The sequence below is a fragment of the Streptomyces triculaminicus genome, assembly GCF_017349075.1.
In the GTDB taxonomy this organism is placed as follows: Bacteria; Actinomycetota; Actinomycetes; order Streptomycetales; family Streptomycetaceae; genus Streptomyces; species Streptomyces triculaminicus.
Genome location: NZ_JAFMOF010000004.1, coordinates 915,740 through 973,410 on the forward strand (window position 1 = coordinate 915,740; position 57,671 = coordinate 973,410).

4 protein-coding genes and 9 pseudogenes (2 of these 13 running past the window's edge) are annotated in these 57,671 nt (G+C 71.4%); all 13 read right to left on the bottom strand.

All coding sequences use genetic code 11. From position 1 onward, the window contains the following. Positions 1 to 7,286: the 5' end (the start) of a type I polyketide synthase gene (locus tag J1792_RS35495; RefSeq protein ID WP_505391855.1), read on the bottom strand. It extends 14,605 nt beyond the left edge of the window; 7,286 of the gene's 21,891 nt are visible here — the first part of the coding sequence; it begins with the start codon at positions 7,284 to 7,286; its stop codon lies beyond the left edge, outside the window. A gap of 96 nt (positions 7,287 to 7,382) precedes the next feature. Beyond that, a pseudogene (locus tag J1792_RS36165) lies at positions 7,383 to 7,748 on the bottom strand (alcohol dehydrogenase catalytic domain-containing protein); the annotation flags it as partial. Next, a pseudogene (locus tag J1792_RS36170) lies at positions 7,746 to 8,207 on the bottom strand (SpnB-like Rossmann fold domain-containing protein); the annotation flags it as partial. The pseudogenes J1792_RS36170 and J1792_RS36165, both read right to left, overlap by 3 nt. A gap of 18 nt (positions 8,208 to 8,225) precedes the next feature. Then, positions 8,226 to 8,765 (bottom strand): annotated as a pseudogene (locus tag J1792_RS36175) (polyketide synthase dehydratase domain-containing protein); the annotation flags it as partial. Then, positions 8,757 to 9,098: pseudogene (locus J1792_RS36180) on the bottom strand (polyketide synthase dehydratase domain-containing protein); the annotation flags it as partial. The pseudogenes J1792_RS36175 and J1792_RS36180, both read right to left, overlap by 9 nt. A 102-nt stretch (positions 9,099 to 9,200) precedes the next feature. Continuing rightward, positions 9,201 to 9,992: pseudogene (locus J1792_RS36185) on the bottom strand (acyltransferase domain-containing protein); the annotation flags it as partial. Then, entirely contained in the window at positions 9,923 to 11,773 is a 1,851-nt protein-coding gene (locus J1792_RS35500) for a type I polyketide synthase (protein WP_207248500.1), read from the bottom strand. The pseudogene J1792_RS36185 and the gene J1792_RS35500, both read right to left, overlap by 70 nt. Before the next feature lie 74 nt (positions 11,774 to 11,847). Then, positions 11,848 to 46,530: pseudogene (locus J1792_RS34615) on the bottom strand (type I polyketide synthase); the annotation flags it as partial. Positions 46,531 to 46,719: 189 nt separating this feature from the next. After that, positions 46,720 to 48,570, bottom strand: a complete 1,851-nt coding sequence (locus J1792_RS27415; RefSeq protein ID WP_207248405.1) for a permease-like membrane multi-spanning protein — start codon at positions 48,568 to 48,570, stop codon at positions 46,720 to 46,722. Next, a complete protein-coding gene (locus tag J1792_RS27420) occupies positions 48,555 to 49,361 on the bottom strand; it encodes an ABC transporter ATP-binding protein (protein ID WP_242705308.1) in 807 nt (268 codons plus the stop codon). Before J1792_RS27420 ends, J1792_RS27415 begins: the two co-directional genes overlap by 16 nt. A 295-nt stretch (positions 49,362 to 49,656) precedes the next feature. After that, positions 49,657 to 51,318 (bottom strand): annotated as a pseudogene (locus J1792_RS36125) (SDR family NAD(P)-dependent oxidoreductase); the annotation flags it as partial. 132 nt (positions 51,319 to 51,450) lie between these two features. After that, a pseudogene (locus J1792_RS36130) lies at positions 51,451 to 51,783 on the bottom strand (alcohol dehydrogenase catalytic domain-containing protein); the annotation flags it as partial. 21 nt (positions 51,784 to 51,804) lie between these two features. Further along, a pseudogene (locus tag J1792_RS35190) lies at positions 51,805 to 57,671 on the bottom strand (type I polyketide synthase) (its annotated part continues 2,746 nt past the right edge of the window); the annotation flags it as partial.

Below are 57,671 nucleotides of genomic sequence, written 5' to 3' on the forward strand. Positions count from 1 at the left end.
ATCGGGTCACCGAGCCGGGTGCCCGTGCCGTGGCCCTCGACGGCGTCCACGTCGGCGGACGTCAGTCCGGCGCCGGTCAGGGCGGCACGGATGACGCGCTGCTGGGAGGGGCCGTTGGGGGCGGTCAGGCCGTTCGAGGCCCCGTCGGAGTTCATGGCCGAACCCCGTACGACCGCGAGCACGTCGTGCCCCTTGCGGCGGGCCTCGGAGAGCGGTTCCACGAGCACCACGGCGACGCCCTCGGACCAGCCCGTACCGTCGGCGGCCTCGGCGAACGGCTTGCAGCGGCCGTCCGCCGCCAGCCCGTCCTGCTTGCTGAACTCGGTGTACGCGATCGGCGTCGTCAGCACGGCCACACCGCCCGCGAGCGCGGACGTGCACTCGCCGTTGCGCAGTGCCTGGACGGCGAGGTGCAGGGCGGCCAGCGACGACGAGCACGCCGTGTCCACGGTCACCGCGGGGCCTTCGAGCCCGAAGGCGTAGGCGACGCGGCCCGAGATGACACTGTTGGCGCTGCCGGTCAGGAGGTGGCCGTCCACCTCGTCGGAGTGCTGGGACCCGGTTCCGTAACCGGAGTTGGAGGCGCCGATGAACACGCCCATCTGCTCGCCGCGCACCGACCGGGGGTCGATGCCGCCGCGCTCGAACGTCTCCCACGCGGTCTCCAGGAGCACCCGCTGCTGCGGGTCCATGGCGAGAGCCTCGCGCGGGGAGATGCCGAAGAGTTCCGCGTCGAAGTCGGTGGCGTCGTGCAGGAAGCCGCCGGTCCGTGCGTACGAGAGATCCTCGCCGGCGAGATCCCAGCCGCGGTCCTCGGGGAAGTCGGAAATTCCGTCGGTGCCGGACACGACGAGCTCCCACAGCTCCTCCGGGGAGGAGACGCCGCCGGGGAGCCGACAGCTCATGGCGACGATCGCGATCGGTTCGTCCACGGCTGCCGGGGCAAGGGGCGCCCGCGCGGCGGAGGTATGCTCCGCCTCCGCGGCCGGCGCCTCCAGCGCGGCCAGCAGTTCGGCCAGGTGGCCGGTCAGTGCCTCGATGCTCGGATGGTCGAAGACCAGCGTGGCGGGCAGGGGGAGGCCGGTGTCCGCGATCAGGCGGTTGCGCAGTTCGACTCCGGTGAGGGAATCGAAGCCAAGGTCCGCGAAGGACGTCGTGGTCTCGATGGCGCCGGGGTCCGGGTAACCGAGCACGCCGGCCACCTGGTCGCGTACGAGGTCGCGCAGGTGCCGGGACCGCTCGGCCGGCGAGATCAGGGAGATCCGTCGGCGCAGCCGGTCGGCGGGCGAGTCGCCCGTACCGTCACCCTGTACGTGGTCCTCGCCCCCGGCGACGGCCGCCGGGATCTCGGCGAACAGCCTGCTGGGGCGTGCAGCGGTGAACACTTCGGCGAATCGCGCCCAGTCCACGTCGGCCACGGTCACGCAGGGGGACGACGCGTCGCGCCCGGAGGTCCCGTGCCCGGAGATCTCACGTCCGACTGCCTGGCCCAGTGCCACGACGGCGAGCTCCGGCGGCAGGGCCCGCAGCCCCCGGCGGCGCAGGTAGTCGGCGGCCTCGCCTCGGGCGGCCATGCCCGCGTCGGCCCACGGCCCCCAGGCGATGGCGGTCGCGGCCAGGCCGCGTGCCCTGCGGCTCTCCGCGAGGGCGTCGAGGGAGGCGTTGGCGGCGGCGTAGGCGGCCTGGCCTCCGCTGCCCCACACTCCGGCGATGGAGGAGAACAGCACGAAGGCGTCGAGGGGCAGGTCGGCCGTCAGCTCGTCGAGGACGAGGGCGGCACGCACCTTGCCGTGGAAGACCGTCTCCAGGCCTTCCGGCCGCAGCGCGTCGATCTCGTTGTCGTCCACGACGCCCGCGGCGTGGACGACGCCGGTCAGCGGGTACGTGTCCGGGATCGCCGCCAGGACGGCGGCCATGGCCTCGCGGTCGGCCGCGTCGCACGCGACGGCCACGGCCTCCGCGCCCAGCTCGGCCAGTTCCGCGATCAGTTCGGAGGTGCCCGGGGCGTCCGGGCCGCGCCGGCCGGTCAGTACGAGGCGCTGGGCACCCCGCTGGGCCAGCCAGCGGGCGACCTGCCCGCCGAGCGCACCCGTGCCGCCGGTGATCAGAACGGTGCCGTGCGGCTGCCACTCCTCGCGCCCGGCTCCGGCCCGGGTCCGCGGCACCGGCCGCAGCCGGCGCCCGAAGACGCCCGAGCCGCGCAGCGCGAGCTGGTCCTCGCCCGAGCCGCCCGCGAGCACCGCCGCCAGCCGGGCGGCGGCCCGGTCGTCCAGCACCTCGGGCAGGTCGACGAGACCGCCCCAGCGGCGCGGGTGCTCCAGCGCCGCCACCCTGCCCAGGCCCCACACCTGCGCCTGCTCCGGCCCGGGGGCCGGATCCGCGTGCCCGACGGACACCGCGCCGCGGGTCAGGCACCAGAGCGGGGCGTCGATGCCCGCGTCGCCGAGGGCCTGGAGAAGCACGAGGGCCCGGCCGACGGGATCCGTACCGTCGACCGCGGGCACGGGAGCAGCGGTCGGAAGAGAGACGACACCGGTGAACGGGAGGTCCCTCTCAACCGCCTCGGCCAGCCGCTGCGCGAGAGCGGCGCGTTCGCCGTCCCCCGCGACGGTGACGGCCTCGGCGCCCGCGTCCCGCAGGACGCGTGCCACCGTTTCGTCGTCGGACGTCTCCGGGCCCGTCACGATCAGCCAACGTCCGCCGCCCACTGTGCCGGACACGTCGGTCAGGGGCCGCCACACGATCTCGTACGACCAGCTGTCGACGGTCGCCCGGTCCTGCCGCCCGCGCCGCCAGGCGGACAGGGCCGGCAGCACGGCGTCGAGCCCACTGCCCGCATCCACTCCCAGGGTGTCGGCCACCGAACCCAGGTCCTCGGACTCCACCGCCGCCCAGAAGGTGGCCTCGGCGGCGTCGGCGGAGGTCGGCTGTGCTTCGTGGGCGGCACCCTCCAGCCAGTAGCGCCGACGCTGGAAGGCGTACGTGGGGAGGGCGACCTTGCGTGCGCCGTACGGGGTGAAGAACGCGTCCCAGTCGACGGGGGTGCCGTGCACGTGGACACTCGCCAGCGCGGTGAAGAGCGTTTCGGTCTCGTCGCGGTCGCCGCGCAGGGCGGGAACGGCGACGAGGTCGGCGGTCTGCTGGGCCATGGCCGACAGCACTCCGTCCGGGCCGAGCTCGACGAGCGTGGTCACGCCCTGCGCACTCAGGTACCGGATGCCGTCGGCGAAACGGACGGCCTCGCGGACGTGACGTACCCAGTAGTCCGGGGTGCGGATCTCGTCGGGGTCGGCAAGCTGCCCGCTCACGTTGGAGACGATCGGGATCCGCGGCGCGTGGAAGGTCAACTTACCGGCCACCGCAGCGAATTCGCCGAGCATGGCGTCCATGCGCGGTGAGTGGAAGGCGTGCGACACCGTCAGCCGCTTGACCCGCCGACCCGCCTCGCGCCACCCGGTCTCCAGCTCCGCGACGACATCCGCGTCTCCGGAGATGACCACGGAGGTGGGCCCGTTGATCGCGGCGATGCCGACACGATTCTCGTACGAGGCCAGAGCCTCCGCGATCTCGGGCTCCTCGCCCTCGACGGCCAGCATCGCCCCACCGGCAGGCAACGCCTGCATCAGCCGACCACGCGCCGCCACCAACGCGCACGCGTCGTCCAGCGACAACACCCCGGCAACGTGCGCGGCAGCCAGCTCACCGATCGAATGACCCAGCAGGAAGTCAGGGGTGACTCCCCACGACTCCATGAGCCGGAACAGGGCCACTTCAAGGGCGAAGAGCCCCGCCTGCGCGTAAACCGTCTGATCGATCCACTCCCCGTCACCGAAGAGGACCTCCCGGACCGGCCGCTCCAACCAGGAGTCCAACCGCTCCGCCACCGCGTCCAACGCCCCCGCGAAGACGGGGAACGCCGCGTACAACTCGCGACCCATCCCGGACCGCTGCGCCCCCTGGCCGGAGAACAGGAATCCCGTCTTGCTGTGGGTCGCCAGGCCCGTCACAGCGCCCTGACCGCCCTCGGCCAGCGCGGCCAGTGCCGCCAGCAGCTCCGCGCGGTCGGCCGCGACGATCGCGGCACGGTGTTCCAGCACCGTCCGGGTGGTGGCCAGCGACTCGGCGCCGTCGAGGAGGTTCAGGTCCTCGTGGTCCGCCACGAACGACCGCAGGCGACCGGCCTGGGCACGCAACGCAGCCTCGGACTTCGCGGAGAGCAACCACGGCAGGCGCGCCGGAGCGGGCTGCACGGGCGGCGCTGCCGGTGCGGATTCCTGCTGCCCGGGCTGCTCGATGATGACGTGGGCGTTGGTGCCACTGACGCCGAACGACGACACACCTGCCCGGCGCGGCCGGCCCTCCGCCTCCCACGGACGGTTCTCGATGAGGAGTTCCACGGCACCCGACGCCCAGTCGATGTGCGGGGAGGGCTGGTCGGCGTGCAGGGTCTGCGGCAGGACGCCGTGGCGCATGGCCATGACCATCTTGATGATGCCCGCGACACCGGCGGCGGACTGTGCGTGCCCGATGTTGGACTTGATCGAGCCGAGCCACAGCGGCCGGTCCGCGTCGCGGTCCTGCCCGTATACGGCAAGGAGCGCCTGGGCCTCGATCGGATCGCCCAGCGCCGTACCGGTGCCGTGCGCCTCGACCACGTCCACCTCGGCGGGTAGCAGCCGGGCGTTGGCGAGGGCCTGGCGGATGACGCGCTGCTGGGACGGGCCGTTGGGGGCGGTCAGCCCGTTGGACGCGCCGTCCTGGTTGATCGCCGTACCCCGCACCACCGCGAGGACCTGGTGCCCGCGTCGCCGGGCGTCCGACAGCCGCTCCACCAACAGCATGCCCGCTCCTTCGGCCCAGCCGGTGCCGTCGGCGTCGGCCGAGAAGGACTTGCAGCGGCCGTTCGCCGCGACACCGTTCTGCCGGCTGAACTCGGTGAAGATACCCGGCGTCGCCATGACCGTGGCACCACCGGCGAGAGCCATGTCGCACTCACCGGAGCGCAGCGCCTGCACAGCGAGGTGCAGGGCGACCAGGGAGGACGAGCACGCGGTGTCGACCGTCATCGCCGGGCCCTCCAGCCCGAAGGTGTACGCGATCCGGCCCGACGCCACGCTGGTCAGCGTGCCGGTGAGCAGGTGTCCCTCGACCTCGCCCCGAGCGTCGGCGGAGGCCGGTCCCACGCCGTAGTTCGAGGCGGCGGCGCCGATGAAGACGCCGGCCTGCTCGCCACGCATCGACAGCGGGGCGATGCCCGCCTGCTCCAGCGCCTCCCACGAGGCCTCCAGCAGCAGCCGCTGCTGCGGGTCCATCGCCAATGCCTCGCGCGGCGAGATCCCGAACAGCTCCGCGTCGAACTCGCCCACGTCGTAGAGGAATCCGCCCTGTCGGGTGGACGACGTGCCGGCCTGGCCGGTCTCCGTGTCGAAGAGTGCGGTGAGGTCCCAGCCGCGGTCGGTGGGGAAGTCCCCGACCGCGTCCGCGCCGGACTCCACGAGCCGCCACAGGTCCTCGGGGGACGTGACGCCTCCCGGGAACCGACAGCTCATGCCGACGATCACCACCGGATCGTCGTCCAGCGGCACGGCGACCGCCGACCGCACCGCTGCGGCCGCGTCCGCTCCCACCAGTTCATCGCGCAGATACTCAGCGAGCGCGGCGGGGGTGGGGTGGTCGAAGACGAGGGTGGCGGGCAGCCGCAGGCCGGTGGCGGCATTGATGCGGTTGCGCAGCTCCACCGAGGTCAGCGAATCGAAGCCCAGCTCCTTGAACGCACGGCCCGGCTCGAGAGCGTCACCCGACGCATGGCCGAGCACGGCCGCGACCTCGCCGAGCACCAGGGCGATCAGCTGACGCTCCTGCTCTGCGGCCGAGAGGCCCGCCAGCCGCCCTGCGAGCGACGAACCGTCCGCCCCGGCCGCCGCCAGCACACGCCGCAGCGGTGTCCGGACCAGTCCCCGGAACAGTGCCGGCACCTCGGCGTACCCCTTCACCCCTGCCAGGTCAAGTCGCATCGGCACGAGGTGCGCGGAACCCACCCGGTGGGCGGCATCGAACAGCGCCATGCCCTGCTCGTCGGAAAGAGCCCCTCCGATGCGGGCGAGGTCGGTGGCGCTGAGGTGACCACTGATGTCGCTGGCACGGCCCCACAGGCCCCAGCCCAGCGACTGACCCGCCAGGCCGTGGGCCCGGCGGTGGTGGGCGAGGGCGTCGAGGACGGCGTTGGCGGCGGCGTAGTTGGCCTGACCGGCCGAACCGTAGCTCGCCGCGACCGATGAGTACAGCGTGAACATCGCCAGGTCGAGGTGAGCGGTGAGCTCGTGGAGCCCGAGGGCCGCGTCGGCCTTCGGCGCGAACACGGCGCCGACCCGGTCGGGCGTCATCGACGCGAAGACGCCGTCGTCGACTACACCGGCGGTGTGCACGACACCGGTCAACGGATACTCGGCCGGAATGCCGTCGAGCACAGCCGCCAGGGCGTCACGGTCCGAGACGTCACACGCCACCGCGACCGCCTCAGCCCCCAACTCCCGCAGCTCGGCGAGGAGGCCGGAAGCCCCCGGGGCATCCGCGCCCCGGCGGCTGGTCAGCACCAGATGGCGCACCCCGTACTCGGACACCAAATGCCGGGCCAGCAGACCACCCAGCGCACCCGTACCGCCCGTGATCAGAACCGTGCCATCACGGTCGAGAGGACGGGGGAAGGTGAGGACGTTCTTGCCGACGTGTCCGCCCCGGCTCATCAACCGGAACGCGGACACCGCCTCCCGCACATCCCACGCCCGAACCGGCAGCAGCGACAACTCACCCCGCTCGAACAAACCAACAATGATGGTGAGGATCTCACCCAACCGGTCCAGACCCGCATCGAAGAGATCAAACGCCCTATACGTGACCCCGTTCACAAAAGAGCCGGCATCACGAAGATCGGCCTTGCCCATCTCCACGAACCGACCACCCTCACCCAACAACCGGGCACTCGCGTCGATGTACTCCCCCGCCAAAGCATTGAGAACGACATCAACACCACCCGGAGCCGCCTCACGGAAGGCGTCCTCGAACGACAGATCACGCGAGGAAGCGATCCGCTCACGCGGGACCCCAAGACCCTCCACGACCGGCCACTTCGACACACTCGCCGTCGCAAACACCTCAGCACCAAGATGACGCGCGACCTGCACGGCAGCCATACCCACACCACCAGCAGCCGCGTGCACCAGCACCGACTCACCCGAGCGCAGACCACCCAGATCCACCAGCCCGTAGTACGCCGTCAAAAACGCCATCGGCACCGACGCAGCCTGCGCAAACGACCACCCCACCGGCACCCGCGCCACCAAACGCCGGTCGACCACCACCACCGGGCCAAAACCACCGTCAAAGAGACCGAAGACCCGGTCCCCGACCGCCAATCCCTCGACACCGGGACCGACCTCGAGGACCACACCCGCACCCTCAGAACCCATCAACGCAGTGGCATCCGGATACGAGCCAAGCGCAATCAGCACGTCACGGAAGTTCACTCCCGTCACACGCACACCGACCCGCACCTCACCAGGCGCCAGCGCAGAAAGCGTCACCGCAACCGGCGCAACATCCTCCAAAGCACCCCGGCCAGAACCCTCCAAACGCCACTGCTGCTCGCTGTCCGGAAGAGCCAGCACCGAAAGCGAGGACGCCCTCGCCAAACGCGGCGCCCACAACACACCATCACGCAACGCAAGCTGGGGCTCATCGACACTCAACACAGCAGCCAGCTGCTCCGCCGAAGGCTCCGCACCGTCAACGTCCACCAGCACCAGACGCCCCGGATGCTCCGACTGCGCCGAACGCACCAAACCCCACACACCAGCAGCAGCCAGATCCGTCACCGCACGGCCATCACCCACATCCACCGCACCACGCGACAACAACACCAACCGCGAACCCTCAAAACACTCCTGACCCAACCACCACTGAACAACCCCAAGAACACCACCCACACACTCACCAAACCCGCCAGACGACGACAACGACGGCAACCACACCGCCACATCCCCACCCGGCACACCCACCAACTCACCCAGCGCGCACAGCCCAACAGTCCCAGCAAAATCAGCGCTCTCGGGCACCACAACCCGAGCCCACTCCACCCCATACAACCCATCGACGTCCGCCTTCGCAGCCAGCTGCTGCGCCGACACCGACCGCAGCGTGAGCGAGTCCACTCGCGCGACCGGCGTGCCCGTGCCGTCGGCCAGCAGCAGCGAGAAGCCGTCCTGGCCCGCATCCGAGGAACGCGACAGCCGCACCCGCAGCGCGGTCGCCCCCACCGCGTACAGGGAGACTCCCTGCCACGCGAACGGCACTCCCGCCCGTCCCAGCAGCCCCGTCGGGTGCAGGGCAGTGTCCAGCAGAGCGGGGTGCAGTCCGTACAGGGCGGCGTCGCGCCGTACGCTCTCGGGGAGTTCGACCTCTGCGTACAGCTCGTCACCTGCCCGCCAGGCGGCACGGAGCCCCTGGAACACCGGGCCGTACCCGAAGCCCGCCTCCGCGGCTCGGGGGTAGAAGTCGGTGAGGTCGACGGGCTCGCCGCCGGCGGGCGGCCAGGCGGTCAGGTCGTCCGGTGCCCCGGCCGGGGCTGTGGTGTCGGAGGTCAGGAGACCGGTGGCGTGTCGTACCCAGGTCTCGTCGTCGCCCTCGGTGCGGGATTCGGGGCGGGAGTAGATCTCGACCGTGCGGGTGCCATCGTGCTGCGGTGCGCCGACGCCGACCTGGAGGTGCACAGCGCCGTTGCCGGGCAGGACCAAGGGGGCTTCGAGGGTCAGCTCGTCGAGCCGGAGACAACCGGCCTGCTCGCCCGCGTGCAGGGCGAGCTCGACGAACGCGGTGCCCGGGAAGACGACCTGGCCGTGCACGGTGTGGTCGGCCAGCCAGGGGTGCGTGCTCGTGGCGAGGCGGCCGGTGAGCAGTACGCCGTCGCCGGAGGCCAGGGTGACCGCCGCTCCAAGCAGTGGATGGTCGGCGGCGCCGAGTCCCGCGGCGGTGACGTCGCCGGTCGTGGGAAGGACGTCGGGCCAGTACGTCCGAAGGTCGAAGGCGTAGGTGGGGAGGTCCACCCGCTTGCCGCCGTACGGCTGCAGCAGCGCGGCCCAGTCGATCCGCGCACCGTGCGTGTGCAGCTGGGCGAGGGCGGTGACCAGTGCCTCGGATTCGTCGCGGTCGCCTCGCAGGGCGGGAACGGCGACGGCCGCGTCGGTGGCCGTCTGCTGAGCCATGGCGGACAGCACACCGTCCGGGCCCAGCTCCAGGAAGCGGCTGACGCCCTTGGCACGCAGGGTGCCGACGCCGTCGGCGAAGCGGACGGCGTCGCGGACGTGGCGCACCCAGTAGCCGGGGGTACGGATCTCCTTCGGGTCGGCGAGCTTCCCGGTCACATTGGAGACGATCGGAATGCGCGGGGCGTGGAAGGTCACCCCACCTGCCACAGCCGCGAACTCATCGAGCATCGCATCCATACGCGGCGAGTGGAAAGCGTGCGAGACCGTCAGCCGCTTGACCCGACGACCCTGCTCACGCCACCCGGCCTCAAGCTCCGCGACAACATCCGCGTCACCGGACACCACCACCGAAGCCGGCCCATTGACTGCAGCAATGCTCACCCGGTCTTCGTAAGAGGCCAGGGCCTCCGCGACCTCGGACTCCACACCCTCGACAGCAAGCATCGCCCCACCGGACGGCAACGCCTGCATCAACCGACCCCGCGCCGCCACCAACGCACACGCATCATCCAGCGACAACACACCCGCCACATGCGCGGCAGCCAACTCACCGATCGAGTGCCCCAGCAGGTAGTCCGGCGTGACACCCCACGACTCCAGCAGCCGGAAGAGGGCCACTTCCAGCGCAAAAAGCGCCGCCTGCGTGTAGACAGTCTGGTCGATCAGCTCCCCGTCACCGAAGAGAACCTCCCGAACCGGACGCTCCAGCTGCGAATCCAGCCGCTCCGCCACCGCATCCAACGCCTCCGCGAACACCGGGAACGCCCCATACAGCCCCGGCCCATCCCGGCCCGCTGCGCCCCCTGCCCCGTGAACAAGAACGCCGTCTTCCCCGGCACCATCGCACCGGTCACCACACCTGCCCCGGAACCACCCCCGGCGAGCTCCGCCAGCCGAACCAGAGCCGTCTCACGGTCCGGGGACAGCACCACCGCCCGGTGCTCCAGCACCGCCCGCGTCGTCACCAACGACAGCGCGGTGTCGACCAGTTCGCGGCCCCGCTGCCCCTGGTCGGCCGTCTCCAGCAGGTCGTGCAGCCGCTCGGCCTGGCCGAGCAGGCTGGCCGCCGACCGGGCGGACAGCAGCAGTGGTACGTACGGCAGCAGAGGGCCGGCAGCAGGCTGCTCGGCGTCCGGGGACTGCGCCGGCTCCGTGCTCTCCGTCGGCTCCGGGGCCTGCTCCAGAATGATGTGCGCGTTGGTACCGCTGACACCGAACGACGACACACCTGCTCGGCGCGGGCGGCCGTCGGCCTCCCACGCGCGGCTCTCGGTGAGCACCTCGACCGCGCCCGCCGTCCAGTCGATGAGCGGGGACCGCTCGTCGGCGTGCAGGGTGCGAGGCAGAACGCCGTGGCGCATGGCCATGACCATCTTGATGATCCCGGCGACACCGGAGGCGGCCTGGGTGTGACCGATGTTGGACTTGACCGAGCCGAGCCACAGCGGCCGGTCGGCCGGGCGGTCCTGACCGTACGTGGCGAGCAGCGCCTGCGCCTCGATCGGGTCGCCCAGCTTCGTACCCGTACCATGCGCCTCGACGGCGTCGATGTCGGCAGTGGTCAGGCCCGAATTGGCGAGCGCTTGGCGGATGACGCGTTCCTGGGAGGGTCCGTTGGGGGCGGTGAGCCCGTTGGACGCGCCGTCCTGGTTGACGGCGGAGCCCCGCACGACCGCCAGGACCTCGTGACCGTTGCGCCGGGCGTCCGACAGGCGCTCCACGAGCAGCACGCCGACACCCTCGCCCCAGCCGGTCCCGTCCGCGCCCGCGCCGAACGCCTTGCAACGCCCGTCCGGGGCGAGGCCGCGCTGGCGGCTGAACTCGACGAACGCCGTGGGCGTCGACATCACGGTGGCGCCGCTGGCGAGCGCGAGGGAGCACTCGCCCCGGCGCAGCGCCTGGATCGCCATGTGCAGGGCGACCAGCGACGACGAGCACGCGGTGTCCACGGTCACCGCGGGGCCTTCGAGGCCGAAGACGTAACTGATGCGTCCGGACATCACGCTGGCCGCGCTGCCGGTTCCCAGGTAGCCGTCGGAGACGTCCGGGTTGGCGAGCATCAGCGTGCTGTAGTCCTGGCCGTTGGTGCCGGCGAAGACTCCCGTACGGCTTCTGCGCAGCGACGTCGGATCGATCCCGGCGCGCTCGAACGCCTCCCAGCAGGTCTGCAGCAGCAGCCGCTGCTGCGGATCCATGGCGAGGGCCTCGCGCGGCGAGATGTCGAAGAGGCCAGCGTCGAACTCGGCCGCGTCCTCGAGGAACGCGCCCTCGCGCCCGTAGGACGTACCGCGCTTGTCCGGGTCGTCGTCGAAGAGCGTGCCCAGGTCCCAGCCCCGGTCGGCGGGGAAGTCCGCGACGGTGTCCACGCCCGAGGAGACGAGGTGCCACAGCGCGTCCGCGCTGCGCACTCCGCCGGGGAAGCGGCAGCCGATCCCGATGATCGCGATCGGCTCCGCCTCCCGCTCCTCCGCCTCGCGCAGGCGCTGCCTGGCTTGGCGGAGTTCGCCGGTCACCCAGCGAAGGTTCTCAACGAGCTTGTCTTCATTCTTTCGGCTGTCGCTCACCGGGAACCTTCTGCTGCGTCGGGTCAGGACTTTCCGAACTCGCTCTGGATGATCTCCAGGAGGTCATCCACCGAGGCTTCCTCGAGCTTGCTGTCCGCGTTCTCAGCGACCTTGGAGTTTTCCTGGTGCGGGACCTGGAGTCTGGACAGAATGCTCTCCAGCCGGGTCGCGAGAGCCTCCGCCTCGTCGCCTTCCAGCAGCTGTGCGGCGAGCGTCGACTCCAGGCGATCCAGCTCGGCGAGGATCGAGCCGGTGCCCGGGGGTGCCGGTTCCGGGGCGAGTCCGGCACTGAGGAACTCCGCGACCGCCGCCGGGGTGGGGTGGTCGAAGATCAGGCTGACCGGGAGGGTGAGTCCGGTCGCGGCGGACAGGGCGTTGCGCAGTTCCACGGCGGCCAGTGAGGTGAAGCCGAGGAAGCGGAACGGCCGTTCCGCGTCGATCTCGCCCGCCGAGCCGTGCCGCAGCACCAGCGCGGTCTCCTCCAGGACCAGGTCGAGGACGATCTGTTCGCCCTCGGGCCCGGCAGCCGCCGCCAGCTCCGCACGCAGGGCGGTGGCACGGGCGGGGCCCGTGTCCCTCCCCGTCTCCGGAGTCACGGCGCCGGCTTCCACGCCCGGTGCCCCCATCAGGTGTTCCAGCAGCGGAACCGGTCGTACGGCGGTCAGGCCCGGCGCGAGCGCCGCCCAGTCGATGTCCGCGACGGCCACCACGCAGTCGCGGTGGTCGACGGCCTGCCCCAGCGCGATGAGCGCCAGCTCGGGGTCCAGCGCACCGACCCCGGCCCGGTGCCCGCCGGTCGCGGCCACCTGCTCGTCCGCCATGCCGGCCTCGGCCCAGGGGCCCCACGCGATGGATGTCGCGGCGAGTCCGCGGGCCCGGCGCTGTTCGGCGAGGCTGTCCAGGTAGGCGTTGGCGGCCGCGTAGTTGGCCTGGCCCGGGTTGCCGAGCATGCCCGCGAGGGAGGAGAAGAGCACGAAGGCGTCGAGGTCCATGCCTTCGGTGAGCGCGTCCAGGTGCGCGGCGCCCATCGTCTTCGCGGACAGGACGGAGGAGAGCCGCTGCGGCGTCATCGCGTCCACGATGCCGTCGTCCACGATGCCCGCCGCGTGCACCACCGCGGTCAGCGGGTGTGCGGCCGGAATCGCCTCGAGTACGGCCGCGAGCGCGTTCCGGTCGGCCACGTCGCAGGCCACCACGGTGGCCCGCGCACCGCGCGCGGCAAGGTCCGCCACCAGTGCGTCGGCCCCTGGTGCGGCAGGTCCACGTCGACTCGTCAGGACGAGTCGCTGCGCACCCCGGTCGGCCAGCCAGCCGGCGACACGGGAACCGAGCGCACCGGTGCCTCCGGTGACGAGGACGGTCCCGGACGGCTGCCAGGGCCGCGTGCCGTCCGCGGAATCCGTGGGCCTGGCGGACGGCTCCGCCTCCACGGAGGACTCGGTGTCCACGGGCCGCGCGGTCGGCCGGTCGTCGGCCAGCGGGTCGCGCAGCAACCTACGAGCGAGGACTCCCGTGCCGCGGATCGCCACCTGGTCCTCGGTGCCGTCGGCGAGGACCGCTACCAGGCGTGCGGCGGTCCGGTCGTCGACCGGGCCCGCCACCGTCCCGTTCGCCGGCTCCGGCAGGTCGATCAGCCCTCCCCACAGGCGCGGCTGTTCCAGCGCGACGACTCGGCCGAAGCCCCACACTTGCGACTGCGCCGGAGCGGTGAGCACGTCGGCCGCTCCCACGGACACGGCGCCACGGGTCAGGACCCACAGCGGCCCGTCGACCTCGGCGTCGGCCAGTGCCTGGACCAGGGTCGCCGTCGACGTGAGGCCGGCGGCAGCGCCCGGGGCCCGGGAGTCCGGCGTCTCGTCCTGGGCGATCGTGGACAGCACTCCGGCGATCCCGCCGGCGCCGGCCGCGGTGCGCAGCCGGGCGGCGAGCACGGAACGCTCCTCACCGGCGGGCACCTCGATGCGGTCGGTACGGGCACCCGCCCTGCCCAGGGCCGCCGCCAGGTCCTCGTACGCCCGGTCCTGGCCGGCCGCCCCCACGGCCGTGGCGATCAGCCACGTCCCGGACAGCGAGGCCGTTTCCGTGTCCGGGACCGGGGTCCAGGACACGCGGTAGCGCCAAGCGTCGAGGGCGCTCGACCCGCTGGGATAGGGCGGCAGTTCGGGCCAGTAGCGGCGGTGTTCGAAGGCATACGTGGGCAGGTCGACGCGTCGGCCGCCCCAGCCGTCGAACACCGAGCTCCACCGGACCCCGGCCCCTCGTACATGGGCCTGTGCGACGGCCGTGAGGATCGTCGCGGTGTCGTCGCGGTCGACGCGCAGGGCGGGGGCCGCGTGGAGGTCGACGGTCTGCTGGGCCATGGCGGAGAGGACTCCGTCGGGGCCGAGCTCGATGAGCGTGGTGACGCCCCGGTCGTGCAGGTACTGGACGCCGTCCGCGAAGCGGACCGCTTCGCGGACATGGCGGACCCAGTATTCGGGGGTCTGGATCTCGTCGGCGTCGGCAAGCTTGCCGGAGACGTTGGAGACGATCGGGAGCCTCGGAGCCTGGAAGGTCATCCCACGTGCCACGGAAGCGAATTCGTCGAGCATCGCGTCCATGTGCGGCGAGTGGAAGGCGTGCGAGACCGTCAGCCGCTTGACCCGACGACCCGCCTCACGCCACATCGCCTCCAGCTCCGCGACGGCATCGGCGTCCCCGGACACCACCACCGAAGCAGGCCCGTTGACCGCCGCGATGCTGATTTTCGTCTCGTAGGGCAAGAGGGCTTCGGCCGCCTCTCCCTCGGTGGCCTCCACAGCGAGCATGGCCCCGCCGACGGGCAGCGCCTGCATCAACCGACCCCGCGCGGCGACCAGCGTGCACGCATCATCCAACGACAGCACACCCGCCACATGCGCGGCAGCCAACTCACCGATCGAATGCCCGAGAAGATAGTCGGGGGTGACACCCCACGACTCGAGGAGCCGGAAGAGAGCGACCTCCAGCGCGAACAGCGCCGCCTGCGTATAAACCGTCTGATCGATCCACTCCCCGTCACCGAAGAGCACATCACGCAACGAACGCTCCAACGAGCCATCCATCCGCGCACACACCGCATCCAACGCATCCGCGAACACCGGGAACGCCCCATACAGCCCCCGGCCCATCCCGGCCCGCTGCGCCCCCTGCCCCGTGAACAAGAACGCCAGCGGACCTCCTGCCAGGGCCGAGCCGCGCACCACCGCGGGCGCGGCCGAGTCGTCCGCCACGGCGGTCAGCCCGTCCAGGAAGCCGGTGGTCCCGGCCGCGATCACCACGGCCCGGTGGGTCAGCCGGGCCCGCGACGCGGCGAGCGACCAGCCGATGTCCACGGGCGCGAGGCCTTGCCGGTGGTTCTCTTCGCCGTCCTGGTCTCCTTCGGCCGCGGACCCGGCCGCGTACGACCGCAGCCGTCGTGCCTGTCCGCGCAGCGCCTCGTCGGATTCCGCCGAGAGGACCCAAGGCAGCACGCCCCGGTAGCCGGACTCCGGCGCCCTCTCCGGCACGGGTTCCGCTTCGGGCTGTTCGATGATCACGTGGGCGTTGGTGCCGCTGATACCGAACGACGACACACCCGCCCGGCGTGGCCGGTTCTCGGCCTCCCACGGCCGGTTCTCCGTCACCACCCGGACCGCGCCCGCCGACCAGTCGACGTGCGGCGAGGGCTCGTCCACGTGCAGGCTGGCGGGCAGCACTCCGTGCCGCATCGCCATGATCATCTTGATGACGCCGGCGACACCGGCGGCGGCCTGCGTGTGACCGATGTTGGACTTGACCGAGCCGATCAGCAGCGGCTCGTCCTGCGGCCGGCCCTGGCCGTACGTGGCGAGCAGGGCCTGCGCCTCGATCGGGTCGCCCAGCGCCGTGCCGGTGCCGTGTGCCTCGACCACGTCCACCTCGGCGGCCGACAGTCGCGCGTTGGCAAGAGCCTGCCGGATCACCCGCTGCTGCGAGGGACCGTTGGGCGCGGTCAGACCGTTCGACGCGCCGTCCTGGTTGACGGCGGAGCCGCGCAGTACGGCGAGGACATGGTGTCCGTTGCGCCGCGCGTCGGACAGCCGCTCCAGGACGAGCATGCCGACGCCCTCGCCCCAGCCGGTGCCGTCGGCGCCCGCCGCGAACGGCTTGCACCGCCCGTCGGCCGCGAGGCCGCGCTGGTGGCTGAACTCGGTGAACGCGTCCAGCGTGGACATCACCGTCACACCGCCCGCCAGCGCCAGCGTGCACTCGCCCTGGCGCAGCGCCTGGGCGGCCAGGTGCATGGCGACCAGGGACGCGGAGCACGCCGTGTCCACGGTCATCGCCGGGCCTTCCAGGCCGAACGCGTAGGAGAGCCGGCCGGACATGACGGCCGCCGAGTTCCCGGTGGCCAGGTGACCTTCGAGTCCGTCGTCGGTGGCCTTCGCGAGGAGCGAGATGTAGTCCTGGCCGTTCGTGCCGGCGAAGACTCCGGTGCGGCTGCCGCGCAGCGACGTCGGATCGATCCCGGCGCCTTCGAACGCCTCCCAGCTCGTTTCGAGCAGGAGTCGTTGCTGCGGGTCCATGGCGAGCGCCTCGCGCGGCGAGATGCCGAACAGCGCGGCGTCGAAGTCGGCCACCCCGGTGAGGAAGCCTCCACGGCGGGCGTAGTCCGCCCCGGCGTGTGCCCTCGGGTCCCAGCCGCGGTCGGCCGGGAAGTCCGCGATGGCGTCCACGCCCTGGATGATGAGCTGCCAGAACTCCTCGGGGTTGCGTACTCCGCCCGGGAAGCGGCAGCTCATGCCGACGATGGCGATGGCGTCGTCGGCCGCCGCACCGTCTCCGGATGCTTCGGCTTGCCTGCCTTGCGCGGGAGTCGCCTCCGTGCCCTCTGCCAGCTTCTCGCCCAGGTGTCCGGCGAGCGCGGCAGGGTTCGGGTAGTCGAAGACCAGGCTGGCCGGAAGGGCCAGACCGGTCGCGGCGGCCAGCCGGTTGCGCAGTTCCATGGCGGTCAGCGAGTCGAAGCCGGCGTCCCGGAACGCCCGGTCCTTGTCGATCACGCCCGCCGACGCGTGGCCGAGCACCGCGGCGGCCTGCTGCCGCACCAGTTCCTGGAGGAGCCGCTCGCTCTCGGCCACTCCCCCGGACGCGAGCCGCCGCCGCAGCTCCGCCGCCTGACCGCGGGCACTCGCGGCGCCGGTCCCGATGGACGCCGACTTCTGTTGCACCTGCGGCAGTTCGTCGAACAGTCGGCTGTCCCTTACCGCGGTGAAGCCGCTCACGAAGCGCGGCCACTCCATGTCGGCGATCGAGACCACCGTGTCGCCGCCGTCGACCGCGTGCCCCAGGGCGGTGATCGCCTGGGCCGGGGACATCGGCGTCGTACCGGCGCGCACCAGCCGCTGCACGAGGAGGTCGTCGTCGGCCATGCCGCCGTCGGCCCACGGGCCCCAGGCGAGGGACAGGGCGGGCAGTCCGGCGGCCCGGCGCTGCTCGGCCAGGGCGTCCAGGTGGGCGTTGGCCGCCGCGTAACCGGCCTGGCCCGGGTTGCCGAGGGTGCCGGTGAGCGAGGAGAACAGGACGAACGCGTCCAGGTCCGTCCCGCGCGTCAGCTCGTCCAGGTTGCGGGCGGCGATGGTCTTGGCCCGCAGCACCGGGGCGAGGCGCTCGGGCGTCAGCGCGCCCAGCACACCGTCGTCCAGATGTCCTGCCAGGTGGAACACGGCCGTGAGCGGCGCCTCCCCCGGCAGGTCCGCGAGCAGCGCGGCGAGCGCCTGCCGGTCCGCGGCGTCGCAGGCCACGACGGTGGCGGCGGTGCCGCGCTCGGCCAGCGCCGCGACGAGTTCGGCGGCACCGGGCGCGTCGGGTCCGCGACGGCTCGTCAGTACGAGGTGCCGCGCGCCCCGGTCGGCCAGCCAGTGCGCGACGTGCGCGCCGAGGGCGCCGGTCGCACCGGTGAGCAGTACGGTCCCGGACGGCTGCCAAGGCTCCGCCGCCGCGCCCGAGGGCAGCGGGGCCGGCCGCAGACGGCGTACGAACGTACCGGAGGCGCGTACGGCGACCTGGTCCTCGCCCGCATCGGCGAGAACCGCCACCAGGCGGGCCCCGGCCCGGTCGTCGAACACCTCTGGCAGGTCGACCAGGCCGCCCCACCGCTGCGGGTACTCCAGCGCGGCGACCCTGCCGAGCCCCCAGATCTGGGCCTGCGCGGGACTGCCGAGCGCGTCGGAGCGCCCCACGGAGACGGCTCCCCGTGTCACGCACCAGAGCGGAGCGTTCAGGTCCGCGTCGTCCAGTGCCTGGACGAGCAACAGGGTGCCTATCAGCGCGGCAGGCACGGCGCTTCCGTCGGTGCCGTACGGTGCGGACCCGGACGGCTCGCCGGAGCGTACATCGGTGAGGACGGACACCACACCGGCGACCTCTCCGGTCGCCCGCGCCGCCTCCCGCAGGCGCAGCGCCAGCCGCTCGCGGTCGTCCCCGGCACCCTCGATCTCCACCACGTCGGCCCCGCCGCGCCGGAGCGTGTCCCGGACGGAGGCGGCGAGGGCGTCTCCCCCACCCACCAGCAGCCACGTCCCGGAGAGCGAACCGGCCGGAACGTCCCCGGCCGGCTGCCAACCGACCCGGTGCCGCCACGCCTCCACCACGGACCGCTCCTGCCGCCCGCGGCGCCAGGAGGACAGCGCCGGCAGCACCTCGCTGAGCGGGGCGTCCCCACCCAGTCGCAGCGTGCCGGTCAGGGCCGCGAGGTCCTCGGAGTCCACGGCCTGCCAGAACTGGGCGAGCGCGGCGTCGCCCAGGACGTCCGCACCGGCACCTCCGACGGGCGCGTCGACCCAGTACCGCTCGCGCTGGAAGGCGTAGGTCGGGAGTGCGGCGACCGTACCGCTGTCACCGTCGCCCCGGCCGTACGGCTGAAAAACGGCGGCCCAGTCGACGGGGGTGCCGTGGGTATGGGCCGTGGCAAGGGCGGTCAGGACCGTTTCGGTCTCGTCGCGGCCGCCGCGCAGGACGGGGACCGCGTGGAGGTCGGCGGTCTCCTGGGCCATGGCGGACAGCACACCGTCCGGGCCGAGCTCGACGAGCGTCGTCACCCCCTGATCGGTCAGATACCGGACACCATCGGCGAAACGCACCGCCTCACGGACATGCCTCACCCAATAGGCAGGGGTCCGGATCTCCTCCGGGTCAGCGAGCGTGCCGCTCACATTGGAGACGACCGGAATCCGGGGAGCACGGAAATCCAGCCCCCCGGCCACCACGGCGAATTCGTCGAGCATCGCGTCCATGCGCGGCGAGTGGAACGCGTGCGACACCGTCAGCCGCTTGACCCGCCGGCCTTCGGCGCGCCACGCGGCCTCCAGCTCCGCGACGGCATCCGCGTCACCGGAGACCACGAGCGAGGTGGGCCCGTTGACCGCAGCAATGCTGACGCGACCCTCGTACGAAGACAGGACCTCGGCTATCTCTGACTCGATGCCCTCGACGGCGAGCATCGCCCCACCGGACGGCAACGCCTGCATCAGACGCCCCCGAGCGGCGACCAGGGTGCACGCGTCGTCCAGCGACAGCACCCCGGCGACGTGCGCGGCAGCAAGCTCACCGATCGAATGCCCCAGCAGGAAATCAGGAGTGACACCCCACGACTCCATGAGCCGGAACAGGGCCACTTCCAGCGCAAAAAGCGCCGCCTGCGCGTAAACCGTCTGGTCGATCAGCTCTCCGTCACCGAAGAGGACCCCCCGGACCGGACGCTCCAGCTGCGAATCCAGCCGCTCCGCCACCGCGTCCAACGCCTCCGCGAACACCGGGAACGCCGCGTAAAGCTCCCGGCCCATCCCGGCCCGCTGCGCCCCCTGCCCCGTGAACAAGAACGCCGTCTTCCCCGGGCCCGCGAGCCCACTCACCACTCCCGTCCCGGTACGGCCCTCGGCGAGATCCGCCAGCCCACGCCGGAGGCCGTCAGGGTCCGAACCGAGTACGACGGCCCGGTGGTCGAGCATCGCCCGGCCCGTCGCCAGCGCCCGTCCCACACGCACCGGAACCTGCTCCGGCTGCGCGTCGAGGAAGGCGAGGAGTCGCTGCGCCTGGGCCGACAGGGCCTCGGGTGAACCGGCGGAGAGGAGCAGGGGCAGGTGCTGCGGGGCCGGTGCGTCCGTGTCCGCAACGGGCTCCGGCTCCGGCTCCGGCTGCTCGATGATCACGTGTGCGTTGGTACCGCTGATGCCGAACGACGAGACGCCCGCCCGACGCGGCCTGTTCCCGGTCTCCCACGCCCGGTTCCCCGTCAGCAGCTCCACGGCGCCCGACGCCCAGTCGATGTGCGGCGAGGGCTCGTCCACGTGCAGGGTCCGCGGCAGGACACCATGGCGCATGGCCATGACCATCTTGATGATGCCGCCGACGCCTGCGGCGGCCTGGGTGTGGCCGATGTTGGACTTCAGCGAGCCCAGCCACAGCGGCCGGTCCGCGTCCCGCTCCCGACCGTACGTGGCAAGAAGTGCCTGTGCCTCGATCGGGTCGCCCAGTGCCGTACCGGTGCCGTGGCCCTCGACCACGTCCACGTCCGCGGCGGTGAGCCCGGAGGCCGCCAGCGCCTCGCGGATGACGCGCTCCTGGGAACGCCCGTTGGGAGCGGTGAGTCCGTTGGACGCGCCGTCCTGGTTGACCGCCGAACCCCGTACGACCGCGAGCACCTGGTGCCCCTTGCGGCGCGCGTCCGACAGCCGCTCCAGCAGCAGCACGCCCGCGCCTTCCGACCAGCCGGTGCCGTCGGCTCCGGCGGCGAAGGACTTGCAGCGCCCGTCCCTGGCGAGTCCGCGTTGCCTGCTGAACTCCACGAAGGTGTCCGGCTTCGCCATCACGGTGACGCCGCCGAGCAGCGCCATGTCGCACTCCCCGTCGCGCAGCGCGCGACTGGCCCAGTGCAGGGCGACGAGCGACGAGGAACATGCGGTGTCCAGCGTGACCGCCGGGCCCTCCAGCCCGAAGGCGTACGCGACCCGGCCCGACACCACACTGGCGGCGCTGCCCGTCGCGACGTACCCCTCCACGTCCTCGGGTACGGCGGCCATGCTCGACGCGTAGTCGTGGTACATGACCCCGGCGAAGACTCCGGTGCGGGTACCGCGCACCGACGTGGGGTCGATGCCGGCGCGTTCGAAGGTCTCCCAGGACAGCTCGAGCAGCAGCCGCTGCTGCGGGTCCATGGCGAGCGCCTCGCGCGGCGAGATCCCGAACAGCCCGGCGTCGAACCGGTCCGCGTCGTGCAGGAAGCCGCCCTCGCGGGTGTAGCTGGTGCCGGACCGGTCGGGGTCCGGGTGGAAGAGCCGCTCCAGGTCCCAGCCGCGGTTGACCGGGAACTCGGAGATCCCGTCACCGCCTTCGCGGACGAGCTGCCACAGCTCCTCGGGCGTGCGCACCCCACCGGGGTAGCGGCAGCTCATCGACACGATGACGATCGGGTCGTCGCCCGTGCCCGCGCTGGTGCGGGCCGGAGCGGCGGCGTCCTGGGGCGCGACGGCCGTACGTCCGGCCAGCTCACTGCGCAGGTACTCGGTCAGGGTCTCCGGGTTCGGGTAGCTGAAGACGAGGGTGGCCGGGAGCCGCAGTCCGGTCGCGGCGGCCAGCCGGTTGCGCAGTTCCACCGCGATCAGCGAGTCGAAGCCGAGGTCGGCGAAGGAGCGCCGGGGCTCGACCGCGCCGGAGGTGGCGTGACCGAGTACGTCCGCGACCTCCGTGAGCACCAGGTCGCCCACGAGGCGTGTCTGTTCCTGCTCGGTGAGGGCGGCAAGACGCTGGGCGAGCGCCGAACCGGACGGCAGGGAGCGGTCCTCGGCCCGGCGGCGCACCGGGCGTACCAGGCCGCGCAGCAGGGCCGCTCCTTCCAGGCCGCGCGGGGCGGCTGCCCCTGCGAGGTCCATGGCCATCGGTACGACGACCGCGCGGCCGGCGCTGGCGGACAGGTCGAACAGGGCCAGGCCCTGTTCGACGGAGAGCGCCCCGCCGAGTGCGGTGATCCTGGCCCGCTCGGCCCTGCCGAGCCGGGCGGCCATGCCGTCGTCGCCCGCCCACGGGCCCCAGGCCAGCGAGAGGGCGGGCAGCCCCTGGGCGCGCCGGTGCTGGGCGAGGCCGTCCAGGAGGGCGTTGGCGGCCGCGTAGTTGCCCTGGCCTGCGGTGCCGAATGCGGCCGAAGCCGACGAGAACAGGACGAACGCGTCCAGCGAGAGGTCTCTGGCCAGCGTCAGCTCGTGCAGGTGCAGCGCGCTGTCGGCCTTGGCCCGCAGGACGCGGTCCAGCCGCTCCGGGGTCAGCGAGTCGATCGTGCCGTCGTCCAGGACACCGGCCGCGTGCACGACCGCGCGCAGCGGGTGCTCGGCTCCGATCGTGTCGAGTACGGCGGCGAGCGCGTCCCGGTCGGATGCGTCGCAGGCCACCACGGCAGCCGTGTCCGCACCCAACTCGAGGAGTTCCTCCACGAGTTCGGCGGCTCCCGGGGCGTCGGGGCCCCTGCGGCCGGTGAGGACGAGGTGGCGGACGCCGTGTTCGGTCACCAGGTGGCGGGCCAGGTGTGCGCCGAGGGCACCGGTGCCACCGGTGATGAGAGTGGTTCCGGTAGCGCTCCGGCGGACGGACTCCCGGGCTGCGGGCGCGGTGCCCGCAGGCAGGGCCCGGACGAGCCGGGCGGCGTACAAGGTGCCGGATCGGAGGGCCAGCTGGGGTTCGTCGAGGGTGCGGACGCGGGCGAGGACGCCGGCGAGAACGTCGTCGCAGGCGCGGGCACTGTCCGAGTTCCCGTCCACGTCGAGCCACACGAACCGGTCCGGGTTCTCCGTCTGCGCACTGCGCACCAGTCCGGCCACGGCGGCACCCGCCAGGTCGATGACGTCGTCGCCGTCGCCGGTGGCCGTGGCACCCCGCGTCACTACGACCAGCCGGGACGCGGCGAACCGCGCCTCGCCCAGCCAGGCTTGCAGGAGCGCGAGCGCCTGGTGCGTACGGACATGGACGGCAGCGCCGTCCGACGGGCCCTCCTCGGTGAAGTCGGCGTACACGAGCGCCGGGAACGGCTCGTCCGGCCCGGCCGGGGGATCGAGAACGATCGCGCCCTCCGCGTCGAGACGTACCTCCGGAACCACCGCGTCGACCGCGAGCGCGGCCGACTCCGCGGGTGCCGTCTGCTCCACCCAGTCCACCGCGAACAGCGTGTCGGCGGTGCCCGCCCTGCCCACCTGAGCCAGCTGCTCGGCGGTCGCCGCGCGCAGGGTCAGCGAGGCGACCTCGGCCACGGGCCGCCCCAAGGCGTCCGCGAGGCGCAGCGCGACCTCGTCGGGCCCGACCGGCGTGATCCGGGCACGCAGCACGGAGGCGCCGGCGGCGTACAGGCTCACACCGGACCAGACGAACGGGAGCCGCGCGGCCCCCTCGGCGTTCCCACCGAGGGCGAGCGAGTGCAGCACGGCATCGAGCGCCGCCGGGTGGATCCCGGACCGCTCGGCCACCTGCCGGGCCGTGTCCGGCAGGACGACCTCGGCGAAGATGTCGTCGCCCGCGCGCCAGGCGGCGCGCATCCCCTGGAACACCGTTCCGTAGTCGAGGCCGCTCGCGGCCAGCCGCTGGTACAGGGTGTCGACGGCCACCGGCTCGGCGCCCTCGGGCGGCCACACGGCCGGCTCGAACGCCTCCGTGCCGACGACCCCTGCCGCCAGCGCACCGGCAGCGTGCCGGACCCACGTCCGCGCACCCTCGGGCCGGGAGTGGACGGTCAGCGGCCGGTCGTCGCCCTCGTCTCCGGATGCCACCCTGACCTGTACTTCGACGGTGCCCCGCTCGGGCATGACGAGCGGCGCCTCCAGGGTGAGTTCGGTCAGCCCTGCACAGCCGACCTGCTCGCCGGCGCGCAGCGCCAGTTCCAGGAACGCGGTGCCGGGGACGACCGCACGGCCGTGCACCTTGTGGTCGGCCAGCCAGCGGTGCGTGCCGGCGGACAGCAGCCCGGTCAGCACCACACCCTCGCCGTCGGCCAGGGACACGGCGCTGTCGAGCAGCGGATGCCCGAGCCCGGCACCGAGCCCACTGCCTGTCAGGCCGGAGCTCCAGTAGTGCCGACGCTGGAAGGCATACGTGGGCAGGGCGACGGTCCGCCCGGCGTACGGGGCGAGGACCGAGGCCCAGTCGACGGGGGTGCCGTGGGTATGGGCGGTGGCGAGGGCGGTGAAGAGCGTTTCGGTCTCGTCGCGGCCGTCACGCAGGGCGGGAACGGCGACGAGGTCGGCGGTCTGCTGGGCCATGGCGGAAAGGACGCCGTCCGGGCCGAGCTCGACGAGCGTAGTGACGCCTTGCCCGGTCACATACCGGACACCGTCGGCGAAACGTACGGCCTCGCGAACGTGCCTCACCCAGTACTCCGGGGTCTGGATCTCGTCCGGATCGGCAAGCTTGCCGGTGACGTTGGAAACCATCCGCAGCCGAGGCGCATGGAAGGTCAACTCCGCCGCCACTGCGGCGAATTCCTCGAGCATGGCGTCCATGCGCGGCGAGTGGAAAGCGTGCGAAACGGTCAGCCGCTTGACCCGCCGGCCTTCGGCGCGCCACGCGGCCTCCAGCTCCGCGACGGCATCCGCGTCACCGGAGACCACGAGCGAGGTGGGCCCGTTGACGGCGGCGATGCTGACGCGGTTCTCGTACGAGGACAGGACCTCGGCTATCTCTGACTCGATGCCCTCGACGGCGAGCATCGCCCCACCGGACGGCAACGCCTGCATCAGACGCCCCCGAGCGGCAACCAGGGTGCACGCGTCGTCCAGCGACAGCACCCCGGCGACGTGCGCGGCAGCCAACTCACCGATCGAATGACCCAGCAGGAAATCAGGAGTGACACCCCACGACTCCATGAGCCGGAACAGGGACACTTCCAGCGCAAAAAGCGCCGCCTGCGCGTAAACCGTCTGGTCGATCAGCTCCCCGTCACCGAAGAGGACCCCCCGGACCGGACGCTCCAGCTGCGAATCCAGCCGCTCCGCCACCGCGTCCAACGCCTCCGCGAACACCGGGAACGCCGCGTAAAGCTCCCGGCCCATCCCGGCCCGCTGCGCCCCCTGCCCCGTGAACAAGAACGCGAGGCCGCCGGACTCGGCCGTACCAAGCACCACATTGCTCGTCCGTCGGCCCTGCGCCAGCTCGGACAACGCCTGGGCGAAGCCGTCCGCATCCGAAGCCAGCACCACCGCGCGGTGCGACAGCGCGGTCCGCGTAGTGACCAGCGACCCGGCGACGTCGGCCAGGCCGAGGCCGTCACGGCTCGCCACGAACGTTCCCAGGCGGTCGGCCTGGGCGTGCAGCGCCTCCTCGGACCTGGCCGAGAGCAGCCACGGCAGCAGCCGGGGAGTGGCCTGCGCCGTCCTTCCGCTCTTCTCCTCCTGTACCGGCTCGGCGCCTTCGAGGATGACGTGGGCGTTGGTGCCGCTCACGCCGAACGACGACACGCCCGCCCGGCGCGGTCGGCCCTGCGCCTCCCACGGACGGTTCTCCGTCAGCAACTCCACAGCGCCCGACGCCCAGTCGATGTGCGGCGAGGGCTCGTCCACGTGCAGGGTCCGCGGCAGAATCCCGTGCCGCATCGCCATGACCATCTTGATCACGCCACCGATACCGGCGGCGGCTTGCGCGTGCCCGATGTTGGACTTCAGCGACCCCAGCCACAGCGGCTGGTCCGCCTCCCGCTCCTGGCCATAGGTGGCGAGCAGCGCCTGAGCCTCGATCGGGTCGCCCAGCTTCGTACCCGTGCCGTGCGCCTCGACCGCGTCCACGTCGACGGCCGAGAGTCGGGCATTGGCGAGGGCCTGGCGGATGACGCGTTGCTGGGAGGGGCCGTTCGGCGCCGTCAGCCCGTTGGACGCGCCGTCCTGGTTGACCGCGGTGCCACGTACGACCGCGAGGACCTGGTGGCCCTTGCGGCGCGCGTCCGACAACCGTTCGATCACGAGGACGCCCGCGCCCTCGGCCCAGCCGGTGCCGTCGGCGTCGGCGGAGAAGGACTTGCAGCGGCCGTCGGCCGCCACACCACCTTGCCTGCTGAACTCGGTGAAGATGCCCGGCTTCGCCATCACGTTGGCACCGCCCACGAGTGCCATGTCGCACTCACCGGAGCGCAGCGCCTGCACGGCGAGGTGCAGGGCGACGAGGGAGGACGAGCACGCGGTGTCGACCGTCATCGCCGGGCCCTCGAGACCGAAGGTGTACGCGATCCGGCCCGACGCCACGCTGGTCGACGTGCCCGTCAGGGAGAGGCCCTCGATCTCCGCCGGGAGCGGGCCGCCGAACCCGCCGTACAGCGAGTTGGCCACGCCCATGAAGACGCCGGCCTGCTCGCCGCGCAGCGACAGCGGGGCGATGCCCGCCCGCTCCAGCGCCTCCCAGGACGCCTCCATCAGCAGCCGCTGCTGGGGGTCCATGGCGAGGGCCTCGCGCGGCGAGATCCCGAACAGACCGGCGTCGAACTCGCCCACGTCATAGATGAAGCCGCCCTGCCGTGTGCTGGAGGTACCGGCTTCGCCGGACTCCACGTCGAACAGCGCGGGAAGGTCCCAACCACGGTCCGTCGGGAAGTCCCCGATCGCATCCGCACCGGACAGCACGAGCCGCCACAGGTCCTCGGGGGACTCCACCCCACCGGGGAACCGACAGCCCATTCCGACGATCACCACCGGATCGTCGTCCAGCGGCACGGCGACCGCCGACCGTACGGGCACGGCCGTTTCCGAACCGACGAGGTCGTCGCGCAGCCGCTCGGCCAGTGCGGCGGGGGTGGGGTGGTCGAAGACGAGGGTGGCGGGCAGCCGCAGGCCGGTGGCGGCATTGATGCGGTTGCGCAACTCCACCGAGGTCAGCGAATCGAAGCCCAGCTCCTTGAACGCACGGCCCGCCTCGATGGCCTCCCCCGACACATGGCCGAGCACGCCCGCGACCTCGCCCAGCACCAGAGCTGTCAGCTGACGCTCCTGCTCCGCAGCCGAGAGGCCCGCCAGACGACCGGCGAGCGACGAACCATCGCCATGGCCGGTGGCAGCGACCGTACGGCGCCTGGGCGCCCGCACCAGCCCGCGCAGCAACGCCGGAACCTCGGCCCGGTCCTTCAGTCCGGACAGGTTCAGCCGGACCGGCAGTACGTGCGCGGGGGCAGCGCCCAGCGCGGCGTCGAACAGCGCGAGACCGTCCGCTGTGGACAGACCTCCGCCCAGCTTCTCGATCCGGGCGAGATCGGCCTCGCTGAGGTGACCACTGATCCCGCTGACCTGCTCCCACAAGCCCCAACCCAGCGACTGACCCGCGAGGCCCCGGGCCCGACGGTGGTGAGCGAGGGCGTCGAGAACGGCGTTGGCGGCAGCGTAGTTCGCCTGACCGGCCGAACCGTAGCTCGCCGCGACCGACGAGTACAGCGTGAACATCGCCAGGTCGAGGTGAGCGGTGAGCTCGTGGAGCCCGAGGGCCGCGTCGGCCTTCGGCGCGAACACGGCGCCGACCCGGTCGGGCGCCATCGACGCGAAGACGCCGTCGTCGACTACACCGGCAGTGTGCACGACACCGGTCAACGGATACTCGGCCGGAATGCCGTCGAGCACAGCCGCCAGGGCGTCGCGGTCGGAGACGTCACACGCCACCGCGACCGCCTCAACCCCCAACTCCCGAAGTTCGGCGAGGAGGTCGGAAGCCCCCGGGGCATCCGCGCCCCGGCGGCTGGTCAGCACCAGATGGCGCACCCCGTACTCGGACACCAAATGCCGGGCCAGCAGACCACCCAGCGCACCCGTACCACCCGTGATCAGGACGGTGCCGTCGGCGTCCAGCCGTCGCGGCTGTGTCAGGACGTTCTTGCCGACGTGCCCGCCCCGGCTCATCAACCGGAACGCGGACACCGCCTCCCGCACATCCCACGCCCGAACCGGCAGCAGCGACAACTCACCCCGCTCGAACAAGCCCACAACGATGGTGAGGATCTCACCCAACCGGTCCAGACCCGCATCGAAGAGATCAAACGCCCTATACGTGACCCCGTTCACAAAAGAGCCGGCATCACGAAGATCGGCCTTGCCCATCTCCACGAACCGACCACCCTCACCCAACAACCGGGCACTCGCGTCGATGTACTCCCCCGCCAAAGCATTGAGAACGACATCAACACCACCCGGAGCCGCCTCACGGAAAGCGTCCTCGAACGACAGATCACGCGAAGAAGCGATCCGCTCACGCGGAACCCCAAGACCCTCCACGACCGGCCACTTCGACACACTCGCCGTCGCAAACACCTCAGCACCAAGATGACGCGCGACCTGCACGGCAGCCATACCCACACCACCAGCAGCCGCGTGCACCAGCACCGACTCACCCGAGCGCAGACCACCCAGATCCACCAGCCCGTAGTACGCCGTCAAAAACGCCATCGGCACCGACGCAGCCTGCGCAAACGACCACCCCACCGGCACCCGCGCCACCAAACGCCGGTCAACCACCACCACCGGGCCAAAACCACCGTCAAAGAGACCGAAGACCCGGTCCCCGACCATCAATCCCTCGACACCGGAACCGACCTCGAGGACCACACCCGCACCCTCAGAACCCATCAACGCATCGGCATCCGGATACGAGCCGAGAGCAATCAGCACGTCACGGAAGTTCACTCCCGTCGCACGCACACCGACCCGCACCTCACCGGGAGCGAGTTCACCCGCCACCGGCAGGTCCAACGGAACCGGCGCGAGGTCTTCCAGCGCACCCCGCTCAGAGCCCTCCAACCGCCAGGGTTCACCCCCGGTCGGCAGGACCAGGCCACCGCCACCCTTCACCAGGCGCGCGGCGAGTACTCCGCCGTCCCGCACCGCGAGCTGGTTCTCACCGCCGGCGAGAACACCCTCGGCACCGGCTCCACCGGCGAGGACTCCGGTCAGCGCGGCCCACGAGGCGCCGCCGCCGTCCACGTCCACGAGGACGAGACGCCCCGGGTGCTCCGACTGGGCCGAACGCACCAGACCCCACACGCCCGCAGCTGCCACGTCCACAACCGCACCGCCGTCACCGGCATCCACCGCGCCCCGTGTCACCACAGCCAGCGGCACGCCTTCCCAGCGTTCGTCGCCGAGCCAGCTCTGCAGTATCGGCAACACGTCGAGAGTGGCCGCTCCGGCGACGGACAGGACCGCCGCCTCCGGCAGTTCGTCGGCGAGGTCGTCGGCCGAGGCCACGGAACGCACCACCGCGCCCGCGCCTCTCAGTCCCTCCGCAGCGCCCAGAGCGTCCGCGCCGAGCACGGCGAAGCGCGCAGCCGGGGCCTGGCGGTCGGCGGGATTCGGGGTACGGATCCAGTCCACCCGGTACAGCTCGTCGGTGGCTGCCGTCCGGCGCAGCTGGTCGGCGGCCATGGGCCGTACCGCGAGCGCGTCGACGGACACGATCGGCGCCCCGTCGGCGTCCATGCCGTGGACGGAGAGCCCGCCGTCGGAGGACGGGGAGATACGGACGCGGAGCGCTGCGGCCCCGGAGGCCCACAGCGAGACACCGGACCACGAGAACGGCAGGCCGACACCGGTGCCGTCGCCCGTCTTCAGCGCGGCCACGGCGGCCGCCTGGAGAGCGGCGTCGAGCAGCGCCGGGTGCAGCCCGAATCGGGCGGCCTGGCTCTCCTCGCGTTCGGGCAGCCGGACTTCGGCGAACACGTCCTCGCCGCGCAGCCACACCGCGCGCACTCCCTGGAACACTCGGCCGTAGCGCAGCCCGACCGCGTCCAGGTCGGCGTACATGCCGTCGATGTCGGCCGCGACGGCGCCGGCCGGCGGCCACTGGGCCGGGTCGCCCGTGTCGTGAGGAACCGGGGCCTGTGCCGCCTCGGCGGGCATGAGGGTCCCCCTGGCGTGGCAGGTCCATGGCTGGTCGGACCAGCCGACGTAACCTGCGACGGCATCCACGCGCCCGTACACCGCGAACGACCGTCGTCCCTGGCCGTCGAGGTTGTCGAGCGTGACCTGGACCTGGACGGCGCTGTCGGCGGGCAGCACGAGCGGGGCTTCGAGGACGAGTTCGTCCAGGTGCCCGCAACCCAGCTGGTCGCCGGCACGGATGACGAGCTCCACGAAGGCAGTGCCGGGGACGACGACCTGCCCGTGGACGACGTGATCGGCCAGCCACGGGTGCGAGGCCTGCGAGAGCCGCCCGGTGAAGACGGACCCTTCGCCTCCGGCGAGTGCGACTCCGGCAGCCAGCAGGGAGTGCCCCATCACGCCGAGACCGGCTGTGCTGACGTCGCCGGTTACGGGGGACTCGCGCGGCCAGTAGTGCCGGCGCTGGAAGGCGTACGTGGGTAGGGCGACGGCCTGCCCACCGTACGGGGCGAAGAGCGCGGCCCAGTCGACGGGGGTGCCGTGGGTGTGGGCGACGGAGAGGGCGGTGAAGAGCGTTTCGGTCTCGTCGCGGTCGCCGCGCAGGACGGGGACCGCGTGGAGGTCGGCGGTCTCCTGGGCCATGGCGGACAGCACACCGTCCGGGCCGAGCTCGACGAGCGTCGTCACCCCCTGATCGGTCAGATACCGGACACCATCGGCGAAACGCACCGCCTCACGGACGTGCCTCACCCAATAGGCAGGGGTCCGGATCTCCTCCGGGTCAGCGAGCGTGCCGCTCACATTGGAGACGACCGGAATCCGGGGAGCACGGAAATCCAGCCCCCCGGCCACCACGGCGAATTCGTCGAGCATCGCGTCCATGCGCGGCGAGTGGAACGCGTGCGACACCGTCAGCCGCTTGACCCGCCGGCCTTCGGCGCGCCACGCAGTCTCCAGCTCCGCGACGGCATCGGCGTCACCGGAGACCACAAGCGAGGTGGGCCCGTTGACCGCAGCAATGCTGACGCGACCCTCGTACGAAGACAGTGCCTCCGTTATCTCGGACTCGGTGCCCTCGACGGCGAGCATCGCCCCACCGGACGGCAACGCCTGCATCAGCCGGCCCCGGGCGGCGACCAGCGTGCACGCGTCGTCCAGGGACAGCACGCCGGCGACGTGCGCGGCAGCAAGCTCACCGATCGAATGCCCCAGCAGGAAGTCAGGGCGCACATCCCACGACTCCATGAGCCGGAACAGGGCCACTTCCAGCGCAAAAAGCGCCGCCTGCGTGTAAACCGTCTGGTCGATCAGCTCCCCGTCACCGAAGAGGACCCCCCGGATCGGCCGGTCCAGCTGGGTGTCCAGCCGCTCCGCCACCGCGTCCAACGCCTCCGAGAACACCGGGAACGTCTCGTACAGCTCCCGGCCCATCCCGGCCCGCTGCGCCCCCTGCCCCGTGAACAAGAACGCGAGGCCGCCGGACTCCACAGTGCCGAGCACGACGTTGCTCGCCCGTCGTCCCTGCGCCACCTCGGACAGCGCCTGGGCGAAGCCGCCCTCGTCCGACGCCAGCACGACGGCCCGGTGCGACAGTGCGGTGCGCGTGGTGGCCAGGGACGTGGCGGTGTCCAGGAGGTTCAGATTCTCATGGTCCTCCAGGAACGACCGCAGGCGGTCGGCCTGCGCGTGCAGCGCGTCCTCGGACTTGGCGGAGAGCAGCCACGGCAGGTACGCCGGAGCGGTGCGCGCGGCCGGGGCGTGGGCCTCCTGCGGTTCCGGGTCCTCCAGGATGATGTGCGCGTTGGTACCGCTGACACCGAACGACGACACACCTGCCCGGCGCGACCGGCCGTCCGCCCCCCACGGGCGATTCTCCGTCAGCAGTTCCACGGCACCGGACGACCAGTCGATGTGCGGCGAAGCCTGCTCGGCGTACAGGGTCCGGGGCAGCACGCCGTGGCGCATCGCCATCACCATCTTGATCACGCTGGCCATCCCGGCGGCGGCCTGCGCGTGCCCGATGTTGGACTTGATCGAGCCGAGCCACAGGGGCTTGCCCTCGGGCCGGCCCTGGCCGTACGTGGCGAGGAGCGCCTGAGCCTCGATCGGGTCACCCAGCTTCGTACCCGTACCGTGCGCCTCGACCACGTCCACATCGGCCGTGGTCAGCCCCGCCTGCGCAAGGGCCTGACGGATCACACGCTGCTGCGACGGACCGTTCGGCGCCGTCAGACCATTGGACGCGCCGTCCTGGTTGATCGCGGTGCCACGTATGACCGCGAGCACCTGGTGCCCGCGCCGCCGGGCGTCCGAGAGTCGCTCGACCACGAGGACGCCGGCACCCTCGGCCCAGCCGGTGCCGTCCGCCTCGGCGGAGAAGGACTTGCAACGGCCGTTCAGGGCGACACCGTTCTGGCGGCTGAACTCGGTGAAGATACCGGGCGTCGCCATCACGGTCGCACCACCGGCAAGCGCCAGGTCGCACTCACCGTTGCGCAGGGCCTGCACCGCGAGGTGCAGGGCCACCAGCGACGACGAGCAGGCCGTGTCGACCGTCATCGCCGGACCCTCGAACCCGAAGGTGTACGCGATCCGGCCCGACGCCACACTCGTCAGCGCGCCGGTGAGCAAGTGGCCCTCGGCCTCGTTCACCAAATCCGTGGCGCCGTAGCTCACACCGTAGTTGGACGAGGCGGCGCCGATGAACACGCCGGCCTGCTCGCCACGCATCGACAGCGGGGCGATGCCCGCCTGCTCCAACGCCTCCCACGAGGCCTCCAGCAGCAGCCGCTGCTGCGGGTCCATCGCCAATGCCTCGCGCGGCGAGATCCCGAACAGCTCCGCGTCGAACTCGCCCACGTCGTAGAGGAATCCGCCCTGTCGGGTGGACGACGTGCCGGCCCGGCCGGTCTCCGTGTCGAAGAGAGCGGCAAGGTCCCAGCCGCGGTCGGTGGGGAAGTCCCCGACCGCGTCCGCGCCGGACTCCACGAGCCGCCACAGGTCCTCGGGGGACGTGACGCCTCCCGGGAACCGACAGCTCATGCCGACGATCACCACCGGATCGTCGTCCAGCGGCACGGCAGCCACCGGATGCACCGGTGCCGCTGCGTCTGCCGTCCCTACCAACTCGCCCTTCAAGTAGCCGACGACCGCCGCCGGGGACGGCTGGTCGAAGACGAGGGTGGCGGGCAGCCGCAGGCCGGTGGCGGCGTTGATGCGGTTGCGCAACTCCACCGAGGTCAGCGAGTCGAAGCCCAGCTCCTTGAACGCACGGCCCGGTTCGAGAGCATCACCCGACGCATGGCCGAGCACGGCCGCGACCTCGCCCAGCACCAGAGCTGTCAGCTGCCGCTCCTGTTCCGCAGCCGACAGCCCCGCGAGCCGCCCGGCGAGCGACGAACCGTCCCCCCGCCCGGCTACGGCGGCCGCACGCCGCTTCGGCGCCCGCACCAACCCGCGCAACACCGCCGGCGCGGCATCGATGTGGGCAGCGAGGGCGCTGATGTCGAGGTCGACGACGGCCAAGGCCGGTGCCGGGGTCCGGCACGCCTGGTCGAACAGGGCGAGCCCGCGCTCGGGCGTGAGCGCCCGCAATCCGGAACGGCTCATCCGCTCCCGGTCCGCCTGCCCCAGCCCGCCCAGCATGCCGCCCGTGGTGTCCTGGTCCCACGGGCCCCAGGCCAGAGCCTGACCTGCAAGTCCCTGGACGTGCCGCTGTGCGGCGAGGGCCTCGAGGACGGAGTTGGCGGCGGCGTAGTTGGCCTGACCGGCGGTCCCGAAGGTCGCGGAGACCGAAGAGTAGAGGGCAAACAGGGATAGGTCGAGGTGAGCGGTGAGCTCGTGGAGCGCGAGGGCCGCGTCGGCCTTCGGCGCGAAGACGGCAGCCAGCCGGTCGGGCGTCATCGACGCGAACACACCGTCGTCGACTACACCGGCAGTGTGCACGACACCGGTCAACGGATATTCGGCCGGAATGCCGTCGAGCACAGCCGCCAGGGCGTCACGGTCCGAGACGTCACACGCCACCGCGACCGCCTCAGCCCCCAACTCCCGCAGCTCGGCGAGGAGGTCGGAGGCGCCCGGGGCATCCGCGCCCCGGCGGCTGGTCAGCACCAGATGGCGCACCCCGTACTCGGTCACCAGGTGCCGGGCCAGCAGACCACCCAGCGCACCCGTACCGCCCGTGATCAGAACCGTGCCATCACGGTCGAGAGGACGGGGGAAGGTGAGGACGTTCTTGCCGACGTGTCCGCCCCGGCTCATCAACCGGAACGCGGACACCGCCTCCCGCACATCCCACGCCCGAACCGGCAGCAGCGACAACTCACCCCGCTCGAACAAGCCCACAACGATGGTGAGGATCTCGCCCAACCGGTCCAGACCCGCATCGAAGAGATCAAACGCCCTATACGTGACCCCATCGGCGAAGGAACCTTCCTCGCGAAGGTCGGCCTTGCCCATCTCCACGAACCGACCACCCTCGCCCAACAGCCGGGCACTCGCGTCGATGTACTCCCCCGCCAAAGCATTGAGGACCACATCGACACAGCCTCCGTCCAGCCGCTCACGGAAAGCGTCCTCGAACAACAGATCACGCGAAGAAGCGATCCGCTCACGCGGGACCCCAAGACCCTCCACAACCGGCCACTTCGACACACTCGCCGTCGCAAACACCTCGGCCCCGAGATGACGCGCGACCTGCACGGCAGCCATACCCACGCCACCGGCAGCCGCGTGCACCAGCACCGACTCGCCGGATTGCAGACCACCGAGGTCAACCAGCCCGTAGTACGCCGTCAGGAACGCCATCGGCACCGACGCAGCCTGCGCGAACGACCACCCCACCGGCACCCGCGCCACCAAACGCCGGTCGACCACCGTCACCGGGCCGAAACCACCGTCAAAGAGACCGAAGACCCGGTCCCCGACCATCAATCCCTCGACACCGGAACCGACCTCGAGGACCACACCCGCACCCTCAGAACCCATCAACGCAGTGGCATCCGGATACGAGCCAAGCGCAATCAGCACGTCACGGAAGTTCACTCCCGTCGCACGCACACCGACCCGCACCTCACCAGGCGCCAGCGCAGAAAGCGTCACCGCAACCGGCGCAACATCCTCCAAAGCACCCCGGCCAGAACCCTCCAAACGCCACTGCTGCTCGCTGTCCGGAAGAGCCAGCACCGAAAGCGAGGACGCCCTCGCCAAACGCGGCGCCCACAACACACCATCACGCAACGCAAGCTGGGGCTCATCGACACTCAACACAGCAGCCAGCTGCTCCGCCGAAGGCTCCGCACCGTCCACGTCCACCAGCACCAGACGCCCCGGATGCTCCGACTGCGCCGAACGCACCAAACCCCACACACCAGCAGCAGCCAGATCCGTCACCGCACGGCCATCACCCACATCCACCGCACCACGCGACAACAACACCAACCGCGAACCCTCAAAACACTCCTGACCCAACCACCACTGAACAACCCCAAGAACACCACCCACACACTCACCAAACCCACCGGACGACGACAACGACGGCAACCACACCGCCACATCCCCACCCGGCACACCCACCAACTCACCCAGCGCGCACAGCCCAACAGTCCCAGCAAAATCAGCGCTCTCGGGCACCACAACCCGAGCCCACTCCACCCCATACAACCCATCGACGTCCGCCTTCGCAGCCAGCTGCTGCGCCGACACCGACCGCAGCGTGAGCGAGTCCACCGAGACCACCAGGGCGCCCGAAGCGTCGTACCCCTGAAGCGAGATCGCCTCCGGTCCGACGGCGGTCAGCCGCACCCGAAGTTCGGTGGCGGCTGCCGCGTACAGGGACACGCCCTGCCATGCGAACGGCAGCCGCACCGCTGCGGCGTCGTCAAACAGCCCGCCCACCACCAAGGCGTGCAGAGCAGCGTCGAACAGCGCCGGGTGCAGACCGAAGGAACCCGCCTGCGCCTGCTCGCCCCCTGGAAGGACGACCTCGGCCAGCACCGACTCACCGGACCGCCAGGCGGCACGCACACCCTGGAACACCGGGCCATAATCCAGCCCAGCCGCCGCCAGCTCCTCGTACATGCTCGCAACCGCGAGCGCCTCGCCATCAACCGACGGAGGCCACACCGATTCCCCTCCCACGAGGGGATTTTCAACCGTCAGCAGGCCAGTGGCGTGCCGCGCCCAGGTCGCGTCGCCGTGCTCGGCGCGGGAATAGATCTCCACCGTACGGCCCTGTGCCTCGTCCGAGCCCGATACGGACACCTGCACCTGCACCGCACCGTGCTCGGGCAGCATCAGCGGAGCTTCCAGCGTCAGCTCCGCCAGCCGCCCGCAACCCACCTGCTCCCCGGCCCGCAACGCGAGCTCGACGAACGCGGTGCCCGGGAAGACCACCTGCCCGTGCACCCGGTGATCCGCGAGCCACGGCTGTACGGAGACCGACAACCGTCCCGTCAGCACCACCCCGGCGCCCGAAGCCAGCGAGACTTCGGCCCCCAGCAGCGGATGCCCGGCAGCACCGAGGCCGGCACCGGCGACATCGCCCGCGCGTGACCGGCCGCCCGCCGGCCAGTAGCGCTCCCGCTGGAAGGCATACGTGGGCAGGTCCACGACCCGACCGCCCCGGGGGGCCACCACGGCGGCCCAGTCCACAGGCACGCCTTGGACATGGGCAGCCGACAGCGCGTCGAATACCGATGCCGTCTCGTCGCGGTCGCCGCGCAGCACAGGGAGCGCGGTGACGTCGATGCTCTGCTGGGCCATGGCGGACAGCACGCCGTCCGGGCCCAGCTCCAGGAGGCGGGTGACGCCCTGGGCGTGGAGGTACTGGACGCCGTCGGCGAAACGTACCGCCTCGCGGACATGCCTCACCCAGTAACCCGGTGTACGGATCTCGTCCGCGTCGGCGAGCTTCCCACTCACGTTGGAGACGATCGGTATGCGCGGGGCGTGGAAGGTCACCTCACCTGCCACGGCAGCGAATTCGTCGAGCATCGCGTCCATGCGCTGCGAGTGGAAGGCGTGCGAGACCGTCAGCCGCTTGACCCGACGACCCGCCTCACGCCACACAGCCTCAAGCTCCGCGACCGCATCCGCATCACCAGACACCACCACCGAAGCCGGCCCATTGACCGCCGCAATGCTCACCCGGTCCTCGTAAGAGGCCAGGGCCTCCGCGACCTCGGACTCGACGCCCTCGACAGCGAGCATGGCCCCACCAACGGGCAGCGCCTGCATCAACCGACCACGAGCCGTCACCAGGGTGCACGCGTCGTCCAGCGACAACACACCCGCCACATGCGCGGCAGCCAACTCACCAATTGAGTGCCCGAGCAGGAAGTCAGGGGTGACACCCCACGACTCCAGCAACCGGAAGAGAGCGACCTCCAGTGCAAAAAGCCCCGCCTGCGTGTAGGCAGTCTGGTCGATCAACTCCCCGTCACCGAAGAGCACATCACGCAACGAATGCTCCAGAGAGCCGTCCATCCGCGCGCACACCGTATCCAACGCATCCGCAAACACAGGGAACGCCGTATACAGCCCCCGGCCCATCCCGGCCCGCTGCGCCCCCTGCCCCGTGAACAGGAACGCCAGCCGCCCCTCGGAGGAGACGCCCCGTACGGCACCGGCTCCGACCGACTCCCCGCCGGCCAGTTGCTCGAGGCCTCGAACCAGCTCGGCACGGTCACGGCCTAGGACGACCGCGCGGTGCTCGAGTGCCGTCCGTGTCACCGCCAGCGACAACGCGACGTCAGCGAGACGCAGTTCGGGTTCGAAGGTGGTGAAGGCCAGCAGCCGTTCAGCCTGCGCCCGTAGCGCCGGAGCGCTATGGGCGGACAGCGTCCAGGGCGTCAGCGCCCCGTCGGGCGAGGACGAGTCGGTCCCGATGTCGGTCCCGATCTCCGTCTCGGGGGCCTGTTCCAGGATCGCGTGGGCGTTGGTGCCGCTCATCCCGAACGAGGACACACCAGCCCGCAGCGGCCGGTCCCCGACCAGCGGCCACGCCCGCTCCTCCGTCAACAGCTCGACCGCACCCGCCGCCCAGTCCACATACGGGGACGGCTCGTCCACGTGCAACGTCCGGGGCAGCACTCCATGCCGCATCGCCATGACCATCTTGATCACACCGGCAACCCCGGAAGCAGCCTGCGTATGCCCGATGTTCGACTTCAGCGACCCCAGCCACAGCGGCCGGTCCGCCTCCCGCTCCTGACCGTACGTGGCAAGAAGTGCCTGCGCCTCGATCGGGTCACCCAGCTTCGTACCCGTACCATGCGCCTCGACCACGTCCACATCGGACGGGGCCAGCCCGGAACTGGCAAGGGCCTGACGGATGACGCGCTGCTGCGACGGACCATTGGGAGCGGTGAGCCCGTTGGACGCACCATCCTGGTTGACGGCCGAACCCCGCACGACCGCCAGCACCTGATGACCATTGCGACGGGCATCCGACAACCGCTCCACAAGCAGCACACCAACGCCCTCGGACCACCCGGTCCCATCGGCCGACGCGGCGAACGCCTTGCAACGGCCATCGCCCGCGAGCCCACCCTGCCGGCTGAACTCGACGAACGGCATCGGCGTGGCCATCACTGTGACGCCACCGACGATCGCCGACTCGCATTCGCCGCCGCGCAGCGCCTGCACCGCCAGGTGCAGCGCCACCAGCGACGACGAGCACGCCGTGTCCACGGTGACCGCCGGGCCCTCGAGACCCAGGGTGTAGGCGACGCGGCCGGAGATCACGCTGTTGGCCGTTCCCGTCAGAGAGTGGCCCTCGGCCCCCTCATCGAGCGAGGATCCGTAGTCGGAGTTCGAGGCGCCGACGAAGACGCCCGTACGGCTTCCGCGCAGGCTGAGCGGTGCGATGCGGGCCCGCTCCAGCGCCTCCCAGGACGCTTCGAGGAGCAGGCGCTGCTGCGGGTCCATCGCGATCGCCTCGCGCGGCGAAATGCCGAAGAGACCCGCGTCGAAGCCGGTGGCGTCGTCGATGAAGCCGCCGACCCTGGCGTACGAAGGTTCCGAACCGTCCGGACCGGACAGGTCCCAGCCACGGTCCTCGGGGAAAGCCGTCATGCCGTCCGCCGCCGACGCGACGAAGTCCCACAGCTGGTCGGGCGAGGAAATCCCGCCGGGCAGACGGCAGCTCATCCCGACGATCGCGATCGGCTCGTCGGTGGAGGCGGAGGCGGCCGTAGCGGTGGCGATGGCGTCCGTGGCCGAAGATCCGGCGGTCGTCTCCCAAGCCGACACGGCACCGGTCAGGTGGTCGGCCAGCACCCGCACCGTCGGGTAGTCGAAGACCGCACTCGTGGCCAGCCGCAGACCGGTGGCCGCCGTCAGCCGGTTGCGCAGCTCGACGGCGGTGAGCGAGTCGAAGCCGAGCTCCTTGAACGTACGGTCCGCGCCGACCGGCCCGGAGCCCGCATGACCGAGGACCAGGGAGGCCTCGGACCGTACGAGATCCAGCACGGCGTGCGCACGCTCCGGCAGGGACTTCCCGGCCAACTGCCGGACGAACGCCGGTACCGCGTCTCCCTCTTCGTCTTCCGGCGCGGTGTGCTCGGCGGCCTCGGGGATCGCGGCGAGCAGCGGGCTCGGCCGGTTCGCCGTGAAGGTGGGGGCGAAGCGGGTCCAGTCGACCCCGGCCACGGTGAGCGTGGTCTCGTCGCCGTCCAGGGCCCGGGCGAGCGCGGAGAGGGCCAGGTCGGGGCGCATCGCGGTCAGGCCGCGCCGGTGGAGGTAGTCCTCGGTGCCGACGGTGTCGACCAGCATGCCGGCCTCCGCCCAGGGGCCCCAGGCCACGGAGGTGGCGGTCAGGCCGCGGGCGCGGCGGGCCTCGGCAAGGGCGTCGAGGTGGGCGTTGGCCGCGGAGTACGCTGCCTGGCCGCCGCTCCCCCACACGCCGGCGATCGACGCGAACAGGACGAACGCGTCCAGCTCGGTGTCTCCGAGCAGCTCGTCCAGGTGGGTGGCACCGGCCGCCTTCGCCTCGAGTACGTCGGTGAATCGCTCGGCGGTGGTGTCGGAGAGGGGGCAGGTGTCGATCAGGCCCGCAGTGTGCACCACGGCCGTGACGGGATGGGCCTCGAGCAGGGCCGCGAGCGCGTCGCGGTCGGAGACGTCACAGGCCAGCGCGGTGGCCTCGGTTCCCGACTCGGCCAGTTCCGCGCAGAGTTCGGCCGTACCCGGGGCATCGGGCCCCCTGCGACTGACCAGCAGCAGGCGCTGCACGCCCTGTCCCGCGAGCCAGCGGGCCACGTGCCCGGCAAGGGCGCCGGAACCGCCGGTGATCAGCACGGTGCCTTCGGCGCGCCACGTCGTGCGGGGTGCGGCACCGGACGGGTTCGCCGCGGGTCCGGCGTGGTGCAGCCGGCGTCCGAAGCTGCCGGAGGCGCGGATCGCGACCTGGTCCTCCACGCCTTCCGCGAGCACCGACACCAGCCGGGCCGCCGTACGGTCGTCCAGCGTGTCCGGAAGGTCGATCAGGCCGCCCCAGCGCTGCGGGTGCTCCAGAGCGACGACGCGGCCCAGGCCCCACACCTGGGCCGCGTCGGGGCGCTCCAGCCGGTCGGCACGGCCTACCGATACCGCGCCGCGGGTGAGTGCCCAGAGGGGAGCGTCGACACCGGTGTCCCCGAGCGCCTGGACGAGAACGAGCAGCCCTGTCGCGTCGAGCAGCGACAGCACACCGGCCAGACCCTCGGCCCGGTCGGTCAGCAGCGCATTCAGTTCGGCTCGGTCGGTGCCGTCTGCCACGTGCAGTACGTCGACGTCGGCGCCGCCGCCGCGCAGTGCGACGCAAAGCTCTTCGGTGAGGCTTCCTTCGGTGTCGCCGCCTTCGGTGTCGCCGCCTTCGGTGTCGCTGCCTTCGGTGTCGCTGCCTTCGGGTGCGGCGACGAGCCAGCGTCCGTCCAGGCTGTTCGGGGCTCCGGCGGTCAGGATCTGCCAGTCCACCCGGTAGCGCCAGCCCTCGACCACGGCCCCGTCGCGGCGGCCACGCCGCCACGCCGAGAGTGCGGACACGACTGTTCCCAGACCGTGGGTGTCCTCGTCCGCGTCCAGTCGCAGCTCCTCGGCCAGGACGCCCAGATCCTCGTTCTCGACCGCGGCCCAGAACGAGGCCTCCGACGTACTCTCGCCCCCGACCACGACGGACACCGCCGGATCGATCCAGTACCGCTCGCGCTGGAAGGCGTACGTGGGCAGGGCGACCTTGCATCCGCCGTACGGGGCGAAGAACGCGTCCCAGTCGACGGGGGTACCGTGCGCGTGCACAGTGGCGAGGGCGGTGAACAGAGCCTGGTTCTCGTCGTGGCCGCCGCGCAGGGCAGGCATGGCAACGAGGTCGGCGGTCTGCTGGACCATGGCGGACAGCACACCGTCCGGGCCGAGCTCCAGCAGACGGGTGACGCCCTGACTGTTCAAGCACTGGATGCCGTCAGCGAAACGCACCGTCTCACGAACATGTCTCACCCAGTAGGCAGGGGTCTGGATCTCCACCGGATCGGCAAACTGCCCGCTCACGTTGGAAACGATCGGCAGCTGCGGTGCACGGAAGGTCACCTCACCCGCCACGGCAGCGAATTCGTCGAGCATCGCGTCCATACGCGGCGAGTGGAACGCGTGCGAGACCGTCAGCCGCTTGAGCCGCCGGCCCTCGGCACGCCACATCGCCTCCAGCTCCGCGACAGCATCCGCGTCACCGGAGACCACGAGCGAGGTGGGACCGTTGACGGCGGCGATGCTGACGCGGTTCTCATACGAGGCCAGGACCTCGGCGATCTCGGACTCCACGCCCTCGACAGCGAGCATGGCCCCACCGGACGGCAACGCCTGCATCAGACGCCCCCGGGCGGCGACCAGGGTGCACGCGTCGTCCAGCGACAGCACACCCGCCACATGCGCGGCAGCCAGCTCACCAATCGAATGCCCGAGGAGATAGTCCGGCTTGACTCCCCACGACTCCAGCAACCGGAAGAGAGCAACCTCCAGCGCAAAAAGCGCCGCCTGCGTGTAAACCGTCTGGTCGATCAGCTCCCCGTCACCGAAGAGGACCTCGCGGACCGGCCGCTCCAGCCGGGAGTCCAACCGCTCCGCCACCGCGTCCAACGCCCCCGCGAAGGCCGGGAAGGTCTCGTACAGCCCCCGGCCCATCCCGGCCCGCTGCGCACCCTGCCCCGTGAACAGGAATCCTGTCTTGCCATGGGTCGCAAGCCCCTGTACCACCCGGGAATCGGTCCTGCCCTCGGCAAGGTCTGTCAGTGACCGACGGAAGTCGTCGATGTCCGTGCCGAGGATCACTGCCCGGTGTGCCAACATCGTCCGGCTCGTCGCCAGCGCCCGTCCCACGCCCACCGGATCGCCCGGCTCAGGCCGCGCGTCCGTGTCCGGAGCGCCCGTGTTCGTGTCCGCGTCCAGGAAGGACAGCAGGCGCTTCGCCTGGGCGGCCAGCGCCTCCGGCGAACCGGCGGAGATCACCCACGGCAGGACGCCCGGAGCGGCCTGCGGCTCCGGCTGCTGCTCCTGCCGCGGCTCCGCCAGGGGCTCCGACTGCTCGATGATCACGTGGGCGTTGGTTCCGCTGATGCCGAACGACGACACACCTGCCCGCCGCGGCCGCCCCTCCGCCTCCCACGGGCGGCTCTCGGTCAGCAGCGCCACCGCGCCCGCCGACCAGTCCACGTGCGGGGACGGCCGGTCGGCGTGCAGGGTGCGGGGCAGCACCCCGTGCCGCATCGCCATGACCATCTTGATCACGCCGCCGACACCGGCGGCGGCCTGCGTGTGGCCGATGTTGGACTTCAGCGAGCCCAGCCACAGCGGCCGGTCCGCGTCCCGCTCCCGGCCGTACGTGGCGAGGAGAGCCTGAGCCTCGATCGGGTCGCCCAGCGCGGTACCGGTGCCGTGCGCCTCCACGGCGTCCACGTCGGCGGGGGACAGCCGCGCGCTCTCCAGCGCCTGCCGGATGACGCGCTGCTGGGAGGGGCCGTTCGGGGCGGTCAGACCGTTCGACGCGCCGTCCTGGTTGACGGCGGAGCCGCGCACCACGGCCAGCACGTCGTGCCCGAGGCGGCGCGCGTCGGACAGCCGCTCCACGACGAGCATGCCGACGCCCTCGGCCCAGCCCGTACCGTCCGCGTCGGCGGAGAACGCCTTGCAACGCCCGTCGGGCGACAGTCCGCCCTGGCTGCTGAACTCGGTGAACAGCCCCGGGGTCGACATGACGGTGACACCGCCGGCCAGTGCCATCGTGCACTCGCCATTGCGCAGCGCCTGCACCGCCAGGTGCAGCGCCACCAGCGACGACGAGCACGCCGTGTCGACCGTCACCGCGGGACCCTCGAACCCGAAGGTGTACGCGATGCGGCCGGAGGCGACACTGCCCGTATTGCCCGTGAGGAGGTATCCCTCCAGGTCCTCGGTGGCCTGCTGCCAGCGGGGACCGTACTCCTGGGACATCGCGCCGACGAACACGCCGGTGCGGCTGCCGCGCGCCGACTGCGGCGCGATCCCGGCGCGTTCCAGCGCCTCCCAGGCGCTCTCCAGGAGCAGCCGCTGCTGCGGGTCCATGGCTCGCGCCTCGCGCGGCGAGATCCCGAACAGGGAGGCGTCGAAGTCGGCGGCGTCGTGCAGGAAGCCGCCCTGGTACGGGAAGCCGCCCCCACGGCCCCCCGAACCGCCCTGGCGGTACAGCTCCGCAAGGTCCCAGCCGCGATCGGACGGGAAGTCTCCGAGCGCCTCGCGCCCGTCGGCCACGAGCCGCCACAGTTGCTCGGGCGAGGCCACGCCTCCCGGGAAGCGGCAGGACATCGCGACGATCGCGATCGGGTCGTCCGCCGGACCGGCGACAACGGCCGGAACCGGCGAAGAGGCACCGGAGGTGTCCGACTCGGCTTCTTCTCCGAAGAGCTGACCGCGCAGGTACGCGGCCGCCTCGTCCGGCGTCGGACAGTCGAAGAGCAGGGTGGACGGCAGCCGGAGTCCGGTGGCGGAGGCGAGCCGGTTGCGCAGTTCGACCGCGGTGAGCGACTCGAAGCCGAGTTCCTTGAAGGTGCGGCTCGTGTCCAGGTCGCCCGGCGAGGCGAACTCTCCGACGGCCGCGGCGTGCGCGCACACCAGATCGAGCAGGATCCGGTGTCCCTCGGCCCCGGAGGCGCCCGACACGCGGGCGCGAAGCTTCCGCAGTTGCTCGGGCACCTGGTCGTCAGGGACCTCGTCCGGCAATTCCTCGAGCTGGCCGGCGGTCACCATACGCTGCGCCGCAGCTGGTTCGCGCCAGTAGCGCCGGCGCTGGAAGGCGTAGGTGGGCAGGTCGACCTGCTGCGGGTCGACGTCGCCGAGCAATGCCGGAACGTCCAGCGGCAGGCCGTGGGCGTGCCCCTCGGCCGCCGAGAGGAGGAAGCGGTCCAGACCACCCTCGTCACGACGCAGGGTGCCGAGCGCGACCACGTCCGGGACGTCCAACTCCTCAACCGACTGGGTCAGGACCGGGTGCGCACTGATTTCGACGAAGAAACGGAAACCATCCTCCACCAAACGGCGAACAGCAGGCTCGAAATGAACGGTCTGAGAAAGGTTGCGATACCAGTACGAACCATCCATCACCGTGGTGTCCAACCACTCACCGGTCACCGTGGACAACAACGGCACCGATCCCGCACGAGGCTCGAGCCCCTCGAGGACAGTGGCCAGCTCTTCCTCGATCAGAGCAACCTGACGCGAGTGCGACGCATAGTCGACAGGAACCCGCCGCACACGGACACCCCCCGCCTCAGCCGCCGCCAGGAACTCGTCCAACGCCGCCGACTCACCAGCCACAACCGTCGAACGCGGCCCATTCACAGCAGCCACCGAAATCCGCTCACCAAAAGGCTCCAGCAGCACACCCACCTCACCCGCGGGCAACGCCACCGACACCATGCCCCCACGCCCAGCCAACGCCGTAATAGCCCGACTCCGCAGAGCCACCACCCTCACAGCATCCGCCAGCGACAACACCCCGCCACATACGCAGCAGCAATCTCACCCTGCGAATGACCGATGACGGCATCCGGCACCACACCCACCGAACGCCACACAGCAGCCAACGACACCATCACCGCGAACAACGCAGGCTGCACCACATCAACCCGCTCCAGCGACGCAGCACCCACCTCACCACGCAACACCGCCAACAACGACCAATCCACATGTACGGCCAACTCCCGCGCACACGCCTGAACCTCCGCCGCAAACACCGGCGACGACTCCAGAAGCCCACGAGCCATACCCACCCACTGCGAACCCTGACCAGGGAAAACAAACACCGTCTTCCCCTCCCGCACACCACCCTCCACAACCCACCCACTGGGCTCACCAGACGCCAACGCACCCAACCCGTCCAGGAGCCCCTCACGCCCACGCCCCACCACCACCGCACGCCGCTCGAACAACGAACGACCCGAAGCCAGCGAATACGCCACATCGACAGGGCCCACCTCCGGACGCACCTCCAGGTGCTCCCGCAACCGCCCCGCCTGCGCACGCAACGCCTCACCACTACGCGCGGACAACACCACCGGCACCAGCGCGTCGCCGTCCGCCGCACGCTGGACGGAGTTCTCCCCAGGAGCGTCTTGCGGGGCTTCTGCCAGCACCACGTGGCAGTTGGTTCCCCCCATGCCGAAGGAGCTGACACCGGCGATGCGCCGGCCGTCTGCCGCCGACGGCGGGAACTCGGCAAGGTCGCGTTGCACGCTCAGATTGAGTGCGTCGAGCGGGATACGCGGATGGGGGTTCTCGAAGTTGAGGCTCGGCGGCACCTGCCCGTGCTTGAGGGCGAGTACGGCCTTGAGCAGCCCGGCCGCGCCTCCCGCGGCCTCGAGGTGACCGATGTTGGTCTTCACCGACCCGACGGGCAGCGGATTCCGCGTCCTTCGTGCGGTGCCGAGCACCGCGCCGAGCGCAGCCGCTTCGATCGGGTCACCCACGGGGGTGCCACTGCCGTGCAGTTCGACGTATCCGACCTCCGCCGGGTCGATGCCCGCGTTGTCGTACGCGGCCCGCAGCACCGCGCGCTGTGCCTGCTCGCTGGGAGCGGTCAGGCTGGCTCCGCCGCCGTCGTTGTTGACCGCGCTGCCTTCGATCACGCAGTGGATGCGGTCGCCGTCGGCCAGGGCGCGCGACAGGGGCTTGAGCGCGATGAGCACACCGCCCTCGCCCCGTACGAACCCGTTGGCGCGGGCGTCGAAGGTGTAGCACCGTCCGTCGGGAGAAAGCCCGCCGAACCGGGCGGCGGCAAGGGTGCTCTCCGCCGCGATGTTCAGGTTCACGCCACCGGCGAGGGCAAGCGTCGACTCACCGCGGCGCAGGCTCTCGCAGGCCAGATGAACGGCCACCAGCGAGGACGACTGGCCTGCGTCGACCACCATGCTGGGCCCGTGTGCGTGCAGGAAGTACGAGATCCGGTTCGCGATGATGCTGCGGTGAAGCGCCGTCATCGAGTTCCGGTCGATGGTTCCGGGGCCGCCGTGCTGCTGAAGCCTCGCGTAGTCGTCGTAGATAGCACCCAGGAACACGCCTGTCTGCGTGCCGTCCAGGGCGGCCGGCACGACGCGCGCGTCCTCCAACGCCTCCCAGGCCAGCTCCAGCATCAGCCGCTGCTGGGGGTCCATGGCGGCGGCCTCGCGCGGTGAAATGGCGAAGAATCCGGGATCGAATTCATCGACCCGGTCCAAGAATGCGCCCCGTCGGACCTCCGACGCATCGGCGGAGGTCCAGCGATCTTCGGGCACTTCACCGGTGGCGTCGAGCCCATTCCTCAGCAATTGCCAGAACGCCTGCGGATCTGCTGCTCCCGGCAGTCGGCAAGCCAGCCCGACAACTGCTACAGGTTCGACGTTTTCGGCACGCACTTCAGGCATTAAAGGTCTCCCCCGAGGATGGTGGCGATCTTCATGCTAGGTACGGGTCACATTGCCCCCAACCCCTAAAAAGCGAAGCCCGGAGCCCCTACAGCAGGGGTTCCGGGCCGCACTTGGTGCGGTGACAGGTGGAGGGTCAGGCCGCGCGGGCCGCCTTGATGGCGATGAAGGCGATGCGGGCGGCGACCGTGAAGGCCAACACGCCGATCGTGTACATCAGGAAGACCGTCGGCCACTGCCACTCGGGGCGCATGTGGAGCGCCAGGAACCAGAGGGGTTCCACGTGGCCGGAGAGCTTCATCAGGGTCGGCACCAGGGCCTGCGGGAACAGGGCGATGCAGCCGGCCAGGAAGCTGATCCACAGAAGACATTGGCGGTGGACGGGGAGAGTCTTGCTGAAGGACGCACCGGCCTGGCCGGGCTTGGGCTGTTGTTGCTGCTTGCCGGTGCGCATCAAGAAGAGCAGCTCGGGGCCGCGCTTGCGCAGGTTGCGGTGGGCGGCCTGGCCCAGCATCGCGTACGCGACCCAGCCGGTGACGACGCCGACCGGGACTCCGGCCCACAGGAGTGACGGGTTGTGGAGGAGGTGGCCCGCCAGCGTCACGCACAGGGCGGGCACCGCAGTGGTGAGGGCCAGGAAGAGCATGGAGAAGGCCTGGCCGGCCACGTCGGAATGATCGGCTGCCGCGTTCTTGGCGGCCCGGGGGTCAGGGCCCGGGGTGAGCTGGGCGATGCCCACGAGGGGGACCATGCCCGCGCCACCGCCCAGGAGGGCGAAGGTCGCGGTCAGTGCCCAGGGGTTGAGGTCGGGCTGTCCCGCCACGGCGATGCCCGCCGCAGTGAGGAGGAGGGAGAGGGGGGCGAAGACGACGATCCAGGCGAGTTGACGGCCGCGCACGTCGGCGCGTTCGCTGCCGGGGGTCTGCAGGGTCAGCCAGAGGGCGGTGCCGTCCTGGCCGTAGAGATTGGCACAGGTCGCCGCGCCCATCAGGGCGGTGAGCGCCCCCATGAAGGGAAGGAAGACGGTGGAGCCGAAGGCCAGCGGGACCAGGGCGCTCAGTACCGCGAAGACGGGCGGGACGATCAGGCTCTGGAGACGCTGCGGGTCGCGGGCGTAGGTACGCAGCTCCTTGGCGTAGACGGCTCCCGTGGGGCTCAGGGAGGCGCGTCCGCGCGGGGCTGCCCGGTCGGCGGAGGAGCCCCGCACTGTCGGGCGACTCCAGCGGGCCGGTCCGAGCGAACGGTTCCAGGCCACCCAGAGGACGGCCGGCAGCAGGACGAGTCCGGCCAGCGGAAGTCCCGTCATCAGCCAGTCCTGGCGGGCCGACGCCTCCACGGCGACCGCTCCCCAGCCGGAGGGCAGCGCCCGCACCACGGTGGAGAAGACGGGCGAGAAACCGGTCCGGAGGACGGCGTCGAGGGCCGAGAAGACGATCCAGCCGGACGAGGCGACCACGAGCATCGTCGCCGTGAGCACCGCGCCGAGCACCGCGCCCACACGCGAACGGGCCAGCGCGCCGAACAGCCGCCCCATGAGCCGTGACAGGAGTACGGCCAGGGTGAGCTGCAGGAGGAGCGCCGGTACGGAGACGAGCGCGGGCACGGTGCCCAGCCGCAGCCCGAACACCAGCAGCGCGGCGAATGCCACCAGCGACACCACAGCGGTCACAGCGACGAACCCGGCCCCGAGCAGGCCGAGCGCCAGCCGGCGGCGCGGGATGGGCTGGAGCGCGAACTGCTCGGCGCGCAGCACCGGTTGCCCGGTGGCTACCGGGCCCAGCATCCAGCCCAGCGTCCACAGCGCGAAGAGGACCGCGAGCAGGTCCCGTACGGTGCCCAGGTCAGGGGCGTCGACGGTGGCCATGGCGATGGTGGACGCCGCCATGGCCAGCCCGGCCACGGCGCCGCTGAACACCCAGGTCGCACGCGGTCCGGACAGGTCTCGCCGCAGGACGGCGAACTTCATCTGGATCAGCGCGAGAGCCACGAGAGACCTTTCTCGCCGCCGGTGTGGTGGCCGACGAGCTCCACGAAGGTCTCTTCGAGGGTTTTGCCGCCGCGGACCTCCGCGACCGGTCCCTCGACCACGACCTGCCCCTTGGCCATGACGGCCACGGTGTCGCAGAGCTGCTCCACCAGGGCCATCACGTGGCTGGAGAGCACGACCGAACCACCGGAGGCGACGAAACGGTTGAGGATGCCCTTGAGGACGACGGCCGAGACCGGGTCGACCGCTTCGAAGGGCTCGTCGAGGACGAGGAGTCTCGGACCGTGCAGGAGCGCGGTAGCCAGGCCGATCTTCTTACGCATGCCGGTGGAGTAGTCGAGGATGAGGGTGCGTTCGACGTCCCCGGTCAGTTCGAGGACGGCCAGGAGCTCGTCGGCGCGGGCGTCGACCGTGTCGCGGTCGAGGCCGCGCAGCCGTCCCAGATAGGTGAGCAGTTCGCGGCCGGTGAGCTGTTCGGGCATGGCCAGGCCGTCGGGAAGGACGCCCATCAGCTCCTTGGCGCGCTCCGGCTCCTCCCATACGTCGATGCCGAAGACCCTGGCTCGCCCCTCGTCGGGGCGCTGCAGGCCGACCGCCATCGACAGAAGGGTGGTCTTGCCAGCTCCATTGGGACCCACCAGCCCGTAGAACGAGCCCGGCCGCACCCTCAGATGGGCCCGCTTGACCGCCGCGTACCCACCGAACTCCTTGTGGAGCGCGACCAGTTCGAAAGCCGGGTGCTGGTTGTCGCCGGCGGGCGGTGGGGCGCCCTCGGCTGACGTGATCCTCACAGTCAAAGCGTTGTCTCCCTGTCCATATTCATCATTCACACCCCCGCGAATTTCGCCCTCAGTTGGTCGGAAGCTCCAACTCACTGTCGATCAGGGCGAATATATCGGCCTCGGTCGCGGACTCGATGTCACGGTCATCGGACTCCTTTCCGCCGTTCGCCGAACCACTCCATCTCTCCAGAAGAGATTCCACCTTGCTACGAATTGTGAGCTTGTCCGCGTGATCAAGTTGCGGCATGTCCCTGGCGATCCTCTCGAGATCCTCCAGCATCTCTCTAGCGGGGGACGCCTCGGTTCCGAGGATTTCGCGGTGAAGGTGTTCTGCAAGCGCGAGGGGGGTGGGGTAGTCGAAGACGAGGGTCGGGGGCAGACGGGTGCCGGTGGCGGCGGTGAGCCGGTTGCGGAGCTCGACGGCGGTGAGGGAGTCGAAGCCCAGGTCCGCGAAGGAGCGTTGTGGTTCGACCGCGTCCGGTGCGGCGAACCCGAGGACTGCGGCGGCCTCACCGCGTACGACGCCGAGGAGGAGCCGGCGCCCCTCGGCCGCACCGAGCCCGGCCAGTTGCTGGGTCAGGGTGACGCCGCCGGTGGTTGCGGTGGTACGTGTGGCGGCGGTGCGGCGGGCCGGTCGGACCAGGCCGCGCAGCAGAGCGGGCAGGGCATCGGGCTCGTGGGCGGCGAGGGCCGCGGTGTCGATGTCGGCGGTGACCAGGGAGGGTGCAGGCGCCTGGAGCGCCCGGTCGAACAGGGCGAGCCCGCGCTCGGGTGCGAGCGGGCGGAACCCGGAGCGGCTCATTCGCTCCCGGTCCCCCTGGCTCAGTTCGCCGACCATGCCACCGGCGGAGCTCTGGTCCCACGGACCCCAGGCCAGGGCCTGTCCGGCCAGGCCGTGGGCCCGGCGGTGATGGGCGAGGGCGTCGAGGACGGCGTTGGCGGCGGCATAGTTGGCCTGCCCCGGCGAACCGTAGGTCGCCGCGACCGACGAGTACGACGTGAACATCGCCAGGTCCAGCGATGCGGTGAGCTCGTGGAGCGCGAGTGCCGCGTCGGCCTTCGGCGCGAAGACGGCAGCCAGCCGGTCGGGCGTCATCGACGCGAAGACGCCGTCGTCGACTACACCGGCGGTGTGCACGACACCGGTCAACGGATACTCGGCCGGAATGCCGTCGAGTACAGCCGCCAGGGCGTCGCGGTCCGAGACGTCACACGCCACCGCGACCGCCTCAGCACCCAACTCCCGCAGCTCGGCGAGGAGGTCGGAAGCCCCCGGGGCATCCGCGCCCCGGCGGCTGGTCAGCACCAGATGGCGCACCCCGTACTCGGACACCAAATGCCGGGCCAGCAGACCACCCAGCGCACCCGTACCACCCGTGATCAGGACGGTGCCGTCGGCGTCCAGCCGTCGCGGCTGTGTCAGGACGTTCTTGCCGACGTGCCCGCCCCGGCTCATCAACCGGAACGCGGACACCGCCTCCCGCACATCCCACGCCCGAACCGGCAACAGGGACAACTCACCCCGCTCGAACAAACCCACAATGATGGTGAGGATCTCGCCCAACCGGTCCAGACCCGCATCGAAGAGGTCGAACGCCTTATACGTGACCCCATCGGCGAAGGAACCTTCCTCGCGAAGGTCGGCCTTGCCCATCTCCACGAACCGACCACCCTCACCCAACAACCGGGCACTCGCGTCGATGTACTCCCCCGCCAAAGCATTGAGGACCACATCGACACAGCCTCCGTCCAGCCGCTCACGGAAAGCGTCCTCGAACAACAGATCACGCGAGGAAGCGATCCGCTCACGCGGGACCCCAAGGCCTTCCACAACCGGCCACTTCGACACACTCGCCGTCGCAAACACCTCAGCACCAAGATGACGCGCGACCTGCACGGCAGCCATACCCACACCACCAGCAGCCGCGTGCACCAGCACCGACTCGCCGGATTGCAGACCACCCAGATCCACCAGCCCGTAGTACGCCGTCAAAAACGCCATCGGCACCGACGCAGCCTGCGCGAACGACCACCCCACCGGCACCCGCGCCACCAAACGCCGGTCGACCACCACCACCGGGCCAAAACCACCGTCAAAGAGACCGAAGACCCGGTCCCCGACCGCCAGCCCCTCGACACCGGAACCGACCTCGAGGACCACACCCGCACCCTCAGAACCCATCAACGCATCGGCATCCGGATACGACCCAAGCGCAATCAGCACGTCACGGAAGTTCACCCCCGTCGCACGCACACCGACCCGCACCTCACCAGGCGCCAGCGCAGAAAGCGTCACCGCAACCGGCGCAACATCCTCCAAAGCACCCCGACCAGAACCCTCCAAACGCCAGAGAACATCCCCGGCCGGAAGAGCGAGACCGCCACCGCCCTTCACCAGACGCGCGGCCAGCACCGCGCCGTCGCGAATCACCAGCTGGCCTTCACCGCTGGTAAGGGCACCGCCCAGCGCGGCCCACGAAGCGGGGGTGCCGTCCATATCGAGCAGGACGACGCGCCCTGGATGCTCCGACTGCGCCGAGCGCACCAGACCCCACACACCAGCAGCGGCGAGATCGGCCACTGGTTCGCCGTCGCCCGCATCGACCGCACCGCGCGTCAGGACCGCGAGGGGCACGCCCTCCCATCGCTCGTCCGCGAGCCAGTCCCGCAGGATCGGCAGTACGTCGGCCGCAGTCGCGCCCGCCACCGGCAGAGCCACCAAGCCGGGGAGTTCACCCACGGGTTCGTCGGCGGAGGCCATGCGTCGTACGACACCGCCTGCGGCCGTCAGACCCTCCGCGGCCCCTGGCACACCAAACGCATCGAGCAGAGCGACAGAGCCGGGTGCCGGTCCGTCGCCGTCGGTGCTCGGCAGCCTGGTCCACTCCAGACGGTACAGCGAGTCCTGTCCGGCAGAGGCGGCGGGCGCGGCGAATTGCTCCTGCTGGAGCGCGCGCATCACGAGCCGTTCGACGGAGATGACGGGTGCGTCGTCGCCGTCGGTGGCGCTCAGCGCGACGCCGTCCGTGCCGGTCGGACGGAGGTGCACCCGCAGCAGGCCCGCGCCGGAGGCGGCCAGGGTGACCCCGGACCAGGAGAAGGGGAGCCGAGCGGGCGCTTCCGCACTGCCGTCGCCTTTACCCTGAGCTGCGAAGACTCGTACGGCCATGGATTGGAGCGCGGCGTCGAGCAGTGCCGGGTGCAGCCCGAACCGCGCCGCCCGGCCCTCTTCCTCTTCGGGAAGGGCCACTTCCGCGAACACCTCGTCGCCGCGCAGCCACACCTCACGTACGCCTTGGAAGACGGGACCGTAGTGCAGCCCGATCGCATCGAGAGCAGCGTACATATCCTCGACCTCGGCCGGCACGGCGTCGGCCGGCGGCCACTGGGCGGGGTCGGCGTTGAGAGTGGCCGCCGGGCCCGTGGGGGTGAGGGCTCCGACGGCATGACGGGTCCACGCCTGGTCCGGCCACCCGGCGTCGGTGCCGGGACGCTCCACGCGCCCGTGCACCGCGAACGGCCGCCGCCCCAGCTCGTCGACTCCCTCCACACTGACCTGCAACTGCACCGCCTGCCCCGGCGGCAGGATCAGCGGCGTTTCCAGCACCAATTCCTCAAGATGCCCACAGGCGACCTGGTCGCCCGCACGTACTGCCAGCTCCACGAACGCGGTGCCGGGGACCACGACCTGCCCGTGGACGACGTGATCGGCCAGCCACGGGTGCGAGGCCTGCGAGAGCCGCCCGGTGAAGACCGTGCCCTCCCCGTCGGCAAGGTCCACCCCGGCACCCAGCAGCGGATGGCCGATGACGCCCAGGCCCGCAGCGCTCACATCGCCCGCGGCCAGCGAGACCCGCGGCCAGAACCGCTCACGCACGAACGCGTACGTCGGCAACTCGACGGTCCGCCCACCGGACGGGGCCAGAACAGCGGCCCAGTCCACAGCCGCACCCCGTGCATACGACGTGGCCAGCGCGGTGAACAGGGATTCGACCTCGTCACGGCCGGAGCGCAGCACCGGAACCGCCGCGTCACTCTCGGTGCTCTCCTGCACCATGGCGGTGAGTACGCCGTCGGGGCCCAGCTCCAGGAAGCGGCTGACGCCCTGGCTGTTCAAGTACTGGACGCCGTCGGCGAAACGTACCGCCTCGCGGACATGCCTCACCCAGTAACCCTGGGTCCGGATCTCGTCCGCGTCGGCGAGCTTCCCACTCACGTTGGAGACGATCGGTATGCGCGGGGCGTGGAAGGTCACCTCACCTGCCACGGCAGCGAATTCGTCGAGCATCGCGTCCATGCGCTGCGAGTGGAACGCGTGCGAGACCGTCAGCCGCTTGACCCGACGACCCGCCTCACGCCACATCGCCTCCAGCTCCGCGACCGCATCCGCGTCACCGGACACCACCACCGAGGTGGGCCCGTTGACCGCGGCGATGCCGACGCGACCTTCGTACGAGGACAGCGCCTCCGCGACCTCGGACTCCACACCCTCGACAGCAAGCATCGCCCCACCGGACGGCAACGCCTGCATCAACCGACCCCGCGCCGCCACCAGCGCGCACGCGTCGTCCAGCGACAACACACCCGCCACATGCGCGGCAGCCAACTCACCAATCGAATGTCCGAGGAGATAGTCGGGCGTGACACCCCACGACTCGAGGAGCCGGAAGAGAGCGACCTCCAGCGCGAACAGCGCCGCCTGCGTATAAACCGTCTGATCGATCCACTCCCCGTCGCCGAAGAGCACATCACGCATCGGACGCTCCAGCCGGGAGTCCAGCCGCTCCGCCACCGCATCCAACGCATCCGCGAACACCGGGAACGCCCCATACAGCCCCCGGCCCATCCCGGCCCGCTGCGCCCCTGCCCCGTGAACAAGAAAGCCGTCTTCCCCGGCACCATCGCACCGGTCACCACACCTGCCCCGGAACCACCCCCGGCGAGCTCCGCCAGCCGAACCAGAGCCGTCTCACGGTCCGGGGACAGCACCACCGCCCGGTGCTCCAGCACCGCCCGCGTCGTCACCAACGACAGCGCGAGATCGGCGGCCGTCAGGTCCTCCCGCTCCTCCACGAAGGCCCGCAGCCGGTCCGCCTGGGCCCACAGCCCTGCCGCCGACTTGCCGGAAATCACGAACGGCAGCACCGTCCCGGGCCCGGACTCCGCCTCCACGGCATCCGTCTCGGGCTCGGGCTCAGGCGCCCCCTCCAGGATCACGTGGGCGTTGGTGCCGCTCATCCCGAACGAGGACACACCAGCCCGCAGCGGCCGGTCCCCGACCAGCGGCCACGCCCGCTCCTCCGTCAACAGCTCGACCGCACCCGCCGCCCAGTCCACATACGGGGACGGCTCGTCCACGTGCAACGTCCGGGGCAGCACTCCATGCCGCATCGCCATGACCATCTTGATCACACCGGCAACCCCGGAAGCGGCCTGCGTATGCCCGATGTTCGACTTGACCGAGCCCAGCCACAGCGGCCGGTCCGCCTCCCGCTCCCGGCCGTACGTGGCAAGAAGTGCCTGCGCCTCGATCGGGTCACCCAGCTTCGTACCCGTACCATGCGCCTCGACCACATCCACATCAGCCGCCGACAACCCCGCATTCGCCAACGCCTGCCGGATCACCCGCTGCTGCGACCAACCGTTCGGCGCCGTCAGACCGTTCGACGCACCATCGGAGTTCACCGCCGAACCCCGCACCACCGCCAACACCCGATGACCATTGCGGCGCGCGTCCGACAACCGCTCCACGAGCAGCATGCCCACGCCCTCGCCCCACGCTGTACCGTCGGCCGACGCGGCGAACGCCTTGCAGCGGCCATCGCCCGCGAGCCCGCCCTGGCGGCTGAACTCGACGAACGCGGACGGCGTGGCCATCACCGTGACACCGCCGGCCAGCGCCAAGTCGCACTCACCGCCCCGCAGCGCCTGCACCGCCAGGTGCAGCGCCACCAGCGACGACGAGCACGCCGTGTCGACCGTCATCGCCGGACCCTCCAGGCCGAGCGTGTACGCGACCCGGCCGGACATCACTCCAGCCGCATTGCCGACGCCCTGGTGGCTCTCGCTGCCGTGCTCGGAGGCCAGGAGCAGCGGGAGGTAGTCCTGGCCGTTCGTGCCGGTGTAGACGCCGGTTCGGCTGCCGCGCAGCGTCGTCGGGTCGATGCCGGCGCGCTCGAACGCCTCCCAGCCCGTTTCCAGGAGGAGCCGCTGCTGCGGGTCCATGGCGAGGGCCTCGCGCGGCGAGATCCCGAAGAAGGCCGGGTCGAAGTCGGCTACGTCGGACAGGAAGGCGCCCTCGCGGACGTACGAGGTGCCCGGTGCGGCGCCCTCGGGGTCGTACAACGCGTCGAGGTCCCAACCCCGGTCGTCAGGAAAGAGCGAGGTCGCGTCCCTGCCCGCCAGCACCAGCCGCCACAGGTCCTCGGGGGACTCCACGCCGTGGGGGTAGCGGCAGCTCATGCCGACGATCGCGATCGGCTCGTCCGCGTCCGCGTCCGCGGTGCGGTGTACGCGCACGGCCTCGGCGGAACCGCCGAGGCACTCGGCCCGCAGATGCTCCGCGAGGGCGGCCGGGGTGGGGTAGTCGAAGATCAGGGTCGCGGGCAGGCGCAGACCGGTCGCGGCGTTCAGGGCTTCGCGCAGTTCGATCGCGGTGAGCGAGTCGAAGCCGAGTTCGGTGAACGCCCGGTGCGGTTCGACCGCCTCGGCGCCGCGCCGGTGGCCGAGCACCTCCGCGACCTGGTCCCGTACCGTCGCCAGGGCCACTGTCTCCTGTTCGGCGGGCGACAGACCCGTGAGGCGGGCGGCGAGTTCCGAGGCCGCGCCGCGGGGTGCGGTCGGCGCGGCGGGCCGACGATCGCGGGAGTCGCGTACGGCAGGCAGCTCGTCGAGGAGCGGGCGGGGGCGGGCTGCGGTGAAGGTGGCGGCGAACCGGGGCCAGTCGACGTCCGCGACCGCCACGCAGGTGTCGGCGCCGTCCACGGCCCGGCCCAGCGCGCCGACGGCCCACTGCGGGTCCATCGGCAGCAGTCCGCGCTTGCGCAGGTAGTCGCTGGTGGCGGCGGCGCCCGCCATGCCGTCGCCGGCCCACGGGCCCCAGGCGATCGAGGTGGCGGCGAGTCCGGCGGCGTGCCTGCGCTCCGCGAGTCCGTCCAGGAAGGCGTTCGCGACGGCGTACGCGGCCTGGCCACCGCTGCCCCATACGGCGGCGACGGATGAGAACAGCACGAACGCTTCCAGGGGTACGTGGACAAGCGCCTCGTGCAGGTTGACGGCGCCGGCCACCTTGGCTTCGAGCCCGGTCGCGAAGTCGGCGAGCCCGGTCTCCGCCAGGGGGGCGAAGGCGCCGGTGCCGGCCGCGTGGAAGACCGCCGTGAGCGGAAGGTCGTCCGGGATGTCGCACAGGAGGGCGTCCACCGCGGTCCGGTCCGCGACGTCGCAGGCGACGACGGTGACCTTGGTGCCGCGCGCCCGGAGTTCGGCGGCGAGGGCGGCGGCCGAGGGGGCGGTCGGGCCCCGGCGGCCGGCCAGCAGGAGGTGCGGGGCGCCCCGGTCCGCGAGCCAGCGCGCGACGTGCGCGCCGAGCGCGCCCGTGCCGCCGGTGACCAGGACGGTGCCGGACGGCTGCCAGGTGTCGGTGGCCGGGGCCTGGGGCGCGTCGACGAGGCGGCGCCCGAACAGTCCGGTCGGCCGTACCGCGATCTGGTCCTCGTCACCACTGTCGGCCAGCACTCCTGCAAGCCGTCTGCGGGTACGGGCGTCAAGCGGCCCGGCACCGGCGGGCAGGTCCACCAACCCGATCCAGCGGCGCGGGTACTCCAGGGCGGCGACCCGGCCGAGGGCCCACAGCTGTCCGCCGGGGATGCTCGCCAGTTCCTCGCCGGGCGCCACGGTGACCGCGCCGCGCGTGGCCAGCCAGAGAGGGGCCTCGATGCCCGTGTCTCCGAGCGCCTGGAGGAGGGTGACGGTACGGGCGACGCCGGCGGGCAGTGCCGGGTGGTCGGGGGCCAGTCGCTCGTCGGCGGCGAGGAGGGAGAGCACTCCGGAGAGGGGGACGCCTGCGGTGCTCTCCCGCAACCGACGTGCCAAGGACTCGCGTTCGATCGATGGGTCGGTCAGTACGAGTTCGCGTACGTCCGCGCCCGAGCCGGTCAGGGTTGCGGCACAGTCGCGCACCAGCACGGTGGCGGCGGACTTCTCGTCCGTCACCAGCAGCCAGGTGCCGGTCAGGTCGGGGGCGGCGGCTTCGGGGACGGGCTTCCAGCCGACCCGGTAGCGCCGGCCGTGGTCGTCGTCGGCGGTACCGGTGCGCTCGGG